General features: G+C 69.9%; 43 protein-coding genes (2 of these 43 running past the window's edge). 26 read left to right on the plus strand and 17 right to left on the minus strand.

Features of this window, described 5'->3' with window-relative positions; genetic code table 11:
* From ACZ4WQ_RS38865 to ACZ4WQ_RS38895, 7 genes are all read left to right on the plus strand, one after another.
* Nucleotides 1-391, plus strand: the 3' portion of a protein-coding gene (locus ACZ4WQ_RS38865) for an N-acetyl sugar amidotransferase (protein WP_311724373.1). The gene continues 749 nt to the left of window position 1, outside the view; 391 of the gene's 1,140 nt are visible here — the last part of the coding sequence; its start codon lies off the left edge, out of view; it ends in the stop codon at nucleotides 389-391.
* 61 nt (nucleotides 392-452) lie between these two features.
* Nucleotides 453-2,555 (plus strand): VWA domain-containing protein, encoded by a 2,103-nt coding sequence (locus tag ACZ4WQ_RS38870; RefSeq protein ID WP_385345320.1) that lies wholly within the window; start codon nucleotides 453-455, stop codon nucleotides 2,553-2,555.
* A 51-nt stretch (nucleotides 2,556-2,606) separates the two neighbouring features.
* Complete coding sequence (locus tag ACZ4WQ_RS38875) at nucleotides 2,607-3,548, plus strand: TauD/TfdA family dioxygenase (RefSeq protein ID WP_361184054.1); 942 nt, start codon at nucleotides 2,607-2,609, stop codon at nucleotides 3,546-3,548.
* A gap of 36 nt (nucleotides 3,549-3,584) precedes the next feature.
* Nucleotides 3,585-4,376, plus strand: a complete 792-nt coding sequence (locus ACZ4WQ_RS38880; protein WP_311724370.1) for an acetoacetate decarboxylase family protein — start codon at nucleotides 3,585-3,587, stop codon at nucleotides 4,374-4,376.
* Between the two features lie 23 nt (nucleotides 4,377-4,399).
* The gene (locus ACZ4WQ_RS38885) at nucleotides 4,400-5,503 is read left to right on the plus strand and encodes a citrate/2-methylcitrate synthase (RefSeq protein WP_311724369.1); all 1,104 of its coding nucleotides are present in this window, start codon (nucleotides 4,400-4,402) and stop codon (nucleotides 5,501-5,503) included.
* Nucleotides 5,504-5,514: 11 nt separating this feature from the next.
* Nucleotides 5,515-6,657: a cytochrome P450 gene (locus tag ACZ4WQ_RS38890; protein ID WP_311724368.1), complete on the plus strand. Its 1,143-nt coding sequence runs from the start codon at nucleotides 5,515-5,517 to the stop codon at nucleotides 6,655-6,657.
* Nucleotides 6,648-7,826: an acyl-CoA dehydrogenase family protein gene (locus ACZ4WQ_RS38895; RefSeq protein ID WP_311724367.1), complete on the plus strand. Its 1,179-nt coding sequence runs from the start codon at nucleotides 6,648-6,650 to the stop codon at nucleotides 7,824-7,826. The genes ACZ4WQ_RS38890 and ACZ4WQ_RS38895 overlap by 10 nt, the downstream gene beginning before the upstream one ends.
* A 112-nt stretch (nucleotides 7,827-7,938) precedes the next feature.
* Here the strand turns inward: ACZ4WQ_RS38895 and argS are convergent, their stop codons facing one another.
* Nucleotides 7,939-9,600, minus strand: coding sequence for an arginine--tRNA ligase (argS, locus tag ACZ4WQ_RS38900; protein ID WP_311724366.1), 1,662 nt, complete (start codon nucleotides 9,598-9,600; stop codon nucleotides 7,939-7,941).
* A gap of 1,129 nt (nucleotides 9,601-10,729) precedes the next feature.
* Here argS and ACZ4WQ_RS38905 point away from each other — a divergent pair.
* From ACZ4WQ_RS38905 to ACZ4WQ_RS38915, 3 genes are all read left to right on the plus strand, one after another.
* Nucleotides 10,730-12,511, plus strand: coding sequence for a carbamoyltransferase C-terminal domain-containing protein (locus ACZ4WQ_RS38905; protein WP_398374684.1), 1,782 nt, complete (start codon nucleotides 10,730-10,732; stop codon nucleotides 12,509-12,511).
* Nucleotides 12,512-12,597: 86 nt separating this feature from the next.
* Nucleotides 12,598-12,834, plus strand: a complete 237-nt coding sequence (locus ACZ4WQ_RS38910; RefSeq protein ID WP_311724364.1) for a phosphopantetheine-binding protein — start codon at nucleotides 12,598-12,600, stop codon at nucleotides 12,832-12,834.
* Nucleotides 12,835-13,083: 249 nt separating this feature from the next.
* On the plus strand, nucleotides 13,084-14,901 hold the full coding sequence (locus ACZ4WQ_RS38915) for a carbamoyltransferase C-terminal domain-containing protein (RefSeq protein WP_311724363.1): 1,818 nt from the start codon (nucleotides 13,084-13,086) through the stop codon (nucleotides 14,899-14,901).
* A gap of 15 nt (nucleotides 14,902-14,916) precedes the next feature.
* Here the strand turns inward: ACZ4WQ_RS38915 and ACZ4WQ_RS38920 are convergent, their stop codons facing one another.
* Nucleotides 14,917-15,927 carry an isopenicillin N synthase family dioxygenase gene (locus ACZ4WQ_RS38920; RefSeq protein ID WP_385345308.1) on the minus strand — a complete coding sequence of 337 codons (1,011 nt, stop codon included), beginning with the start codon at nucleotides 15,925-15,927 and terminating at the stop codon, nucleotides 14,917-14,919.
* A gap of 697 nt (nucleotides 15,928-16,624) precedes the next feature.
* On the opposite strand from ACZ4WQ_RS38920, the gene ACZ4WQ_RS38925 reads away from it, so the two are divergent.
* Nucleotides 16,625-17,671 carry a hypothetical protein gene (locus tag ACZ4WQ_RS38925; RefSeq protein ID WP_311724361.1) on the plus strand — a complete coding sequence of 349 codons (1,047 nt, stop codon included), beginning with the start codon at nucleotides 16,625-16,627 and terminating at the stop codon, nucleotides 17,669-17,671.
* A gap of 9 nt (nucleotides 17,672-17,680) precedes the next feature.
* Here the strand turns inward: ACZ4WQ_RS38925 and ACZ4WQ_RS38930 are convergent, their stop codons facing one another.
* The 3 genes from ACZ4WQ_RS38930 to ACZ4WQ_RS38940 all read right to left on the minus strand — a co-directional run bounded on the left by ACZ4WQ_RS38930 (nucleotide 17,681) and on the right by ACZ4WQ_RS38940 (nucleotide 21,211).
* Nucleotides 17,681-18,844, minus strand: coding sequence for a sensor histidine kinase (locus tag ACZ4WQ_RS38930; RefSeq protein WP_385345304.1), 1,164 nt, complete (start codon nucleotides 18,842-18,844; stop codon nucleotides 17,681-17,683).
* Nucleotides 18,841-19,503: a response regulator gene (locus ACZ4WQ_RS38935; RefSeq protein ID WP_385345302.1), complete on the minus strand. Its 663-nt coding sequence runs from the start codon at nucleotides 19,501-19,503 to the stop codon at nucleotides 18,841-18,843. Before ACZ4WQ_RS38935 ends, ACZ4WQ_RS38930 begins: the two co-directional genes overlap by 4 nt.
* A gap of 301 nt (nucleotides 19,504-19,804) precedes the next feature.
* Nucleotides 19,805-21,211 carry a helix-turn-helix domain-containing protein gene (locus tag ACZ4WQ_RS38940; protein WP_398374682.1) on the minus strand — a complete coding sequence of 469 codons (1,407 nt, stop codon included), beginning with the start codon at nucleotides 21,209-21,211 and terminating at the stop codon, nucleotides 19,805-19,807.
* Between the two features lie 538 nt (nucleotides 21,212-21,749).
* Here ACZ4WQ_RS38940 and ACZ4WQ_RS38945 point away from each other — a divergent pair.
* Nucleotides 21,750-23,114, plus strand: coding sequence for a M64 family metallopeptidase (locus ACZ4WQ_RS38945; RefSeq protein ID WP_398374680.1), 1,365 nt, complete (start codon nucleotides 21,750-21,752; stop codon nucleotides 23,112-23,114).
* A 148-nt stretch (nucleotides 23,115-23,262) separates the two neighbouring features.
* Here the strand turns inward: ACZ4WQ_RS38945 and ACZ4WQ_RS38950 are convergent, their stop codons facing one another.
* From ACZ4WQ_RS38950 to ACZ4WQ_RS38970, 5 genes are all read right to left on the minus strand, one after another.
* A complete protein-coding gene (locus tag ACZ4WQ_RS38950; RefSeq protein ID WP_398374678.1) occupies nucleotides 23,263-25,626 on the minus strand; it encodes a WD40 repeat domain-containing protein in 2,364 nt (787 codons plus the stop codon).
* 302 nt (nucleotides 25,627-25,928) lie between these two features.
* Complete coding sequence (locus ACZ4WQ_RS38955) at nucleotides 25,929-26,567, minus strand: response regulator transcription factor (protein ID WP_358845300.1); 639 nt, start codon at nucleotides 26,565-26,567, stop codon at nucleotides 25,929-25,931.
* The gene (locus tag ACZ4WQ_RS38960; protein ID WP_398374677.1) at nucleotides 26,564-27,784 is read right to left on the minus strand and encodes a sensor histidine kinase; all 1,221 of its coding nucleotides are present in this window, start codon (nucleotides 27,782-27,784) and stop codon (nucleotides 26,564-26,566) included. The genes ACZ4WQ_RS38955 and ACZ4WQ_RS38960 overlap by 4 nt, the downstream gene beginning before the upstream one ends.
* Nucleotides 27,785-27,789: 5 nt before the next feature.
* Nucleotides 27,790-30,021 (minus strand): MMPL family transporter, encoded by a 2,232-nt coding sequence (locus tag ACZ4WQ_RS38965; protein ID WP_398374675.1) that lies wholly within the window; start codon nucleotides 30,019-30,021, stop codon nucleotides 27,790-27,792.
* Nucleotides 30,022-30,173: 152 nt separating this feature from the next.
* A complete protein-coding gene (locus tag ACZ4WQ_RS38970) occupies nucleotides 30,174-31,007 on the minus strand; it encodes an oxidoreductase (protein WP_398374673.1) in 834 nt (277 codons plus the stop codon).
* Nucleotides 31,008-31,089: 82 nt separating this feature from the next.
* On the opposite strand from ACZ4WQ_RS38970, the gene ACZ4WQ_RS38975 reads away from it, so the two are divergent.
* On the plus strand, nucleotides 31,090-31,995 hold the full coding sequence (locus ACZ4WQ_RS38975; protein ID WP_398374672.1) for a LysR family transcriptional regulator: 906 nt from the start codon (nucleotides 31,090-31,092) through the stop codon (nucleotides 31,993-31,995).
* Nucleotides 31,996-32,011: 16 nt separating this feature from the next.
* On the opposite strand, the gene ACZ4WQ_RS38980 is transcribed toward ACZ4WQ_RS38975, so the two are convergent.
* The 3 genes from ACZ4WQ_RS38980 to ACZ4WQ_RS38990 form a co-directional block, all read right to left on the minus strand.
* Nucleotides 32,012-33,187 carry a winged helix DNA-binding domain-containing protein gene (locus ACZ4WQ_RS38980; RefSeq protein ID WP_361184019.1) on the minus strand — a complete coding sequence of 392 codons (1,176 nt, stop codon included), beginning with the start codon at nucleotides 33,185-33,187 and terminating at the stop codon, nucleotides 32,012-32,014.
* Between the two features lie 62 nt (nucleotides 33,188-33,249).
* Entirely contained in the window at nucleotides 33,250-33,774 is a 525-nt protein-coding gene (locus ACZ4WQ_RS38985) for a hypothetical protein (RefSeq protein WP_311724349.1), read from the minus strand.
* Nucleotides 33,775-33,874: 100 nt separating this feature from the next.
* Complete coding sequence (locus ACZ4WQ_RS38990) at nucleotides 33,875-34,342, minus strand: cation:proton antiporter (RefSeq protein WP_385345283.1); 468 nt, start codon at nucleotides 34,340-34,342, stop codon at nucleotides 33,875-33,877.
* A gap of 63 nt (nucleotides 34,343-34,405) precedes the next feature.
* On the opposite strand from ACZ4WQ_RS38990, the gene ACZ4WQ_RS38995 reads away from it, so the two are divergent.
* From ACZ4WQ_RS38995 to ACZ4WQ_RS39010, 4 genes are all read left to right on the plus strand, one after another.
* Nucleotides 34,406-36,046 carry a serine/threonine-protein kinase gene (locus tag ACZ4WQ_RS38995; protein WP_398374670.1) on the plus strand — a complete coding sequence of 547 codons (1,641 nt, stop codon included), beginning with the start codon at nucleotides 34,406-34,408 and terminating at the stop codon, nucleotides 36,044-36,046.
* A gap of 87 nt (nucleotides 36,047-36,133) precedes the next feature.
* On the plus strand, nucleotides 36,134-37,960 hold the full coding sequence (locus ACZ4WQ_RS39000; RefSeq protein WP_398374669.1) for a serine/threonine-protein kinase: 1,827 nt from the start codon (nucleotides 36,134-36,136) through the stop codon (nucleotides 37,958-37,960).
* 92 nt (nucleotides 37,961-38,052) lie between these two features.
* Nucleotides 38,053-39,699, plus strand: coding sequence for a succinic semialdehyde dehydrogenase (locus ACZ4WQ_RS39005; RefSeq protein ID WP_398374668.1), 1,647 nt, complete (start codon nucleotides 38,053-38,055; stop codon nucleotides 39,697-39,699).
* A 127-nt stretch (nucleotides 39,700-39,826) separates the two neighbouring features.
* Nucleotides 39,827-41,581: a GMC oxidoreductase gene (locus ACZ4WQ_RS39010; protein ID WP_398374892.1), complete on the plus strand. Its 1,755-nt coding sequence runs from the start codon at nucleotides 39,827-39,829 to the stop codon at nucleotides 41,579-41,581.
* On the opposite strand, the gene ACZ4WQ_RS39015 is transcribed toward ACZ4WQ_RS39010, so the two are convergent.
* Nucleotides 41,578-42,786 (minus strand): DUF418 domain-containing protein, encoded by a 1,209-nt coding sequence (locus ACZ4WQ_RS39015; RefSeq protein ID WP_398374667.1) that lies wholly within the window; start codon nucleotides 42,784-42,786, stop codon nucleotides 41,578-41,580. The genes ACZ4WQ_RS39010 and ACZ4WQ_RS39015 overlap by 4 nt on opposite strands.
* 125 nt (nucleotides 42,787-42,911) lie before the next feature.
* On the opposite strand from ACZ4WQ_RS39015, the gene ACZ4WQ_RS39020 reads away from it, so the two are divergent.
* The 3 genes from ACZ4WQ_RS39020 to ACZ4WQ_RS39030 all read left to right on the plus strand — a co-directional run bounded on the left by ACZ4WQ_RS39020 (nucleotide 42,912) and on the right by ACZ4WQ_RS39030 (nucleotide 46,350).
* Nucleotides 42,912-43,676: a TetR/AcrR family transcriptional regulator gene (locus ACZ4WQ_RS39020; protein WP_398374666.1), complete on the plus strand. Its 765-nt coding sequence runs from the start codon at nucleotides 42,912-42,914 to the stop codon at nucleotides 43,674-43,676.
* Nucleotides 43,677-43,883: 207 nt separating this feature from the next.
* Nucleotides 43,884-44,870, plus strand: a complete 987-nt coding sequence (locus tag ACZ4WQ_RS39025; protein ID WP_385345269.1) for an aldo/keto reductase — start codon at nucleotides 43,884-43,886, stop codon at nucleotides 44,868-44,870.
* Between the two features lie 97 nt (nucleotides 44,871-44,967).
* Nucleotides 44,968-46,350, plus strand: a complete 1,383-nt coding sequence (locus ACZ4WQ_RS39030; RefSeq protein ID WP_398374665.1) for an ankyrin repeat domain-containing protein — start codon at nucleotides 44,968-44,970, stop codon at nucleotides 46,348-46,350.
* 67 nt (nucleotides 46,351-46,417) lie between these two features.
* On the opposite strand, the gene ACZ4WQ_RS39035 is transcribed toward ACZ4WQ_RS39030, so the two are convergent.
* Nucleotides 46,418-47,464 carry an LAETG motif-containing sortase-dependent surface protein gene (locus ACZ4WQ_RS39035; protein ID WP_358845288.1) on the minus strand — a complete coding sequence of 349 codons (1,047 nt, stop codon included), beginning with the start codon at nucleotides 47,462-47,464 and terminating at the stop codon, nucleotides 46,418-46,420.
* An 848-nt stretch (nucleotides 47,465-48,312) separates the two neighbouring features.
* On the opposite strand from ACZ4WQ_RS39035, the gene guaA reads away from it, so the two are divergent.
* The 4 genes from guaA to ACZ4WQ_RS39055 all read left to right on the plus strand — a co-directional run bounded on the left by guaA (nucleotide 48,313) and on the right by ACZ4WQ_RS39055 (nucleotide 52,845).
* Nucleotides 48,313-49,899 carry a glutamine-hydrolyzing GMP synthase gene (gene guaA / locus ACZ4WQ_RS39040; protein WP_311724337.1) on the plus strand — a complete coding sequence of 529 codons (1,587 nt, stop codon included), beginning with the start codon at nucleotides 48,313-48,315 and terminating at the stop codon, nucleotides 49,897-49,899.
* Between the two features lie 161 nt (nucleotides 49,900-50,060).
* Nucleotides 50,061-50,849 (plus strand): class II aldolase/adducin family protein, encoded by a 789-nt coding sequence (locus ACZ4WQ_RS39045; RefSeq protein WP_311724336.1) that lies wholly within the window; start codon nucleotides 50,061-50,063, stop codon nucleotides 50,847-50,849.
* Nucleotides 50,850-50,940: 91 nt separating this feature from the next.
* A complete protein-coding gene (locus tag ACZ4WQ_RS39050) occupies nucleotides 50,941-52,215 on the plus strand; it encodes a hypothetical protein (protein ID WP_311724632.1) in 1,275 nt (424 codons plus the stop codon).
* Between the two features lie 102 nt (nucleotides 52,216-52,317).
* Nucleotides 52,318-52,845 (plus strand): DoxX family protein, encoded by a 528-nt coding sequence (locus ACZ4WQ_RS39055; protein ID WP_358845353.1) that lies wholly within the window; start codon nucleotides 52,318-52,320, stop codon nucleotides 52,843-52,845.
* On the opposite strand, the gene ACZ4WQ_RS39060 is transcribed toward ACZ4WQ_RS39055, so the two are convergent.
* Entirely contained in the window at nucleotides 52,842-53,162 is a 321-nt protein-coding gene (locus ACZ4WQ_RS39060) for a hypothetical protein (protein WP_385341069.1), read from the minus strand. The genes ACZ4WQ_RS39055 and ACZ4WQ_RS39060 overlap by 4 nt on opposite strands.
* Nucleotides 53,159-54,496: a PspC domain-containing protein gene (locus ACZ4WQ_RS39065; RefSeq protein WP_398374663.1), complete on the minus strand. Its 1,338-nt coding sequence runs from the start codon at nucleotides 54,494-54,496 to the stop codon at nucleotides 53,159-53,161. The genes ACZ4WQ_RS39060 and ACZ4WQ_RS39065 overlap by 4 nt, the downstream gene beginning before the upstream one ends.
* Before the next feature lie 215 nt (nucleotides 54,497-54,711).
* Here ACZ4WQ_RS39065 and ACZ4WQ_RS39070 point away from each other — a divergent pair, with 215 nt between their 5' ends.
* Complete coding sequence (locus ACZ4WQ_RS39070) at nucleotides 54,712-56,394, plus strand: serine/threonine-protein kinase (RefSeq protein ID WP_468022790.1); 1,683 nt, start codon at nucleotides 54,712-54,714, stop codon at nucleotides 56,392-56,394.
* A 79-nt stretch (nucleotides 56,395-56,473) separates the two neighbouring features.
* Nucleotides 56,474-57,671: the 5' portion of a PspC domain-containing protein gene (locus ACZ4WQ_RS39075; RefSeq protein ID WP_398374661.1), read on the plus strand. The gene runs 74 nt beyond the window's last position; the window shows 1,198 of its 1,272 coding nt (coding positions 1-1,198); the start codon lies at nucleotides 56,474-56,476; the stop codon falls past the right edge of the window.

Below are 57,671 nucleotides of genomic sequence, written 5' to 3' on the forward strand. Positions count from 1 at the left end.
GCAGGTCGAGATCATTCGCCGCGAACTGGGGTGGGGCAGCACCTCTCAAGAGGGCATCCCGGAGGGCTATGAGTACGAGAAATTCGACTGTTTTCTCGTGGGGACCCGCGACTATCTCCGCTTCATTCAGGAAGGATACGGCCGGGGCGCGCGGCTCGGCGCGATCGAGGCGCGACTCGGCCGGCTGACCCGTGACGAGGCCATCCAGCTCGGCAAGAGCAGTGACGGTCGACGCCCGGCGAGTCTCGACCGAGTTCTGCGACTGCTCGACGTCGATGAGGAGGTATTCCTGGACGGGGCGGTGAAGCAGGCCAGCAGCGGCCGTGAATTCGACCTCGAACTCGTCAAGCGTGGTTCCGCGCTCTCCGACGCGGATCACATGCCGGGATAGCGGCAGGTGGCGCCAGAAGGCACAGCATGTGCGATCGTCGGAATCGTTGAGGCGGTAGAGGGTGAAACAGTCAGCTTCACAGGACAACGGCGGGCAATCGGATCGGATCGCGTCCGGCTATCCCTTCAGCGCGATCGTCGGACAGCAGGCCATGCGTACAGCCCTCCTGCTGAACATCGTCGATCCGCGGGTCGGGGGGGTTCTCCTCATGGGCGAGCCCGGTACGGGAAAATCCACCGCGGTTCGCGCGCTGCGAAATCTCCTTCCACACATTGCCGTTGTCGCACAGTGTTCGTTCAACTGCGAACCCGACGACGCCGAGGAGCTGTGTCACGATTGCCGGTTGCGGCGGAGCAGCGCCGGTGAACTGCCGGTCCTGATACGGGAGATGCCCTTGGTGACGCTGCCGGTCGGCGCGACCGAGGATCGGCTCATCGGCACACTGAACCTGGAAAAGGCCGTACACGAAGGCCGTGTGGGGCTCTCGCCCGGTCTGCTGGCGGCCGCGCACCGCGGCATTCTCTACATCGACGAAGTGAACCTCCTGCCGGACAGCCTGGCGGATGCGCTGCTCGATGCGGTGAGTTCGGGAGTGAACTTCGTTGAACGAGACGGTGTGTCCGCGAGCCACGCCTCCAGTTTCTCGCTCGTCGGCACCATGAACCCGGGCGAGGGCGAACTGCGGCCACAGATCCTCGACCGTTTCGGGCTGTCGGTCACTTCCGACATCCTGCGGGATGGCGACTCCCGCGTGGATGTGCTCATGCGGCGCATCAACTACGAGCACAGCATCGCCGATCGGCGCCGCTATCTGGCTCAGGACCAGGCGCTCGCCACCCGACTGGACGCCGCGAGGACGCTGCTCGCGGAGGTCGAATGCACACGCGAGGTGGTCGAGTCGGTCACCGAAGTCGTCATCAGCGCCGGTGTCGCCAGCCACCGAGCCGATCTCGTACTGCTGAGGACCGCGATGGCCCATGCCGCGTTCCGGGGGCGGCGCGAGGTGACGCCGTACGACATCGCCGTCTCCGCCCGGCTGGCTCTCGGCCACCGGACCTCTGATCCCCTCGTGCTCGATGAAGCCATCTCCAAGTTCCTGAACACGACCGTGGAGACCTCCCTGGAGGAACTCCTGCGCCTGGAGGACCAGGACGACGGCTCGGGGCCCGAGCCCGCGGCCGACGTCGTGCCTCCGTGGACCGCGCAGCCCTCACCGGCCGGCGCTACGGAGTCATCCGTTCCCCACACGCCGAACGGCCGAGCCCGTCGCGCCGGCGCGGTGCCGCCGCACGGCGGCCATGCCAGGCCGGACCAGGAGGGCGACGCAGACACTGACGACCCTCCTGATACGGAGGCCCGAATACGGACGACGCGGATCCCGGGGGTGTCGGCCGCCCACCTGATTGCTCGACGGGGACCACGGCAGCGGATTCTGGTGCGGCCGAGGATCCTCGCGAGTTCGGGAGGCCGGGCCGTGTCGACCCGGCGAAGCGGTGATGGGCCGATCTCCCTGGCCGCCACGGTTGTCGCGGCAGCGCAGAGATCGATGGCCTCGTCCGGAGGTCCCGCACGGAGCGGAAACAGCGGCCTCTTGTCCCTTCGTGCCTCCGACATCGTGCGTCGGCCGGTGACAGGGCGCTCCGCTGTCGCACTGATCGTGGTACTGGACGCCTCCTGGTCCATGGCCATGGACGGGGTGTTCCGCCAGGCCAAAGCGTTCCTTCTTGCCATGCTGGGGTCGCTGCGACGCGGCGACCGCCTTGCCGTCGTGCTGGCCGGAGGTCCCAAGGCGGAGCTGGTGGTACCCCCCACGCGCTATCCGCAGCAGGCCGTCGACGCGTTGGCATCCTTGCGGGCACGCGGTCGCACACCGCTCGTCGATGGACTGGCACAAGCGGTGTCACTGTGCAGACAGAGCTGGCGCTTTCCCGGTACGAGTGCGCGCGCGGTGATCATTTTGACGGACGGCCAGGAAAACACCGCCGTGGCAGAACAGGAGTCGGTGGCCCAAGCAGCAGCAGGGCTGCGTACCGCACAGGTAGGCGGTGCGGTCCTGGCCCCGATCGGATCCCTGCACGGCCGGGCCGGCGCCGCGCGGAGCATCGCCCGCCGGCTGGGACTCGAGTTCCTGCCCCTTCCGCCCGCCCTGCGGACCACAAGCTGAGGAGGAGTGCAACAGGTGCCAACAGTCCGGACAGGGCCGTACCGAGTGGCCATGGACAGCCAGGACGTCGCAGTGGTTTCCGCGGTGCTGGCCGAAGTCGTCGAGAGGTTCCGCACCGTACAGAACCAGGCCTTTCACGACGAGGCGAGCGTGTATGCCCATGAACTGCCGAGAGCCCTGCGGCAAGGGCTCAATCACTTCCGCCTCTACGAGCCGTCAACGCTCCTCCTGATCAGCGGTTACCCGGTTGACGGCCAGGGCATCGGGCGCACGCCCGCTCATTGGAGAACCGGTTCTTCGGACAGTCCGGCGGATCGGGAGGAGTTCCTGCTCTTTCTGTGCGCGAGTCTCCTGGGTGATCCGGTCGCCTGGGCCGACAAGCACGATGGACGCATCGTGACCAACATCGTCCCAATCCGGGGCGATGAGAACGTACAGCTCGCTTCGAGCAGTTCCACCACACTCACCTGGCACACCGAGGACGCCTTTCACCCGCTGCGCGCGGACTACCTCGGACTCATGTGCCTGCGCAACCACGACCAGGTCGCCACGACGGTCGGTTCGGTCGACGACCTTCAGCTGCCGGACGACGTCGCCGAAGTCCTCGCTCAGCCTCGGTTCGTCATCCTTCCGGACGGCTCACGCTCTGGTGCCGCTACGGAGGACCACCCGATCCCCCTGCTTTTCGGCGGCACGAGTTCTCCCTACCTGCGGCTCGACCAGCACTACACGCGACCTGCCGCCGCCGACGACGCCGAGGCGGCGTCAGCCCTCAGCGTCGCCATGAGTGCTGTAGGCGATGCACTGACCGGCCATGTACTCCGGGCGGGCGACGTCCTGTTCGTCGACAACTACCGTGCCGTGCACGGCCGTGAGTCCTTCGAGGCCCGGTACGACGGCACCGACAGATGGCTCAAGCGGGTCAATGTCGTACGGGATCTCCGCCGCTCCCGTGCCGTACGCGGCGTCGCGCACTCCCGCACGATCGGCTGACCCTGTCCCCGGTGAATCCAGCGCGAAAGGTATGCAATGAATGGACTCCAGGGATACACGCTCCCCTTCTCTCCCACAGGAAACTCGTCGCTTGTGCCGCCCCCGCCGTGGCACTTCTCCGGTGATGTGCTCATGGTCGAATACCGGACCGATCCGGAAGCCGTGAAGGCGTTCCTTCCGGAAGGTCTGGAACCCGGGGAGGACCCGGGGCGGGCCGCGGCCATCTTCGGTGATTGGCAGTCGGCGACCGATGACGGCAGCGAACTCCTCGATCCTGTCAGGTCGCAGTACAAGGAGTTCTATGTCGCACTCTCCTGCACCTGGCAGGGAAAGCCCATGGTGCGATCCCCCTTCTGCTGGGTGGACCGGGATTTCTCACTGGTGCGGGGTCTGATTCAGGGCTACCCCAAGAAGCTCGGGAGCATCTGGATCACCAAGCAGTTCGCCGTCGGCCGGGCCACACCCGGACTGGCCCCGGGGGAGCGGTTCGCGGGGAGCCTCGCGGCGGGCGACCGACGGCTCGTCGAGGCCCGTATCACCCTGGAGAGCCCTGCGGAAGCTCCGGCGCTGGCGTCGGCTCCACTCGTGCACACCCGGCACTTTCCGGCATGGGATCAGTCCGAGTCGGATCTGACCGAGCTGGTGACGGGCGGTAGTGAGGATCTACGGATCGCCAACGTGTGGCGAGGGGATGCTGAGCTGGAATTCTTCGACTCTCCATACGAGGAACTGAGCCTGCTGGCCCCCGTGGAGATCCTGGCCGGCTACCGCTTCTCGTTCGCGGAGACGATCACGGGAGGCCGTCTCCTCGCCCGCAACGGCCGCTGAGACCGAGAACGAGAAAGAGCCCCATGTCAGTTCAGTACAACCCGGGCCTCGAGGGTGTCACCGTGGCTCGTACCGAAATCAGCCATGTCGACGGCAAGAACGGTCGGCTTGTCTACCGCGGTGGCCACGTGATCGAGGAGATCGCCACCCGTTCCTATGAAGAGATCATTCATCTGCTGTGGTTCGGCAGCTTCCCCTCATCCGAGGAGCTCGTCGCCTTCCGGCAGCAGCTCGCAGAGCGTCGCCATCTCAATGAAGGCGCCCTCGCCGCCCTGCACGGACTTCCTCGTGGCGTCAATCCCATGGATGGGCTGCGCACCGTCCTCTCCGCCCAGGGCGCACAGCCCGGCGTGGGCCGGCCCAGCATCGAGGACGCGATCAGCATCACCGCCGTGGTGCCCACCATCGTCGCCGCCTGCTTCCGGCGGGCACAGGGACAGCCTCTGGTCGACCCGCGGGCCGATCTCGGGCACGCCGAGAACCTGCTCTACATGCTGACCTCCCAGGAACCGGAAACGGCCCGCGCTTCCTGGCTCCAGTCCTATCTCGTCCTCATCGCCGAGCACGCCCTGAACCCGTCGACCTTCACCGCACGGATCGTGGGCTCCGCGGGAAGCGACCTCTGGTCAGCGGTGGTCGCGGCCATCGGAACGCTGAAAGGTCCTTCGCACGGCGGAGCGACGCCCGCGGCCGCCGAGATGATCGAAGCCGCTCGCCAGGCGCCCAGCATCTCGACGTTCGTGCGGGCCAGGCTGGAGCGCGGCGAACGGCTCATGGGCTTCGGCCACCGGGAGTACCGGCGATACGATCCGCGCGCCGCGATCCTGCGTGACTTGTGCAAGTCCGCCAACCCCGAGTTCTACGAGACCGCCGTAGCGCTGGAGGAGACGGCCCTGAACGAACTCCTGCGTCGCCATCCGGACCGTCCGAACTTCACCAACGTGGACTACTTCGCGGGCGGGGTGCTGGCCGGAGTCGGCATCCCGGCCGACTACTTCACCTGCTTCTTCGCCGCCGGCCGCGTGGCCGGTTGGACGGCCCACGTACTCGAGTACGTCGGCCAGGACGGACGCATAGTCAGCCCGGCCTCCGAGTGGGCCGGCCCCGCGCTGAGTCCAGTGGAATGAGGGCCCTCACGTTGTTGATCGACACCATGGCGGACTACAGCACCGAGGACGTGCCGGCCCTGCTCGCCGAAGCGGCTCGATCCGGAAGCGGGGTCCACGACACGACCACGGGAGACGTGGTGGTCGCCTCGTACGCCGAAGTGCGGGGATTGCTTCCCGACCGTTGCCTCACCACGAAGCGACCTCCGTCGGATACAAGCGGGCTGTCGCCGGTCCGGCTCGCGATGAGGAAGTTCTACGTCAAATGGCCGCTCTTCTCCGACGGCGACTATCACGCCCGGCTCCGCACACATCTTCAGGGGGCCATCGGCAGGCTCGACGATGATGTGCTGTCCCGGATCGCCGCACATGTGACACGAGCACATCAAAATCATGCCTCGGACACCTTTTCCTGGCTCAAGACCATCTCGGAACCCGTCTCCGTCGACGTCATCGCGGCCGTGGTGGGCAGTTCCGGCGAGGAGACCGAGTGGCTGGTGGAGAAGGCGAAGGTCATTCTGGAAGAGCTGGCGTGGCAGGTCACTGACGACGAGGGGTTCGCCGGTGTCGTCAGCGCGATGGAGTCCGTGGCGCAATGGCTCGACGCCGCGCTCACGCACGGGCGGCTCACCACCCCGTTCATGAAGGCGCTGAGCGCGATCTCCCAGGACGCGGAACTCGGGTTCGACGCCGCACTCGGCGCGATGTGCCAGACGATCACCGGTGCCTACGACCCACTCGTCGCCGCCATCACCGTCCTGGGCCTGCTGAGCGCGCATCCCTCCTTTGCCCACGGGGAGTCCGCCGGTCTCTGTGAGGAGGTGCTGCGGCTTTCGAGTCCGTTCCGGTTCACGCGCCGCTTCGCCACCCGTCCGATCGAGCTCAAGGGACGTGTCATTCCCCCGCACACACGTGTGCTGCTCGGCCTTGGACCGGCGAACCTGGACGAGACGGCATTCCCCGAGCCGACGGAGCTCGGAAAGGAACGGCGTGCGCACGTCGCCTTCGGGGGCGGGTCACACTACTGCCTGGGCGCCGAAGCCGTCCGCGACTCCTTGAGAGCTCTGGTCGGCGTGATGACGGAGCATGGCTTCGCATTCGAAGCGAGCAACGTAGTCCATCACCCCTCACTCGCCATTCTTCGCTTCACCACGGTGGATGGTCGATGGCGGTGACGACGATGTGGTCGACGACCTTGGACAACATCGATGCGGCGGCGCCGGAGATCGAAGCGCTCAGTGCTCAGATCGAGGAAGACGGCGACATCTCGCAGCCCGTCTTCGATCTCCTCAGGCAATGCGGTTGCTTCCGCATGCTGGTCCCGCGCGCGCACGGCGGAGACGAACTCAGCATTCAGCAAGCCCTCGCCGTCATCGAACGCGTCTCCCGGGCGGACGCGTCGGTCGGATGGAACGTCATGATCGGGAGCAGCAATCTGGTAGTGGTGGGGGCCTTCCCCGAAGAGACCTTCGACCGCGTCTACCAGGCGGGACCCGACGTCATGGTCGTGGGCTCCCATGCCCCCAAGGGCACGTGCACCCCCGTTCCGGGCGGCTATGTGATCAACGGCCGGTGGCCCTTCGTCAGCGGCTGCCGGTATGCCGACTGGGTGGTAACCCAGGGCGTGGTGACCGACGGGGACGGCGCGCGGCGGAAGGGCATCGACGGCAGGCCCGACATGAAGCTCTCATTGCTCTCGCCGGACGACGTCGGGATTCTGGACACCTGGCACACGTCTGGTCTGAGGGGAACAGGTAGTCACGACGTCGAGGTGAAAGACGTGTACTGCCCGGAAGAGCGCAACTGCCAGTGGTTCGGCGGGACGCCGTCGAAGTCCAAGGGCATCTTCGCCGTCCCGCCCGTAGCCCAACTGGGCCTGTTCATGGCTGCGGTGGCACTCGGCACCGCACAGGCGGCGCTCGATGACGTCACCGAGCTGGCCTCCTCGGGGAAGCGGCCCGCTTACGGTGTGCGGCGGCTCGCCGAGTCGACGCTTTTCCAGACCGATGTAGGCGAAACCCATATGAAGCTGCGGGCCGCGCGCGCACTCCTCTACGCCGAAGCCGAGGCGGTGTGGCGCAAGGCGGCGGGGGGAGGGGATTTCACCCTGCGCGATCGTGCCCAGATGCGCGCGACCAGCTCACAGGTGTCGGCGATGTGTGTGGACGCCACGACAGCCGCCTACCGGCACGGCGGTGGCAGCGCCATCTACGCCTCGTCATCCTTGCGACGGCGCTTCCAGGACATCCAGGCCCTGGGCCAACACGCCGGTGTCGGACGCGAGTTCTTCACCATTATGGGTGCACTGCTGAGTGGGGAGGAGCCGGAGGTCGTCCGTATTTGAGAGCGGAGAGTGGCGCGTCCTCGCAGGAGCCCAAGAGAGAGCCTCAGCGAGGACCCGATGCCACGGGGCTGCCTGCCAACCCGCACGGATGGCTGATCTGTGTACCCGATGGTCACATCCGCTCGGGGGCAGTGACGCCGAGCAGATTGAGGCCGTTCCGCAGGACCACCCGGCTGGCGTCCGTCAGCCACAGCCGTGCCTGGGTGAGCGGGCTCGGCTCCTCACCCTCCCGCGGGAGGACACGGCAGCTGTCGTAGAACCGGTGGTAGGTGCCGGCGAGCTGCTCCAGGTAATGCGCCACTCGATGCGGCTCCCGCAAGGTAGCGGCAGTAGTCACCACTCGTGGGAACTCACCGAGCATCCGGAGAAGTTCGTCCTCCCGCTCGTGGGAGAGCAGAGCCGGGTCGAAATCCTCGGGACCGCCCTTGTCCACCCCCATCTCCTGCGCCTTGCGCTGGATGGCGCAAAGCCGTGCGTGCGCGTACTGGACGTAGAAGACCGGGTTCTCGTTCGACTGAGAGGTCAGCAGATTGACGTCAAGATCGATCATCGAGTCGACGTTGGCTCGCGCGAGCGAATACCTGGCCGCGTCAACACCTACCGCCTCGACGAGATCGTCGAGTGTCACGACCGTTCCGGCTCGCTTGCTCATACGGACGGGCTGACCGTCCTTCACCAGATTGACCAACTGGCCGATCAGGATTTCGAGGTGTTTGTCGGGATCGTCGCCGAAGCAGGCCGCCATGGCCTTCATCCGGCCCACGTAGCCCTGATGGTCGGCCCCCAGCATGATGACGACCCGCTCGAAACCGCGTGACCTCTTGTTGAGGTAATAGGCGCAGTCAGCGGTGAAGTACGTCCAGGAGCCGTCACTCTTCAAGAGGACGCGGTCCTTGTCGTCGCCGAAGTCGGTACTCCGCAGCCATACCGCGCCATCGGCCTCATAGACGTGTCCGCCTTCCCGCAGGCGGGCCACAGCCTTGTCCAGATCTCCTTGATCGTGGAGACTCTTCTCGTTAAAATAGACGTCGAAGTGAGTGCCGAACTCGGCGAGGGATGTCTTGATCTCGTCGAACATGAGAGACGTTCCCTCGGCCCGGAATACGTCGAGAGCTTCCGAGTCGGGCAGATTCAGCGCCTCGGGGCGACGCTTCAGGACATTATCGGCGATCTCTCGGATGTAAGCGCCGCCGTAACCGTCGTCAGGTACCGGAGCGTTGTGCGCCGAGGCGAGCAGAGACCGGGCGAAGCGGTCGATCTGGGAGCCGGCGTCATTGAAGTAATATTCCCGTGCCACGTCCGCGCCTGCGGCCTCGAGAAGCCGTGCCAGTGCATCCCCTACAACCGCCCACCTGGCGCCGCCGATATGCACAGGGCCCGTCGGATTCGCCGAGACGAATTCCAGGTTGAGGCGCAAACCTTGGAGTTCATTCGTGCGGCCGTAGGCAGTGTCGGCGATGACGATGTCACGCGCCACCGCACCCTTTACGGCACTTTCAAGTGTAATATTCAGGAATCCGGGACCGGCGACTTCCGCCTTCGCGACGCCGGCGGCTGAGCTCACGATGGGTGCCAGCAATTCGGCCACAGCGCGAGCCGGCGTGCCTGCGGCCTTGGCCAGCTGCAATGCGACGTTTGTCGAGTAGTCGCCGTGATCGCGGTGGCGGGGACGCTCAACGTGGACCGACTCGGGCGGGTCCACGGCGAGCTGCCCGGACCTGATTGCTTCGCGCACGCTGTCGGAGATAACGGAGGCCAAGTCTGCTGGGGTCACAGGGTCAGATTAACAGGAACCATTGCCACCCCCGGGTGGGCATGCGGCGGCCTCCGGCCTGCCGATGGGCAGCCACCGAGTCGTGATCGAGCCCTTGGCGACACCTTCAGAGCTGCCGCTGCTTCCCCGGTGTGACATTACGACGCAGTCGGCTGCCGAGGCGCTGCCCAACCGGGGTGCGGACAAGTTGTGTGACCCTCCCCGCGACTCTTCGAGCAGCCCGATGCTGACGCCGTCCAGGACCAGCCGGCAGCTCGGCGCTGTCCCCCCGACTGCCTCGCTCGGTATCGGTCGGGCGGCGTCTCCTTCGGCAGCCGACGTCCGTCCGCCGCCCACCGGGCTTGAGCGGCCGACTTGAGACAGTCGCCGCACCGATGTGGTCGGCATCTTCTCGGACCGCGCCGCTTTGTTCCTTCCCCGTCGCGCCCACGGCACACCGCATAACCTCAAGAACGAGATCTTTCAGACACCATTCCCTCGATACCCTCTTTTGGATCACTTAACACGTAGGTGCTCTGTGAAGTTCGGCAAAAGGTTTCGGCGGCTCAAAGTCTCTTGACTCATGTGCCGCCCCAATGAAAAACTTCGGACCCGGGCCTCTTTAAAACGATTCGACCACTTCAATTCTGTAGGCATCGTCTATGGAGGGCATTGGTGTGATCCGAGGCAGACAGGCCGGCCGGGCGGTCCGGGCGACCTGAGGCGGGGTGCTCACGGTCTTCCGTCGTTACCCCGGTATCGTCCACGTTCACAGGCTGGTGCCCGTTCTTTCTCTGTGGGAATTGGTATTGGATGGCCTGGGCAGCGCAATGAACAGTCGGCTGTTCTCATTGCGTCTGGTTCTCGCATTCGCACGTCAATCAAGGGATGCCTGCTCGCGCCGGAGCGCGGGAACGGGTGTTTTCTGTGTACATGTCTGGAGGGTGCAGTGAGGGACGGATACTACGTTTCAGCCTATTTGACGCCGCCCGGTATGTCTCACCTGTTGGATCTTCGTGCGCGCCATGACAACAACGTTTCGTTGTGGCGGAAGTCGGGGCGGGATGTTCAGGTTGTGGCGTATTGGCCGCTTGAGAGGCTGTCTGGTTGGCGCCGTCATGGGGCGGGCGTTCCCGACGAGGCTTCTGGTATGCGGCTGATCGAGTCCCTGCTGTCTTCGGTGGGCGTCGACATCGATGAGGTGCTGGAGTTTTGGGGGACGCCGGGTATTGGCGGTGATCGCCACGTCGATGTGTCAGAGTACTTCGCGGATGTCGATCTGCCGCCGCACAGCATGGCCCATGTGTTCAGCTGTGCCCTGCTGGACACCGGCATTTCGTGGTCGGAGCCGGTTTTCGCGATGGCGTTGGACGGCGGCCCCGACTCATTTCTCGCCTCGAAGGATCATTCGTCGTCGTTTGCCGGGGCTTATGTCGAGAACGGTTCGTTCACCTGGTTCCCGGTCGAGTCCCCGGCCCGTCTGTTCACGGCGGCGCGCCATCGGTACGCGTTGCGTGAGGGGACGTTGATGGCGCTTGCCACCGCGGCCGACTGCGACGCGGATCTGGCTGAGTTGCGGGAAGAGGCGTTGAGCAGTTTGCCGTTCTTCGGGCCCGCCACGAAGCTTCTGGTCGACTGTGAGCGTTTTCTCGGCTTGTTGCACGAGGCGGTTGTGGAGGCGTTCGCAAGCGGCCGGTGTTCGGCGGATGAACGTTTCAGTCCGGATGAGCAAGTGATGAGTGCCGTGATGAAGGAGATCCAGCGGATCTCGCTGTCCGTCATGGAGCGCAATGTGGAGGAGGCGTCCAGGCGTTTCGGGTTCGATCCGAGCGGGACGAATTTTGCGCTGGCCGGCGGCTTCGCGCTGAACTGCCCCACGACGAGTGCGGTCATGGAGAAGTACAAGTTCAAGCGGCTGGTTGCTCCGCCTTGTGTCGATGACAGTGGCCAGTCGCTTGGGATTGCGTTGGGCGTGTTCCATGTGCGGTGTGGAACGGAATTCGATTTCCGGTTCCCCGGGGCGTATCTGGGGCACTCCGATGATGATCTCGCTGCGGCCCTGGCGGGGTTCGAGGAGTTTATCGCGGATGTCACGCCGGCGGATGCCCGGCAGGTCGTCGAGGATCTGCAGGCGGGTCCTGTCGTGTGGGTGGACGGTCGAGCGGAGCTGGGCCCCAGGGCCCTGGGGCACCGCTCGATCCTGGCGGATCCGAGAGCGCTCACATCCAAGGACGAACTGAATCGGATCAAGCAGCGGGAGTGGTGGCGTCCTGTCGCTCCCATGATCCGCGAGGAGGATTTCGGCGATTGGTTCGAGGCGCCCCGGATATCGCCGTACATGCTGGAGACTTTTCTGGTGCACCGTGATCGGGCAGAGCTTGTGCCGGCCATCGCGCACCTGGACCGTTCGGCCAGGGTCCAGACGGTGAACCGAGAGCAGAACCCGTTCATCTATGACGTGCTGTCTGCTTTCGCCGAAGCGACGGGTGTGCCGATCCTGTGCAACACCTCCCTGAACGACAAGGGCGAGCCGATTATCGACAGCATTCCTCAGGCGATTAATTTCTGCCTGCGGAAGGGTGTCTCGGTGGCCTATCTGAACCAGCATCGTGTCACCTTCAAGAACGCGGACTCGTTCCCGGAGGACAAGCCGCACCCAAGGAACTCCGAGCCTTTTGAGCGGGACGAGTCACAGTTGGCAGACCTCGCCGAGCGACTGAACCCGTCCGGACTCGACAACCTCTACCTGCAGATGTGGCTCCATCGCCCGATGTTGCGCCGTAAATTCGACCCGACGGATCAGCGGAGTGCGCGGACTCTGAAGCGAACAGTCGATTCCTGGCTCGCGATGGACCAGGAACTCGAGGACGACATCATGCTATGGATGAAGCGCGCAACCGGGTCCGCTGAATCGCTGAGTTATCCCATATAAGCGGCAGATGGCCACGTTTCGGGACTGACGGCTCGATAAAAGGTCAGACTTCACCGGATAATCACGAACCAGAGCAAGGGGTATTCATGTCCCAGGCGGAAGCAAAAAGTAGTGCCCTGGAGAGACTGCTGGAAGTCATCTCAGACACCCTGGAAATGGATGTCCAAGACGGTGCAGTTTCCTTTCTGGGTCTGGGTGGCGATTCACTCGCGGCAATCATCGTTGCCGAGACGCTACGCGAAGAGGGCTTGATCGTTGAAATCGGCGATCTATTCTCGGACGTACCCCTTGAACGGGTGGCAGCTGCTCTCCAGGCAAGCTGAAACAGGTCGTTACTGCTGTGCCCATACATGCATGTTCTGGAGGGTGAAGTGAGGGACGGATACTACGTCTCCACCTATTTGACACAGCCCGGCGTGCCTCATCTGTTGGACACGTGGATTCGTCATAACAACAACGTTTCGTTGTGGCGGAAGTCGGGGCGGGATGTTCGGGTTGTGGCGTATTGGCCGCTTGAGAGGCTGTCTGGTTGGGGCCGTCATGGGGCGGGCGTTCCCGACGAGGCTTCTGGTATGCGGCTGATCGAGTCCCTGCTGTCTTCGGTGGGCGTCGACATCGATGAGGTGCTGGAGTTTTGGGGGACGCCGGGTATTGGCGGTGATCGCCACGTCGATGTGTCAGATTACTTCGCGGATGTCGATCTGCCGCCGCACAGCATGGCCCATGTGTTCAGCTGTGCCCTGCTGGACACCGACATTTCGTGGTCGGAGCCGCTTTTCGCGATGGCGTTGGACGGCGGCCCCGACTCTGATTCCATGCTTGCCTCGAAGGATCATTCATCCTCTTTCGCCGGGGCCTATGTCGAGAACGGTTCGTTCACCTGGTTCCCGGTCGAGTCCCCGGCCCGTCTGTTCACGGCGGCGCGCCGCAGGTACAAGTTGCGTGAGGGCCCGTTGATGGCGCTTGCCACGGCGGCCGACTGCGACGCGGATCTGGCTGAGTTGCGGGAAGAGGCGCTGAGCGGTTTGCCGTTTTTCGGGCCCGCCCCGAAGCTTCTGGTCGACTGTGAGCGTTTTCTCGGCTTGTTGCACGAGGCGGTTGTGGAGGCGTTCGCGAGCGGCCGGTGTTCGGCGGATGAACGTTTCAGTCCGGACGAGCAGGTGATGAGCGCGGTGATGAAGGAGATCCAGCGGATCTCCCTGCGCGTCGTGGAGCGCAATGTGGAGGAGGCGTCCAGGCGTTTCGGGTTCGATCCGAGCGGGACGAATTTTGCGCTGGCCGGCGGTTTTGCTTTGAACTGCCCCACGACGAGTGCGGTCATGGAGAAGTTCAAGTTCAAGCGGCTGATTGCTCCGCCTTGTGTGGATGACAGTGGCCAGTCGCTTGGGATTGCGCTGGGGGTGTTCTACGGGCGGTGCGGGACTGAGTTCGATTTCGGGTTCCCCGGGGCGTATCTGGGGCACTCCGATGATGAACTCGTTGCGGCTTTGGCGGGGTTCGAGGAGTTTATCGCGGATGTCACGCCGGCGGATGCCCGGATGGTTGTCGAGGATTTGCGGGCGGGTCCTGTCGTGTGGGTGGACGGTCGAGCGGAGTTGGGCCCCAGGGCCTTGGGGCACCGTTCGATCCTGGCCGATCCGAGAACGGTCAGATCCAAGGACGAACTGAATCGGATCAAGCAGCGGGAGTGGTGGTTTCCTGTCGCTCCCATGATTCGTGAGGAGGATTTCGGCGATTGGTTCGAGGCGCCCCGGATATCGCCGTACATGCTGGAGACTTTTCTGGTGCACCGTGATCGGGCAGAGCTTGTGCCGGCTGTCGCGCACCTGGACCGTTCGGCCAGGGTCCAGACGGTGAGCCGAGAGCAGAACCCGTTCATCCATGATGTGCTGTCTGCTTTCGCCGAAGCGACGGGTGTGCCGATCCTGTGCAACACTTCCCTCCACGACAAGAGCGAGCCGATTATCGACAGCATTCCTCAGGCGATTAATTTCTGCCTGCGGAAGGGTGTCTCGGTGGCCTATCTGAACCAGCATCGTGTCACCTTCAAGAACGCGGACTCGTTCCCGGAGGACAAGCCGCACCCAAGGAGCTCCGAACCGTTTGAGCGGGACGAGTCACAGTTGGCCGACCTCGCCGAGCGACTGAACCCGTCCGGACTCGACGACCTCTACCTGCACATGTGGCTCCGTCATCCGATGTTGCGCCGTAAATTCGACCCGGCGGATCAGCGAAGTGCACGGACTCTGAAGCGAACAGTCGACTCGTTGTTGGCGATGGACGAAGACCTTCGCGCCCACTTCTCGAGGTGGATCGATCTGTCACACAACCCACGCACGAGAGCCGCCGCGGGTGACGTGCCTTCTCCAGCGTCATCCCCCAGGCCCTGAGCCGGCAGGCTTATGTCACGAACCGGTCAACAGCGCACCCGGGTCCACGTTGGGAAAGTGGCGGCGGGCAAGGTGCGGAGAGGACTGCAACCACCTGGCCAGGACGCGTCGGCCATAGTGCTCTGTCGTGCCCGCCCCTTGTGGATCTGTCGTGTCTTTTGTCAGGGCTTCGATGTGCGGGTTGAAAGCGAAAGCGAACGAGTACCGTTCGGCGCCCGTAGGCGGGGTGATCACGCGATGCACAGGGGCGGGCAGCCGGCCGCCGGTTGCCACCTGAAGTGTTTCGCCGAGGTTGACCACGAGTGCTCCGGGCAGCGGTTTCACATCGACCCAGCTGTCGTGGCCGTCCTCCATCTGGAGCCCCCCGACGCCGTCCTGCGCGATGAGGGCCAGTAGACCGTGATCCCGGTGGGCGCCCAGACCATTGTCATCGAAGCCAGGGGTGCCGGCCGGGTAGTGGCTGGTCCGGAGACGGTGGTTGGGATTGCCCGCGACCAGGCCGTCAAAGAAGTCCGGGCGACCGTGGAGGGCCGTCGCGATCGCGCTCAGCAGCCGATGACTGAGCGCGGTGAGTTCGTCCAGCCAGTCGAGCATCACGGGTCGCAGCTCGGGGAGTGCGTCGGGCCACTGGTTCGGTCCGATCAGCTGTCGCCAGGGTGCCCCGGGGTCCAATGGCTGCGGAGCCGTCTCGGGACCTATCACGAACTGCTCACGCCGATCCGCGTCGGCAGGGCCCTTGGTGAGTTCGCCTCGGGACGGAACGAAGCCCCGAAAGTGAGGAGAATTCAGGTCGGCGACGGACATCCGTGCCTGATGTGGGAGGGCGAAAAATCGCTTGGACACCTCGAAAGCGCGGTGAATCGTCTCGGTGGGAATGCCGTGACGCACGAGGTAGACACAGCCTGTGTGCTGGAGCTGATCGGCCAAAACGCTTGCGGATTCGGTCGATTCGGAAGCAGAGCCGGAACCCAGTGTGGACACGTCGAAAACGGGCAGGGGGAGTTCTATGCCTCGGTGTTGTGTCACAGCTGATCCCCTTTCATGAAGTGCCTACCGTCGCGGGTGCGCTGATCATCTGCCCACCGTACCCTTCACACTGTGACGGCGTCGGGCGTTGTCATAGCCGGAGCCGATCCGGCCCACGCTCCCACCCCACGCGCACGCCCGCACCGCCGAGGTCTTGGCGCGCCGACCACGCTACCCGCGCGCGCTCTGGAACTGGCCCTGGGCGTATGACGCGACGGTCGGCGAACAGACCGCCCAGAAACCGATTCCGCTGTTAGCGTGTCACGTGCCGTGGTCTGATACGAGGCTTGTCGGCCAACTCGGACGGTATGCCTTGCTGTGAGTGAGGGGGAGCCTGCTCGTGCGATTTATGAAGCAGGCGGTGTGCTTGGCGCTGGTGACGGGGTTACTCGCTGGATGTGGTGGAGGTTCGGGCGACAGCGGTGAGTGGGACCGATCGCCATCTCCTGAGGATGCGCACCCTGAGAAATCCCTCGCCAAACTGTCTGTCCCACCGGCTTATGACAGAACCAAGGGATGGGAAGAGACCCTCAATTGGGTTCCGAATCCTACGAAGTCGATACCTGTGACCGTAGCGGGGCAGGCGAACGCTGTCGCGTATATGACCGTCGCGCCGAACGGCTACACCGTCCATGTGCGTGACGCTGAGACGGGGTCGGTCCGCTGGTCCGGCAAGCCATGGAACCCTCCCGTTCCCATGGACGACACGGAGGGGGACCCGGACACCGCGACACCGGCCGAGATTCCAGACCTGACCGTTGTCAGCCAGGATGGACGAGAATTCATCGTCGCCTGGGGACACGGAATGAAGGGGGAGGACGACCTTCATGACGGCAAGGAGGTTGTTCAACTTGCCATTTATCCCGTGCAGGGCTCGGGTCGCGCGGTCGCACCCCTGCGTGAGGTTTCCGTACCGGTGGACGACGGGGACGGCAGCCTGACCGTTCGGGACGGCGGTTCGGGTCTCCTTATCACTTGGGGGGCAGGAATCACCCTCAACAACTCCGCAGCCTCCGTGGACGTGACCACGGGAGAAGTTACACAGCACGGCGACGCGGACGAACTCATGGCGCAATGCGACGATGCGGCGTGTTATGGGAGTGAGGTTGAGGCGACGTCCACGCACGGTCCGGTCGTCGACATGGCCGCCGGGGGATTCGGGGTGCCCGACCGCTGGTTCAGCCTCGATGTCGCCCCGAAAGGTGCCTCGACTCGACGGAGCCTGATGGGAGGCTGGAACGGGCGGGTGGAGGCTGCGGTCGGCGGGCATCTGGTCGCACGCTGGGCCGCTGAGAGCGGAGAAGCGATCTGGGCGGTTCACGCCGCTGAGACCGGGAAGATCGAGGCGACCACGACGTGCTCCGTCGACAGTCTGCGACCGGATGAGGAGCGACCTGGCTACCCTGCGGTCGCTTCCCGGGACGGCCGCTACCTGGCGGCCGGCCCTCTGGCCTTCGACTTGCGGCAAAGGAGCGGCCTGTGCCTGGCCGGAGACGGGGATCGAAAGGAGGTGCTCCTCGCATCGGTACGAGATGATGGAACCGCGTACGGTGTCGTCTCCGAGGGTGAAGAGGCCACCGACGATTCGATACAGACCAGGGTTCAGGTGTCCCTGGCCACCGGGCGGCCGACGGCGCTGGGTATTGATACTGAGATTCCTATGGCTCCGCTCAGGGAATCCGCTGTCTTCTTGACACGCGACGAGAGTGACTACGTACGTATCTCGGTCCTTCGGAACCGCTGACTCCACCGGTCATGCGGATGCGGTACCGGTGCCAGGACTGCGCGGCGCGGGCCGGACTCCGGGCAGGCGGGCGCGTACGACGAAGCCACCGTCGGGCAGGGGGTGTGCTTCCATGGTGCCGCCGAGGAGTTGGGCGCGCTCGCGCAGGCCGATCAGGCCGTGGCCGCCGCCCGGCAGGCCGGGCGCGGTGGCCGTCGCGTCGGGCGCACCATTGCGCACCTCGACCCGCAGCTCCCGGGCGCCCGTCCGATCGCCCTCCTCGCCGACCCGGACCCGCACCCGCGCCCCCGGCGCGTGCTTGCGCACATTGGTCAGCGCCTCCTGCACGATGCGGAACACCGCCCGCTCGACCGCCTCCGACTGCCCCAGGTCCTCGAACACCCCCTCCCCGTAGTCGGCCTCGTAGTCGACGTCCAGCGCGCTCAGCTCGATCAGGCGCGGCAGGTCGGCCAGGCACGGCTGCGGGGTGAGCTCCTCCAGGTCGCCGCCCGCCGCGCGCAGCACGCCCACCATGTGGCGCAGCTCGTCCAGGGTGCGCACCGACAGCTCACGGATCGTCCGGGCGCACTCCCGCGCCTCGGCGTCCTGCGCGCTGATCTGCACCGCCCCGGCCTGAAGGCTGATCAGGCTGACCTGGTGGGCGACCACATCGTGCATCTCCCGGGCGAGGCGGGCCCGTTCGGTGCTGAGCACCTTGTGCGCCAGCAGCTCGTCGGCGTGGCGGCGGCTGCGCGTCAGGTCCTCGATGCGCGCGGCCAGTTCGCCGCGGGTGCGCACCAGCAGTCCCAGGCCGATGGGCGCGACGGAGGTCACGGACGCGTCGATCAGGTTCAGGGTGTTCTCCCGGTACGCGGTCGGCTCGAAGTCCGAGACCGGCCACGGCACGAAGTGCGCGGCGGCCAGCAGCAGCGCGGAGACCGCGAGCAGCCGGCGGTCGGGGCGGCGCGCGGCCACGGTGTACAGCGCGATCATGGGCGCGAACCAGATGTAGCCGATGAGGATCCCCGGCAGTGTGGCCAGGAACGCGGTCAGCGGCAGCCGCCGGCGCAGCAGCAGCGCGGCCGCGGCGACCAGCGACACGTTCAGCTCAAGGCCCGGCGTCACGCCGTTGACCAGCAGCGCGTCGGCCACCGCGAGGGCCGTGGGGACGACCAGCGACGCCCAGCGCATCATCGCGGGCCCCCGGCCCACGGGCTCAGCAGCCCCGCCCGGTCGGCCACGATCGCCGCCTGCACCCGGTTGAGCCCGCCCAACTTGGCCAGCAGCGCCCCCACATGGTCCTTGACGGTGCTGGGCGCCAGCCCTATCCGCTCCGCGATCTGCGGATTGGCCAGCCCTTGCCCGATCAGCGCCAGTACCTCCCGCTCGCGCGGGGTGAGCGCCTCGACGGCCGCGGCGGCCGTGGCCTCCGCCTCGGCGGCCAGATAGCCGCCGATCACGGCGCGGGTGACGCCCGGGTCCAGGAGGCTGCCGCCCTCCGCGAGCGTCCGTACGGCCCGTACCAGCTGCTCCGGGTCGGTGTCCTTGAGCAGAAAGCCGGCAGCGCCCGCCCGCAGCGCGGCCGTGACGTACTCCTGCGCGTCGAAGGTGGTCAGCATGGCGACGGCGGGGGCGCGCTCCGCCTCCAGCAGCCGCCCGAGCACGGTCAGCCCGTCCACGTCGGGCATCCGGATGTCCAGGAGGACCACATCGGCCGCGCTGTCGCGCACCGCCTCCACGGCCTTGGCGCCGGAGCACTCCGCGACGACCTCGATGTCCGGGGCCGTGCCCAGGATCAGCCGCAGCCCGGACCGTACGAGCGCCTCGTCGTCCACCACAGCCACACGGATCACCGGCCCCTCCCTCCCGTTGGCTGTCATGCTCATTACCCGGACAGCCTGCCGCATGCGCGGTACAAAGTGGAGTGCCTACCTCCGCCTGTTGGGGGGAGCACCCCCGCCGGTCGGCGGGGGTGACCGGAAGACCAGGGGCGGATTCCCCGGCCGCCCGCCGCCGTGCACAGTGGTCCCACGCCGCATCACCCCGCGGCCGCCAGGCCGCCGCGGCCCCCACACGCGACGGCCTGGCGCCGGCGGGCCCACGAGACGGCGGGTCGCGAGACAGGGGGAGGGGCGGGGGCGCGGCCGAAGCCCGTCACACCGGGGGCTCCGCAGGGGCGGGCCCCAGGGTGGTGGTGCCGGGCGCGGCGCGGTGGCCCAGCCCCATGCGGTACGCGTCCATGGCCGCCTCGGCGCGGCCGCCGCGCCGCAGCAGATCGCCCAACAGCCGGCACAGATCGGCCAGATCACCGGCCGCACCCGTCCGCTCCAGCAGGGACAGGGCCGCGCGGTAGTGCTCCTCCGCCGCCGCCGCGTCGCCGCGCTCCTCCGCGATCAGGCCGAGCAGCCGGTGCGCCCCGCCCGCGTGCACCACGCCGTGCTCGGCGGTCAGCCCAGGCACCCCACCATCACCCGCAACCTCACCATCACCGCGCCTGAGCAACGGCACGAGCAACGCCTCCGCCTCCGCCGTCCGCCCGCGCCGCCGCAGCACATCCGCCAGCTCCACCTCCACCTGCACCGTGTACAGCGTGGCCCGCTTGGACGCCAGCATGTCCCGCGCGATGGACAGTTCGCGCTCCGCCCGCTCCAGATTGCCGTCCTGCGCGTGGACATAGCCGCGCATCCAGTGGCAGTGGGCGAGATCGGTGTGGATGCGCAGCTGCTCGTACAGCTCCTGCGCCTTGGCCAGCGAGGCGTCGGCCTCGGCGGTGCGGCCCTCGGCGATGAGCGTACGGGCCACACCGCGGTGCATCCGGGCGAGCAGCCCCGGGTCGTCCACGCTGGGCGCCAGCGCGAGCGCCAGCTCGGCGGCGCGCGCGGCGCGGGCATGCGCCCCCATGTCCATGTACGGGGGTATGGCCGCGGTGTAGAGCAGCAGCAGGGCGTTCGGGTCGTGCAGGCCCGAGGCGTTGAGCTCGTCGATGGCGCTCTCCAGGAGGTAACAGGAGTAGCGCAGTTCGCCGGAGAGGAAATGGGCCACGGCGCGCCCGCGGATCGCCGGGATCCGCCGGGGCAGCGGCTCGTCGGCCAGCAGCTGCTCCGCCGCCTCGTAGTGGGCGCGCGCCACGGCCAGTTCGCCGGTCTCCAGCGCGCAGTCGCCGAGCCCGACCATGGCGGAGGCCCGCTCGTCCCGGAAGCCGAGCCGCTCCGCCTCGACCATCAGCTGGTGGAAGTGCCCGACCGCGTCCTTCGCGTCGCCGGTGGCCAGCGCCCTGCGTGCGTCGGTGAGCCCGGCCCGCAGCCGGATCGCGTCGTGCGGGTCGCGGCCGGTGGTCAGCTCCTCGTAGCTGACGCCGAGGCGTTCGGCGAGGTGGCGCAGCGCGGCCTCGGAGGGGCGCACCTTGCCGGACTCCAGCGTGGAGACATACGCGGCGGTGTAGGCGGGCTCGGCCAGCTGCCGCTGGGTGAACCCCCGTTCGGTACGCAGCCTGAGCACCCGGCGCCCGATCTCCGCGGCCCCGTCCGTCGCGCGTACGTCCCCGGCGTTTCTCCCGCCCACCCTGCCCTCTTCTCCCCAGCGGCTGCTTAATCGCCGAGTTAAGTCCATTTACGCGAGGATTGAAACATGTCGAAGGTGATGGATCGGGGGGTCGGCCGGTTCGGAGGCGGTGACCGCCGCTCAGCCGGGACTCCCGCTCGCCGACCACCACTTCGACGTACGGCTCGACCATACGGCTCCCGGGGGCGAGCGGATCACGATTCGGGCGGGGAGCGCGGCCGGGGCGACGGCGCCGACGCCCGCCGCCGGCCGGCGTACCTCGAGATCGGCCGGGGCGCCCGCGCCGGTATGATCCACCGCAGGCCGCGAACCGCCGAGGCGGATCGCGATCCTCCTGGTGGGACAGGGCTCGAGACGCGACCGGATCCATTGCCACCGGCACTTCGTGAGACGCCGGTGACTACTGACAACTGCTGACGACAACTAGCGACTTCCCTAATTCCCATTGCCGAATCGCGGTTCGAGCCCCTAGGTTGAGCGGCGACTTAATCGGGCTTAACTGGCTGCTTATAAAGCCGAGTTCGGGGGGTACACCACCGTGCGCAGACGTCTGCCCAGACGTTTCTCGATACGCACTGCGGCCGTCGCCGGCGGCCTCGTCCTGACGGCGACCCTGGCCGCGACCGCGTCGGCCACGGCGTCGGCCGCCCCGGAACCGCCTCCGCCGCCCAGCCGCGCCGCCGCGGCCCAGGGCGCCGAGCGCACCCACGAGGTGGAGTACTTCACCCGTCCCGGCGGCCATCCCCGCCACACCGAGGTACCGGCCGCCACCCCGGAGCGTCTCGCCCGCGCGGACCGGCCGCTGTCCGCCCCCGAGGCCGCCGCCGACGGCGACGTCAACGCGGTCATCCAGACCGGCCCGGTCGCCGACAAGCTCGACGTCGTCGTCATCGGGGACGGCTACACCGCCGCCCAGCAGGACGACTTCCACGCCGATGTGCGGTCCAAGTGGGCGCAGATGTCCGCGGTCGAGCCGTACGCCTCGTACAAGGAACTGTTCAACGTCTGGTCGGTGGACGCGGTCTCCAACCAGTCCGGCGTCTCCGGGGACCCCGGCAAGGACGTCGTCAAGGACACCGCGCTCAAGTCGTACTTCTGGTGCGACGACATCGAGCGGCTGCTGTGCGTCGACACCGACAAGGTCGAGTCGTACGCCGCCAAGGCCCCCGACGCCGACCTCGTGGTCGTGCTGTCCAACTCCACCAAGTACGGCGGCGCGGGCTACACCCTCACCTCCCAGATCGGCTACGACGGCATCGCCACCGCCTCCTCCGACCACCCCGACTCCGACCAGGTCGCGGTGCACGAGACCGGGCACTCCCTCGGCAAGCTGGCCGACGAGTACTTCTACGACGAGTACGGCACCTACACCGGCGCCGAGCCCGACGAGTCCAACGCCTCCAAGCTGAGCGCCGCCCAGCTGACCGCGCAGAAGAAGAAGTGGTACCGCTGGATCGGCCAGACCTCGCCCGACGGCGGCACGGTCGGCGCGTACGAGGGCGGGCGCTACTACCCCAAGGGCATCAACCGCCCCACTGATAACTCGATCATGCGCACCCTCGGCCGTGAGTTCAACCTCCCGGGCCGCGAGGCGATGATCGCGGGCTTCTACCGGTACGCCACCGTCGTCGGCAGCACGACCGGCACGGACACCGCCCTCAAGCGCGACGCGGCCATCAAGATCACCCTCCCGGCCTCCGCGACCGTGAAGTGGTCCGTGGACGGCACCGAGGTCACCGACGCGCGCGGCAAGAAGTCGGTCACCCCGGCCTCCCTCGGCATCGCCGCCGACGGCCGCTCGCACACGGTCACCGCCACGGCCACGGACAACACCACGGCGGTCAAGGACCCCGCCCTGCGCAAGCTGCTGACCGACTCCCGCACCTGGAAGGTCACCGCCTAGCCGCACCGCCGCCACCCCCCAGCTGCCGCCCCGTGGACCCCCGCCGCGGGGCGGCTTCTTTTCCGGGTTTCTGTGTTTCCGCGCTTCTGCTCAGCTTGCGTAGGGCCGCACTTAACACCCCCTCATCCCTCCGTAACACCCTCACCGGTCACGGGCTGTCCGCCGTCAGCCCGCGAAGCAGCTCCCGGGCCCGCTCGGCGAACGTCCCGCTTCCGGTCGCGGCGCCCCGTTCCAGGAACTCGATCGCGCGCTCGCGGTCGCCGTCCTCGGCGGCCATCTCACCGAGCCTGAAGGCGCCCTCGGCGATCAGCTCGGGCTCGCGCGCCGCCTTCAGCATCCGCTCGTACCAGGTGCGGGCGCCGTCCCGCTCGCCCAGCCAGTAGTGCAGCTCGCCGAGATGCCCGGTGGCCCGCGGCCGGTGGAGGGAGTCGGCCTTCAGCGCCTTCTGGTACCACTTCAGCGCGGCGGGCAGGTCGCGGCGCCCCTTGGCGATGTGGCCGAGCAGCATGGCGGCGTAGCCCCTCGTGGTGAGCTCGCTTCCGGCCAGCTCCACCGCGCGCAGCAGATGGGTCTCGGCGGTCTCCTCGTCCCCCAGGTCGAGGGCCGTCCAGCCGAGGCCGAGGGTCGCCCAGGCGGGCTTTTTGACGCCGAGGTCGAGGGCCTGGAGGTAGGCGGCGCGGGCTTCCTCGTTGTCGCCGTCGCCGCCGCGCGTGCGCAGCGTGTCGCCGAGGTGCAGCACCATCTCGGCCAGGGTCGTCCGGTTCTTCTTCTGGTCGAGATCGCGCGCGGCGGCGATGCGGTGGGCCGACCGGGCGGCCTCCACAGCGCCGTCGAAGTCGTTCAGGGTGACCAGGACGGAGGCGAGGTCGTAGCCGGCGCGCATGGCGTTGGTCGCCCCGCCGGTCTCGATCGCCCGCCGGTACGCCTCGGCGGCGCCGCGCAGTCCGCCTCGCCGCTCCCGCAGGAGGTCGGCCTTCTTCCGGTACGCCCTGCCGACGGCCGCTGGGTCCTCTTCGCGCTCGATCAGCCGGTCGTACAGGAAGAGCGCGTCGTCCTCGTCCGAGGCGTCCTCGCCGAGCTTGCGCAGCTCGTCGAGCGTCAGGCGCTCCTCCTCCGGGGGCTCGACGGGCGCCCCCGCGCGATAGATCCGGAACTCGCCTCCGTACCCCTGGGATCCAGTGATCGCCGAGACCGCGAGCATGCCGCCGTCCGGCGACCAGGCCAGGGCGGGGAGGGTGCTGCCACCGGACCGGCAGCGCATGAGCAGCGCGCCGTCGGAGACCCGCCACAGGTCGATCCGCTCGTCCCCCTCGATCTCGTCGTCGGCCGGGCCCTTCCCGCAGCCGGCCACCAGATAGGCCCCGTCCGGCCGCACGAGCGCGTCCGACCGGATTCCGGGGAGGGTGCCGAGGACGCGTCCGCTCTCCGGGTCCAGGATGTGCACATCGCTCCCCTGGGCGACGAACATCCGGGTCTCGTCGCCGGTGAAGGAGACGCTTCCGACCGACGCCTTCCCTCTCGGAAGGTGCAGCCGGCGGGGCGATTCGCCGGACGAGCACAGCACATCGACCCAGCCGCCGTAACCGGTGAACCCGCCGTAGCCGCCATCGGCGCGATAGCGGCCGAAGCCCCCGTCGGCCCGGTAGCGGCCGGTGCGCGAGCGGGCTTCGCGGGGCTGCGGCGGGACGTCCACCTCGGCGCCGGTGTCGACGTCGTAGGCGCGGGTCGCGGCGGCGCCGTCCTCCGCCCCTCCGCCCCATCGGACGCGCTTGGTGAGCTGATGGGTGCCGGGCACCCACTGGATGTCCTGGCCCCACAAGGAGCTGTGCGGGACGCGGACGTGCTCGCTCCAGTCGTCGGTGCGGAACACCACCAGCTCGCAAGCCTGGCTGGTGACCGCGAGATACCGTCCGTCGTCCGAGAAGGCCAGATCGCTGGGGGTGCCGTCGTCGTCTTCCTCGCCAGGGAACGGGTCGAGCGTGACCGCGGGACGGCGCAGGTCCAGCACCGTGGGGGCGTCCGCCTCCAGCACCTGGTCTGCCGTGGTCGCATAGGAGGCGGTCGCCCAGCCGTGGCCGGCGCTCAGCGACCCCAGCCAGCGCGCGTCGGTGACCTCGACGTCGTAGTCGGCCTGGACGAGGAGATCCTCGTGCGCCCAGCGGCCGTCGCGCTCGTGGTAGAAGTCCTGGAGGCGCTGCCAATCGGCCTCGGCCGCGGGGTGGTTGCGGGTGGCCGTCCGCTCGATCCGCCGGACGTACCGATGGGTGTGGGCGGCGACCCACTCGGGGTCGAGGACCTCGTCGACGCCGATCCTCCGCAGCGGGTGGAGCGAGGAGACCGGCAGGCGGTTCGCCGCCTCCCACAGCAGCGTGAAGAAGAAGCTCGGATCGTCGGGCAGCGGCGCGTGGGTCCGGCTTTCCGTGTCGTAGTACACGACGAAGACGCGGAACCGGACGCGCGACGCCTCGGGCGCGACGTCGAGGACGCGGATGCCGTACAGATCGGTGGACATCTGGCCTTCCACAGCAGGGGACTTGGGCGGTCCAGTCCATGGTCACAGAGGGGTCCGACAGCCCGCGGCAAACCCTGGCCGATTGTGGGCACGGCTCAGGGTGCGTCCGGCGGGTCTTGACGCCTGCGGCGGGCCCTTCCCCACCCCGCCCCTTCCCGGCCCCTGTCCATATGCGGCTCCGCCGCGTGGTGGGGCTTTGTTCCAGACCCCAGAGGTCCAGGGGCGAAGCCCATGCCACGCGGCGGAGCCGCACATAGACACTGCGGGAAGGGGCGGGGTGGGGAAGATCAGCCGGACACGGCTCAGGGCCGCCGCAGCAGCCCCCGCTCCAGGGCCACCACCACCGCGCGCGTGCGGTCGTTCACGTCGAGCTTGGCGAACAGCCGCAGGAGATGGGTCTTGACGGTGGCCTCCGTGATGACGAGACGCCTGCCGATCTCCGCGTTGGTCAGGCCGTCGGCCACGGCGTTGAGAACGTCGGTCTCGCGCGCGGTGAGCGGGTCCTGGGGCGGGCGGCGCATGCGCGCGATCAGCTTCTCGGCCACCCGGGGCGCGAGGACGGTCTCGCCGCGCGCCGCCGAGCGGATCGCGTCGGCGAGCTGTTCGCGGGTGGTGTCCTTGAGGAGATAGCCGATGGCACCGGCCTCCACGCCGCGCTCGATGTCCTGGTCGGTGTCGTAGGTCGTGAGGATCAGGACCCGGGTGTGCGGGTATCGGGCGACGATTTCGGCGGTCGCCCCCACCCCGTCGAGGACCGGCATCCGCAGGTCGACGAGCGCGACATCGGGGGCGTGCCGCTCGACGAGTTCGAGGGCCGCCCTCCCGTCCCCCGCCTCCCCGACGATCTCGATGCCGTCCTCGCCGGCGAGCAGGGCGACCACGCCCGCCCGCATCACGGTGTGGTCGTCCACCACGACCACCCGGACTCGTTCGCTGGTCATCCCGTCCCCTCGTGCCGCTTGTCGCGCGCCTCGCCACTTGTCTCCAGCGGAATCATCGCCAGGATGCGCGTGCCGTCGCCGACCGAGCTGGTGACCGTCAGCCGGCCGCCCAGTTCCGCCAGGCGTTTGCGCATCCCGTCGAGCCCGAAGCCCGCCGACTCCTCCGGGACGAAACCCGTGCCGTCGTCGGTGACCTCCAGCTCCACACCGTACGGCCGGCGGGCCAGGATCACCCCGACCGTGGACGCCCGCGCGTGCTTGCGGACGTTGGCCAGGGACTCCTGGGTGCAGCGCAGCAGCGCGATCCGGGTCTGCTGGTCGCACACCACGTCCGCCAGGTCGGCGCCCACCGTGAGCCCGGTGTCCTCCGCGAAACGGTCGAGGATACGGCGCAGCGTCCGCGCCACGGAGCCGGCCGCCGCGCCGTCCCGCTGCTGTGCCGAGCCCACCAGCTCCCTTGCCTCGGCGAGGTTCTCGCGGGCCGTCGACTCGATCGAGCGCAGCTGCTGGGCGCTGCGCGCCGGATCGGAGGCGAGCCGGGCCCGGGCCGCCTCCGCGAGCACGACGATCGACGCGAATCCCTGCGCGAGGGTGTCGTGGATGTCCCGTGCCATCCGCTCCCGTTCGTCCGCCGCCCCCTGACGCTGGTGGGCCTCGGACAGCTCCGCCTGGGTCCGCTCCAGTTCGACGATCAGCCGGGCGCGTTCGGTGCTCTGGGCGACCACCGAGTGTGCCCACAGCCCGATCAGGACCCCCACGGCCACGACGATCAGGGTGGACACCAGCGTCTCGCTGAAGAACTCCAGTGACCAGCCCTGCCGGGACCAGCTCCCCGCCAGCGTCGCGGCGGTCGCCAGCCCCAGGAACCCCATGGAGGCCCTGGGGGTCCGCCCGAACATCCAGTAGTGCGGCAGCGTCACCATGAACAGCGCCGCATAGCTGCTGCGCAGATACGCCAGCCCGCCGAGCGCGAGCACCAGTACCGAGAGATAGACGTGCGGCCGTACGACGGGATTGCCGGGGAAGCGGTCGAGGAGCGCGTAGCACAGCACCACGGAGCCCAGCAGCGCGAGCGCCCAGTACCTGCTCCCGCCGGGCCGGTCCATCGCGGCGAGCCCGACGGCCATCGCGGCGAACAGCACCCAGCACACCGCGCTCCAGCGGCGCAGCGACTGTGCCCAGAAGGCGTCGGCGGAGGGTCCGGCGAGAGCGGTCATACCGATCAACGTACGTCGACCGCCGGCTGTCCGTGGGCCGCGCGGCCCGGCTCGGCCGCGGCCTCCCGCCCCGGCCGCGACGGCCGCGACGGCCACCAGGTCGCCTCGCCGAGCAGCAGCAGGGCCGCGGGCAGGATCATGATCCGGACGACGAAGGCGTCGAGCAGCACGGCCGCCGCCAGGACGAAGCCGATCTGCTTCATCTCGATGATGTGCAGGAAGACGAAGCTCACGAAGACCGTCGTCATCACGACCGCGGCGCTGGTGACCACGCTCGCCGAGCTGCGGATGCCGTCGAGCACCGCCTGCCGCGTGGGGACGCCGGCGAGCGCGGCTTCCCTGATCCGGCTGACCACGAACACCTGGTAGTCCATGGAGAGTCCGAAGAGGATCACGAAGAGGAAGAGCGGGACGCGGGACCCGATCGAGCCGGTGGAGTGGAAGTCCAGCAGCCCCTCGGCCCAGGTGTTCTGGAAGACGAGGACGAGCAGCCCGAGCGCGGCCGCGGCGGACAGCAGGTTCAGTACGACACCGATCAGGCCGAGCACCACGGAGCGGAAGGCGTACACGGTCATCGCGAACGTCACCAGGAGCAGGGCCCCGATCACCAGGGGCAGTTTGCTGTTCTGGTGGGCGGGATAGTCGGCGTAGCGGGCGACGTCGCCACTGACCCCGTACTCCGCGCCCGCGACCCGGCCGACGGTGGCGGGCAGGTAGTCGTGGCGCAGGTGGGCGAGGGAGGTCTTGGCCTGGTCGGAGTTGCCGAGGTACGGCACCTTCAGCCGCAGGACGCTCACCCGGTGGTCGGACGAGGTCCTGATCCGCGAGCCGTCGGCGAACAGCGGATCGCGGTCGGCCAGCTCGGCGAGCTTGCGCAGCGCGCCGGTGACCTCGCGGGTGCGCGAGGCGTCGGCGCGTACGACGACGTCGTGCGTGACCCGCTGCTCGGGAAACGCCTCATTGAGACGGTCGTACACCCGCATCGCGGGGATTTCGCGGGAGTGGGTGTCCCGGCTCATCTCCGTGATCTTCAGCCCCGTCAGCGGAAGGGCGAGGGCGAGCAGCGCGAGGAGCGAGACGCAGAGTGTGGCGAGGGGATGCCGGGCGGCGGGCCGCAGCAGCGCCGCCCAGATCCGGCCGCCGGCCCGGTCGCCGCCCTCGCCGCGTGCCCGCCGGGCCGGCTTGCCGCGCTCCGCCCGGCGCCGTGCCCTGCGTTCCGCCCGCTTGCCGAGTACGACCAGCAGTGCGGGCAGCGCCGTCACGGAGCTGGCGACGGCGACCAGGACGACCACGATGGTGCCGGTCGCGAGCGAGGAGAAGATCACGTCGGAGGCCAGATACAGCGTCGCGGTGGAGGCGACGACCGCAAGACCCGACACCACCACCGCATGCCCCGAGGTGGCCGCCGCCAACTCCACCAGCGCCTCGGCGCTCAACCGACCGCCGCCGCGGGCCCGCTCCTCGCGCTCCCGCTTCAGGTAGAAGAGCGTGTAGTCGACGCCGACCGCAAGGCCGATCATCAGGATCACGTTTGTGCCCACCCCGACGTCGGGGGACAGGTGCGAGACCACCATCGACAGGCCGATCGCCGCCGCGATCGACGACAGGGCGAGCAGCAGCGGCACGATGGCCATGACGACCGAGCCGAAGGCGATCAGCAGCGTGATCAGCGTGACCGGAAGCGTGATCTTCTCGGACAGCGCCAGGTCGTCGTTGCGCTGCTGGTCGACCCCCTTGCTGGTGGAGGGACTTCCGGTCTCCTCGAGCAGCAGCCGCGGATGGGTCTTCTGCACGGCCTCGGTCTGTGCGACCAGCGCGCCGACCTTGGCGTCCGCGTCCAGCTCCTCGCCCTTGATGGCCACCTCGACCATGAGGATCCGGCCGTCGCGGGACCACAGCGGCGCGGCCACGCCCGCGACCTCGGGCAGTCGCTTCATCCGCGCCGTGAGGTCCCGCGCGGCCGCCTCAGCGGCCCGCTTGTCGGCCCGACTGTCGAGGGCGCCGGACCGGGCGGAGATCAACACCTGCTCGGCGGACCGGCGCTCCAGATGCCCCTCGGCCGCCATGGCCTCGGCCCGGCCCGCCTCGCCGACGCGGTAGTCCGCCGTCTTGGCGCTGTTGGTGCCGACGGCTCCGCCGACGACCAGGCACAGCGCCACGAACACAAGCCATCCGACGACCGCCCGCCAGGGGTGCCGCGCGCTGTGGCGCGCCATGCGCACAGTGAGTGAATTCATACCCTAAAGCCTTGTTGACCAGGGCGGTTGCCGGACAGAGGCGTCAGGTTGAACCTGCCGTCCACCGTTCGGTGGACCAGGGGGAGGGGGTTATCCCCCCGTACGCTTGAACCGAGTACCGCGTCGAGCAGCATCGCGGTCGGCTGGAGGTGTCAGTCGTCGAAGTCGGTGGAGCGGGTGAGCCTTTCCCAGGAGCGGAGTTCGGTGCGCGCACGGTCGAGGTGGTCGGTGATCGCGTCGGCGGCGTCTTTGCCGAGCGGCAGCCGCAGCGGCGGCTCGTCGGCGTCCAGGGCGGTGAGGACGGCGGCCGCGGCCTTGGCCGGGTCCCCGGGTTCCTGGCCGCTCCCGCCCGGCAGCCCGGAGAGGACGGGTCCTACGGTGTCCTGGTAGGCGTCCAGAGCCGGGGAGGGCCGCAGCGCCGCGGCGTCGGCGAAGCCGGTACGGAACGCGCCGGGCTCGACGATCAGCACCCGGATGCCGTGCGGGGCGACCTCGGCGGCCAGGGCCTCGGAGAGCCCCTCCAGGGCGAACTTGGTGGCGCAGTAGGCGCCGACTCCGGCGAAGGCGAACCGCCCGCCCATGCTGGTCAGCTGCACGATGGCGCCCGAGCCCCGGCGGCGCATGTGCGGCAGCGCGGCCCGGGTGAGCGCGGCCGGGCCGAAGAAGTGCAGGTCCATCAGGTCCCGCAGCTCCGCGTCGGTGGTCTCCTCGACCGCCCCCACCATCCCCCGGCCGGCGTTGTTGACCAGGATGTCGATCCGGCCGTGCCGGGCTGCCACGCCGTCGACCGCGGCCTGGACGGCCGCGATGTCGGTGACGTCCAGCGGTAGCGCCTCGACCTGGTCCGGGTGCGCGGCGACCAGGTCGTCGAGCAGCGTCGTACGGCGGGCGGCGGCGACCACGATGTCGCCCGCGGCCACCGCCGCTTCGGTGATCGCCCGGCCGAACCCGCTGCTCGCCCCGGTGACCAGCCATACCCTGTTCATGTTCTTCTCCTTGTGCCGGTCTGTGTGTGTACCACCTTGCGAGGCGCACCGTTTGCGCGTCCAAGACCTGCCGTGATAGCCGATGGTTATGGACGTTCACGGACGGGATCTGCGGTACTTCGCCGCAGTGGCGGAGGAGTTGCACTTCACGCGCGCGGCCGAGCGGCTGTACGTCTCGCAGCCCGCGCTGAGCAAGCAGATCAGGATGCTGGAGAAGCAGGTGGGGGCCGCGTTGTTCGAGCGCGACCGGCGCGAGGTGCGCCTGAGCGCGGTCGGCGCGGCGCTGCTGCCGCATGCGCAGCGCATGCTCGCCGAGTGGGAGGCGGCCCAGGAGACAGTCGCCCGGGTCGTGGCCGACCAGGCGGGCCGTCTCGTCGTGGGGATGAGCACCAGCCCGGGGCGCGGGGGCGTGCTGCCGGCGATCCGCTCCCGCTTCACCGCCGCGCGCCCCGATGCCCGCCTCGTACTTCGCCAGGTTCCCTGGCAGGACTCGACCGCCGGGCTCGCCGACGGCACGTGCGACGCGGCGTTCGTCTGGCTGCCGCTGCCCGACCCGGACCGCTACCGGTGGGTGGTGGTCGCCGAGGAACCCCGCCTGGTCGCCATGGCCGAAACTCACCCGCTCGCCGACAGGGAGATCATCGACTTCACCGACCTGCTGGACGAGCCGTTCCTCGCTCTGCCCGACAGCGCGGGGCCGCTACGGGACTACTGGCTCGCCACCGACGCCCGCGGCGGGAAGCCGGCGCTCATCGGCGCGGAGGTGGCAAGCACCGAGGAGACGTACGAGGCGCTCGTCGCGGGTCTCGGCGTGGTCCTGCTGGCGGCCGGGAACGCCCCGCTGATCACCCTCGGCGGAGTCGTCACCCGTGTGGTGAGGGGCATCTCGCCCAGCCGCTTCGCCCTGGCCTGGCGCGCCGACGACCGCCGCCCGCTGGTGCGGGAGTACGTGCGCGCGGGTGAGCTGGCGACCGGGACGACGGACTGAGGCGGCGCGCACGCGGCTATGCCGTCAACTCCCGCTCCAGCGGCGTACGGAACCGGGGCGTGACCCGGACCTCCCCCAGCCACCCGCTCAGCCGCGCCGCCTCCGCCTCCACGGCGGCCGCCGCCTCCCGGCCCACGTCGGTCAGCGGTCGCCAGACCACCTCGCCGCTCGCGCGCTGGGCCCAGCCGCCGACGACGCGGCCGTTCCACCACACCGTCGGGCCGATGTTGCCGCTGCCGTCGAAGAGCGGCTTCACATGGTCCGGGTCGAGATACCAGTCGCGGGCCTGCCATCCCATGGCCGTCGGGTCGAGGCCGGGCAGCAGCGCGGCCCAGGGCTCGCCGTCCGCCACCGGCTCGCCGTCCCCGGCCACCACGTACCCCGGCCCCTCCGCCAGCGCCACACCCTCCGCGCCGATGTCGGCCAGCGCCCGCCGGGTGTCGGTCACCGTCCACCCCGTCCACCACTTCAGGTCGGCCTCGGTCGCGGGGCCGTACGCGGCCAGCCAGCGGCGGGCCAGTTCGGCCTTCGCCTCGCGGACGGGGAGGTCGGGGAGCGGCGGGACGAGGGCCCACGGGTAGAGGCTGCTGGTCCAGGAGCCGCGCGGGCGGCAGCGGCGCAGATGGCCGTCGGAGGCGAGCAGGCGCAGCACCCGGCTGCCGACGGTCGGCCGGGCCGCGTACGGCTTGCCGGGCGCCATGACGATCCGCTCGCGCAGCGCGGGCACGTCCTCCGCCACCTCGGCGGTCGTCGCCTCGCCCCGCCCGGCCACGGCCGCCAGCACGGCCTTCTCCACCTCGGCCAGCCGCGCCTCGTCCCAGTGCTCCTCGGCGCGCTCCCGCAGATGCTTCAGCAGCGTGGCCCGCTCCCGTACCGCGATGGCCCGCGCGGTCGACGAGCCGACGACCGGCGCGAGCTCCGTCGTCACCGCGAAGATCGTGCGCCGCATGCTCAACAGCTTGACCAGCGAGACGTCCTCGTACAGCGCCCGCTCCACCTCCCCGGCCCCCGGCTCCCGCAGCCGCGCGCACGCGGACAGATACACGGTGGCCGGATCGGTCGCATGCAGCCCGACAACCGCGTCCGCCACGGCTTCTACGACTGCCGCCCGGGCGGACGGCGCCAGCAGATGCCGCCGCCCGAGGCGGGCGCGGCGCTGGGCGGGGGTGATACGGGGGAGGGAGTCGCTCATGGTGGCCGACGGTAGGGGCCGTACCTGTCACCTTCTGGCAGGTATGACGTCGCGGGGCGCGGTCACTCTGTGGGTGCCACCCCGAGGTCGCGGCGCATGGCGGCCCGCATGGCCCGGATCAGGTCCCAGATCTCCCTCTGACCCCGGACCGCTGTAGCCATGGTTTCCCCTTCCTGGGGCTCTCCTCGCTCCAGACGTTTGACCTGGCCATAGACCCTGTTCAGGGCTTGATTGACCGTACGCGCACATGCGAGCACCTCGTCCGGGGCGATCATCTGCGCTTCGGAGTATCGATCGCGGTGGGCACTCTTGGCTTCTTCGAGTACCTCCCTGTCCGCCTCCTCGACACCGCGTTCCCGCATGACATGCAGATGACGGTTGAGCGCCGTGGTGAACTGACGTGCGTCCCGATTGAGCTCCACGTAGCAGGTGCGTCGGCTGAGCAGGTTCTCGCGAAGCTCCTCGTGACCGCGAAGCAGGTCTATCTCGCGACGTTTCGCCCGTTCGGAGGCGCGCTGAGTGAGCAGCGACCCTCCTAGCGTCCCGGCTACACCTGCCACCGCGATGATCACCGAACCAAGATCCACGGATGCCCCCTTGAAGCAGTTGCGCTCATCTCCGCTGCGCGCCGGCGCACGCGGTTCACCTCTCCCGCGACCCTGGTGGACCGGCCGCCGATCTCGAGGCTCAGCGAGTGTGCGGCGTCGCGGCGGCGATGAAGTCGCGGATGCCCTGCCGGGACCGCTCGCGGATGTGGTCCAGCCGGTCGCGGTCCTCGGCGCGGTGCAGCTCGGTCACGTGCTCGAGGATCCGCTCGGAGAGTTCCACGAGGGCGGGGTCGTCCGAGAGCATCTGCGCGCGGAACATCGCCTCCTGCGCGGCGTAGCGCAACTCGTAGACGTGCTCCCGCAGCTCCGGGGTGTCCTCGTCGGGCCGGTTCTCGTGCTGGACGAACCACCGTTGGACCAGCACCCGGCGGTAGTTGAGCAGCGCCCCCGCGTACGCGCAGTACGCGTCGATCCGCTCCTGCCGCAGCTTCTCCGCGCGGGCGAAGTGCTCGCTGCGGTCGGTGTTTCGCCGCTGGAAGACGTAGGTGACACCGGAACCCAACACCGTGCCGAGCACGGCTATGAAACTCGCCAGGACTGCCTCCATGGGGGAAGTTGACCACAACGCGGCTGGGGACCAAGGCGGAGTCCGTCGGGGCCGTGCGGCAAGATGAAGCCCATGGATAGCTTCGGGGGAAGCGGTGGCCGCCTGCTGGCCGGGCGCTACCAGTTGGTGTCACGGCTGGGGCGCGGCGGCATGGGTACGGTGTGGCGGGCCGTCGACAAACTGCTGGGCCGGGATGTGGCCGTCAAGGAACTGCACATCGACGAGGGGCTGGACGGGATGTCGGCCCTCGACCTCCAGCAGCAGCACGAGCGCACGCTGCGCGAGGCCCGCACCGTGGCGCAGATCAAGCATCCGAATGTGATCGTCCTCCATGACGTGGTGGAGGAGGACGGACGCCCGTGGATCGTCATGGAGTTGGTCGACGGCAGCTCGCTCGCGGACCGGCTGGCCGCCGAGGGGCCCGTCGGGCCGAGTGAGGCGGCGCGGATGGGGTTCGCGCTGCTGGACGCGCTGAGGGTCGCGCATGAGCGCGGGGTGCTGCACCGGGACATCAAGCCCGCGAATGTGCTGGTGGAGGCGGGCACCGGGCGCGTGGTGCTGACGGACTTCGGGATCGCGCAGGTGACGGGAAGCACGACGATCACGGAGACCGGGACGTTCGTGGGCTCGCCCGAATACACCGCGCCCGAGCGGATGTCGGGGCAGCGCACCGGCCCGGAGTCGGACCTGTGGTCGCTCGGTGTGCTGCTGTGCACGCTGGTCAGCGGCGAATCGCCGTTCCGCCGCGACTCGTTGGGCGGGGTGCTGCACGCGGTCGTGTTCGACGAGATACGGCCGCCCGCGGCCGCCGGTGCCCTGGCCCCCGCCATCGAGGGGCTGTTGCAGCGCGATCCCGCGCTGCGGCTGAACGGGGACGGGGCGGCCCGGATGCTGCGGATGTGTCTGGGGCCGGGGGACACCCCCGAGATCCCTCTGGAGTACACGCCGACGCAGCCCGCCGTGCCGGTGACGACCGGCCACGGGGCCGGCCACGGTCCCGGGTACGGGGCCGCCACCCCCGTCGCCCCCGTCCCCTCCCGCCGCGCCCCTCGCCGCCGTACGGCGCTGATCGCGGCCGTCGCGGTGGTCGCGCTGGCCGGTCTCGGCGCCGGGGTCGCGGCGCTGGCCCTCGACCGGGGCGACGGCGACGGCGACAGCGACGGCAAGGCCGCCGCCACGAGCGCCCCCGCCAAGGAGCCGTCGAAGACGCCGCCGTCGGGCAAGTCGTCGCCCACCGCCTCCAAGACCGCCGTCCCGGACGGCTACGAGCTGGTCAACGACCCGGCCGGCTTCACGATCGCCGTGCCCAAGGGCTTCTCCCGCGAAGTCAAGGCCCCGCGCGTCTACTACAACTCGCCGGGGAACGAGTTCCGCATCGGGATCCACGTCCAGGAGCTGGACCCCAAGGGCCCGTTGCAGCTGAGCCAGGAGGCGGACGCCAGGGGGCCGCAGAACTACCCGGGCTACCGCAGCGGCCAGGTCATCCAGACCGAGCGCCAGGGGCTGCCCGCCGCGCTGTGGGCGTTCGTCTGGAACGGCTCGGCCGACGACGGCGGCTCGCGCCAGACGTACGACCTGACCTGGAACGAAGCGGGAAAGATGTACGACGTGTGGGTGTCCGCGCCGGTCGTCAGCAAAACCGAGGGAAAGCAGTATTTCGACACGGCTGTCGACACTTTCTCCGTTTCCGCCAAACAGAATTGAACGGCACCGCAACGGCTTTGTCACGAGCGGCCACAGCCACCCGGGGCCGCTGGCGGGCCGTGCGCCCGAGCAGGTAATGATGGTGCCATGACGAACGACGGGGGACGGGCGAACGAGCCCACCAGCTACGAGCTGCAGCCGCCGCAAGCCCCGGCCGCGCCGGTGCCGTCCCAGGGGGAGCCCAACGGGGAGTCCAAGGCGGAGTCCAAGACGGAGTTCGAGGCGGAGTCCTCGGCGGCTTCCCAGGACCGGCAGCCCGACAGCCCGTACGAGCCGACGCAGCTCGACGGCCGGGCGGCCGCCGGGCAGCCCGACCCCCGTACGTCGGCGCCCGCGCCGGCCAACCAGGACCCCAACATCGGCCGCGTCATCGGCGGCCGCTACCGCCTCGTCTCCCGCCTGGGACACGGCGGCATGGGGACGGTCTGGCGGGCGCACGACCAGGTCGTCGACCGCGATGTCGCGGTCAAGGAGCCACGGGTGCCCGAGACCCTGCCGGAGGGCGAGCGGCAGAAGGTCTACCAGCGGATGCAGCGCGAGGCGCGCGCCGCGGCCCGGATCGACCACCCCTCGGTGGTCTCGGTGTACGACGTGGCCGTCGAGGACGGCCGGCCCTGGCTGGTGATGGAGCTGGTGCGCGGCGACTCGCTCGGCGACCGGCTGGCCGAGGGCACGCTGGACCCGCGCGAGGCGGCCCGGATCGGCGTCGCGGTGCTGGGCGCGCTGACGGCCGCGCACGACGCCGGGGTGCTGCACCGCGACGTCAAGCCGGACAACGTCCTGCTCGGCCGGAACGACCGGGTGGTGCTGACCGACTTCGGCATCGCGCAGGTCGAGGGCGAGCAGGGGCTGACGGAGACCGGCGCGTTCGTCGGCTCCCCCGAATTCATCGCGCCCGAGCGGGTGCTGGGCCAGCGGCCCGGCCCCGAATCGGACCTGTGGTCGCTGGGCGTCGTGCTGTACGCGGCGGTGGAGGGCATGTCCCCGTTCCGCCGCTCGCACGCCCCCGCGACGCTCCAGGCCATCCTCTCCGCCGAGCCCCAGACGCCCGCGCGCGGCTCGGGCGCGCTCGGCACGCTCATCATGCAGCTGCTGCGCAAGGAGGCCGCGGCGCGGCCGACGGCGGCCGAGGCGCGGAAGGCGCTGGAGGAGGTGGTCCGGCCGCCGCAGCCGGTGCCTACTGTGCTCGCGACCAGCCTGTACGCCCCGCCCCAGGCCCACATCCAGGCCGGGGCGGGCGCCGAAGCCGGAGTCGGAGCAGGGGAGGCGCAGAGCGGGGGCAGCCGCTTCGTACCGCCCATCCTGCACAAGAACCGCAAGGCGCAGCTCGGCCTGGGCGGCGTGGTGCTGGTGGTGGCCGCCGTGCTGGTGCTGACCCTGATGAAGCCGTTCGCGAGCGAGAGCGATCTTCCCAAGGGGTGGATGGTCCGGGAGGAGCGCGATGTCGTGGGCGCGTCCCTGGCCGTGCCCAGCGAGTACCGGCGTGTGCAGGACGACATCGCGGACAACGCGTCCGTCACCTTCACGGACCCCAGCGGCGTCTACACCGTTTTCCTGAGCCGGCAGAAGGCCAACGACCAGCGGGAGATCAAGGACACCCGCGACATGGCCGGGCAGGTCGTCCGTTACTACAAGAGCCCCCAGTCGTCCATGGAGGACGTCGAGAGCAAGACGGAGCAGGCGAAGCAGCAGGGCAAGGACGGCGCGGTGGACCTCACCACCACCTACGTCCCCTCCGGCAGCAGCAGGGACGACAACCCCATCCGCTATGTGAAGCGCGACCACATCTACGTGGACAAGACGCATACCGCCTGGCAGTTGACCGTGACCATGCCCGCCGACGGCGACGCCCGCCCGACCGGCGACGAGATCTACAAGAACGTCGTGGAGAGCCTCAAGATCGAGGGCCTCTGACGGACCCGTCCGGCGCGACGTGTGTGCGTGGCCGGTGAAAGCAGGTTACCGCCGGGTACCCAAACCGGCCCGGCGGGCCTACCCTCGCCCCCATGACGGACTCGCAGGACAGCGCACAGCCCACACAGGACGCCGCGCACACCACCACGCCCGCCCCCGCCGACGGCAACCCGGTCGCTCCCGCGGGCGCCCGCACCGCCGTGCACGTCGTCACGCCCGAGCTGGTCGCCCGGCTCTCGCGCGGCGTGGTGGGCGGCGGCAGGACCACCAGCCACACCCCCTTCACCGGGGAGGTCCTGGCCGAGCTGCCCGAGTCCACCCCCGAGGACGTCGCCGAGGCATTCGAGCGGGCGCGCAAGGCGCAGTCGGCGTGGGCCCGTACACCCGTGCGGCGGCGCGCCGCCGTGCTGCTGCGCTTCCACGACCTGCTCATGCGCCACCAGTCCGAGGTGCTCGACCTGATCCAGGTGGAGACCGGCAAGACCCGGCTGCACGCCCACGAGGAGGTGCAGGAGGTCTGCCTCACCGCCCGCCACTACGGGCGCAAGGCCCCCGCCTATCTGGGCGCGCGCCGCCACACCGGGGCCGTCCCGGTGCTCACCAAGGTCACCGAGCTGCGCCAGCCCAAGGGCGTCATAGGCCTGATATCCCCCTGGAACTACCCCCTCTCCCTCTCCGTCGGCGACTCGCTCCCCGCCTTCGCCGCGGGCAACGCCCTGGTGATGAAGCCGGACACCGAGACCGCGCTGACCGCCCTGTGGGCGCGCGAGCTGCTGATCGAGGCCGGGCTGCCCAAGGACGTGTGGCAGATCGTCCTCGGCGAGGGCCCGGTCGTCGGCCCCGCCGTCGTCCAGCACGCCGACTACGCGTCGTTCACCGGCTCCACCCGCACCGGCCGCGAGGTCGCCCAGCGCGCGGCGGCGCGGCTGATCGGCTGCTCGCTGGAGCTGGGCGGCAAGAACGCCATGCTGGTGCTGAGAGACGCCGACCTCGACAAGGCCGCCGAGGGCTCGGTGCGCGCCTGCTTCTCGTCCGCCGGGCAGCTGTGCGAGTCGATCGAGCGGCTCTACGTCCACACGTCGATCGCCGACGCCTTCCTGGAGCGGTTCGTCGCCCGGACGAAGGCGATGCGCCTGGGCACGGCCCTCGCGTACGGGGCCGAGATGGGCTCGCTCGCGGGCGAGCGCCAGCTGGAGACCGTCGTACGCCATGTCGACGAGGCCCGGGAGAAGGGCGCCAAGGTGCTCACCGGGGGCCGCGCCCGGCCCGACATAGGCCCCTACTTCTACGAGCCGACCATCCTCGACGGCGTCGAGCCGCCGATGGCCGTGTGTGCTGAGGAAACGTTTGGCCCGGTCGTCTCCATCTACCGCTTCACCGAGGAGGACGAGGCCGTCGAGCGCGCCAACGCCACCCCGTACGGCCTTAACGCCAGCGTCTGGACGAAGGACGGCCGGCGCGGCCGCGCGGTCGCCGCCCGGCTGCGGGCCGGGACGGTCAACGTCAACGAGGGCTACGGCGCGGCGTACGGCAGCGTCCGCGCGCCCCTGGGCGGGATGGGCGACTCCGGTCTCGGGCGCCGCCACGGCTCGGAGGGGATCCTCAAGTTCACCGAGGCGCAGACGGTCGCGCACCAGCGGTTGCTGCCGCTCGGCCCGGCCTTCGGGATGACGGACGAGAACTACGCGGCGTTCATGACCCGTAGCCTGCGCGCGATGAAGGCGCTGCGCCTGCGCTGATGGGCGCGCGGCAAGGGGAGGTACTGCGGTGGACGACGCATACGACGACACGCACGACGACACGCACGACGACACGCACGACGACACGCACGACGACGCGTACGTCGACGCTTACGACTACGACGTCATCGTCGTCGGCTCGGGCTTCGGCGGCTCCGTCACGGCCCTGCGCCTGACCGAGAAGGGATACCGCGTCGGCGTCCTGGAGGCGGGGCGCCGCTTCACCCCCGAGACCCTGCCCAAGAACTCCTGGCACCTCCGCGACTACCTGTGGGCGCCCGCCCTCGGCTGCTACGGCATCCAGCGCATCCATGTCCTGGGCAAGGTGATGGTGCTGGCGGGCGCCGGGGTCGGGGGCGGCTCGCTCAACTACGCCAACACCCTCTACGTACCGCCCGAGCCGTTCTTCCGGGACCCGCAGTGGGGCGCCATCACCGACTGGCGGGCGGAGCTCGCGCCGTACTACGACCAGGCGCGGCGGATGCTCGGCGCGCGGCTGAACAAGACCATGACCCCCTCCGACGAGCACCTGAAGGCCGCCGCCGAGCGGATGGGGGCGGGCGAGACCTTCCATATGGCGCCGGTGGGCGTGTTCTTCGGGGACGGCGACGACGCGGACGGGACGGCGACGGCGGCGCCGGGGGAGCGCGTCCCGGACCCGTACTTCGGCGGCGCGGGGCCCGCCCGCAGGGCCTGCACCGAGTGCGGCGAGTGCATGACCGGCTGCCGCCACGGCGCGAAGAACACCCTCAACGAGAACTACCTCCACCTCGCCGAGCGGGCCGGCGCCGTCGTCCACCCCATGACGACCGTCATGGCCGTCGGCGAGGACCGGCGGGGCGGCTACCGGGTCACCACCGTCCCCACCGACCGGCGCCGCAAGGGCCCGCCGCGCGTGCTGCGCGCCCGCCAGGTGGTGCTGGCCGCCGGGACGTACGGCACCCAGACGCTGCTGCACACCATGCGGGACAAGGGCCTGCTGCCCCGGATCCCGGACCGGCTCGGCATGCTCACCCGCACCAACTCCGAGGCCCTGGTCGGCGCGCAGACCACGGACCGCCGCTACCGCAAGGTCCGCCCCGGGCAGGGGCGGGCCGACTTCACCCGTGGCGTGGCGATCACCTCGTCCATCCACCCCGACGACACCACCCACATCGAGCCCGTCCGCTACGGCAAGGGCTCCAACGCGATGGGGCTGCTGTCCGTCCTCCAGATCCCGGAGGGCGGCCGACTGCCGCGCTGGCTGCGGTTCCTGGGGAGCCACCTCCGGCACCCGGTGCTCGTGGTGCGCTCGCTGTCCACCCGGCGCTGGTCGGAGCGCACCATTATCGGCCTGGTCATGCAGACCCACGACAACTCGCTCACCACCTACCGCAGGCCGAAGGGGCTCGGGAAGGGCCTGCTGACCGCCCGGCAGGGCCACGGCGCACCCAACCCGGACCACATCCCCGAGGGCGCGGAGGCCGCCCGCCATCTCGCCGAGTCCATCAACGGCTTCCCGGGCAGCAATGTCGGCGAGCTGATCGGCACCCCGCTCACGGCGCACTTCCTCGGCGGCTGCCCGATCGGCACGGACCCCGACCACGGCGTCATCGACCCGTACCACCGGCTGTACGGGCACCCGGGCATCCATGTCGTGGACGGCGCGGCGGTCTCCGCGAACCTGGGCGTCAACCCGTCCCTGACCATCACGGCCCAGGCGGAGCGCGCCATGTCCCTGTGGCCCAACAAGGGCGAGCCCGACCCCCGCCCACCCCAGGGCGCCCCGTACGAGCGCCTGTCCCCGGTCGCGCCGATGGCCCCCGCCGTCCCCGAGGACGCCTTCGGCGCCCTGAAGCTCCCCCTGCTACCGGTCCCCAAGGTGCCGCCCGCCGACGACTAGCTCCGCGACTGTGCCCGAGGCCCGTAGGTCAGGCGGCGCAGGACGACCTCGGCGGGGCCGGCCTGGTTGCGCTTGTCGAGCAGGCGGGCGATCGATACGGTCATGAGCCAGACGGTCACCGCGATGATCAGACCGGTCACCGTGGGGCTGCCGAACCGGTCGCCGAGGGCGAGCGTGAAGGGCGCCAGGAGGATCAGCCAGGCCACCGACTGAAACAGGTATCCCGACAGGGAGCGCCGGCCCAGGGCCGAGAGCGCGTCGACGACGGGGCCGGGCCGGGTGGCCCGCATGGCGATCAGGCCGAAGACGGCCACATAACCCGGGCCGGCGAACATGCCGCTGCCGCCGTGGAGCATCATCATCAGGCCGGCGGCCGACTCATCGACGTGCAGCCATCCGGCGCCGGTCAGAGCGGCGGGGAGACCTCCGGCGATGGCGACGCCGAGTCCAAGGACGGCGGTCCACTTGAGCAGGGCCTTGTGGCGGGCCGGTTCCTCGAGGACGCGGCGGCGGGCGGCCCACATGCCCAGCCACGTGATGACGATGAAGGGCAGGACGGTCAGCGTGTGCATCGGCCATTCGCCGAGGCGATCCAGCATGGACGCGAGGTAGTCGGGCGCGGCGAGGGAGTCGACATGGCTCGACGGCAGCGGGGCCGACCCGCCCGAACCTCCGATGCCGCTCACCACGATGGCGCCGATGACCAGGACCTCGACCGCCGACAGCGCCCAGAGCACCAGCGCGGTCCGGTGGAACTTGTCGCCGCGGCGCAGGAGCACCAGGGTCATCACGATCCCGACGATCCCGTAGGCGCCGAGGAAGTCGCCGTAGTACAGCAAGGTGGCGTGCGCGAACCCGAAGGCGACGAGCCACAGGTTGCGGCGTAAAAGCACCGAACGGACCTGCTTCGGCGTGGCGCCGGAGGCGTCCTGGCGGCGGGCGAGTTGGACGAGTCCGTAGCCGAACATCACGGCGAAGACCGGGTACCCGCGGGCGTGGACGAGTTCGAAGAGCGTGAAGTTGAGGGCGCGGTCGGCGCCTTCTGGCGTGGTGTCGAGGCCGGGCTCGCCGGCGAAGACGACTCCGGCGACGTTGGCCAGCGCGATGATCAGCAGCATCGCTCCCCGGGCCAGGTCCGGCGCGAGGGCGCGTTCGGCGCGCCGCACCGGCCCTCTCGATGTCCGCAGTGCGGTGTCAGTGCTCACGTTCGTCCCTCTCCCCGAGATCCCGGCTTTAGTTTCTTGGAGAAAGTATCACGGGCATACTAAATGCAACAGGTGCGCTGGATCTGGCATGATGGGCCTCATCGACCGGGACGGACGAGGGAGCCATGACCAGCGAGGACTTCATTCCGGCGCCGCTGCGCCGGCTGTGGGGGATCTCGGAGTCCTCGCGTCTCGGGCGGCCCGCGGTCCTCGACGTCAACCTGGTCGTCGCCGCGGCGGTGGAGATCGCCGACCGCGACGGCCTCGGCGGCGTGACGCTTCCCAAGGTCGCCAAGAGCCTCGGCTTCACGGGGATGTCGCTCTACCGGTACGTCGGATCCAAGGACGAGCTGCTCACGCTCATGGCCGACTCAGCCCTGGGTGCGCCGCCGGCCATGGACACCGACGACTGGCGCGAAGGGCTGCGCGGCTGGGCCTTCGCGCAGCGGGCGGTTTTCCGGCGTCGGCCGTGGCTGACGCGCGTGCCCACCTCCGGACCACCCTCCGGACCGAACCAGATCGCCTGGATGGAGGCCGCCCTGGCGATCATGTCCCGCACCCGCCTCGACTGGGCGCACAAGGTTGGCGTCCTATCGCTGATCAGCGGCTACGTGGTCCAGTCCGTGCGGCAGTACAGCGAACTCGCCGAAGGCAGGGCCGAGGGCCAGGGGCAGGCCGACGCCGAGCGCGAATACGGTCGCGCGCTGGCGCGGCTCGTCGAGCCCGAGCGCTTCCCCGAGACGGCCCGGCTGTTCTCCTCGACGCTGTTCGAGGCACCGCCGTCGGACACCCCCGATGAGGCGATCGCCGACGCGGACTTCTCGCTCGGGCTGGAGCTGATCCTCGACGGCGTCGCCGTCCGGGTCGAGGGCGAGGGCCCCGACTCCTGAGGGGGTGTCACGGCTCTCGCCGGTCCCCACCGCCGCCGCGCGTCGCCATCCCACCGGTGCGTCGCATGCCCCGCACGCGCGAAGGGGCCGCCCCATCCGAGGCGACCCGGTCCATCGAAAACCTGTTTGACTTGGAGCGCACTCCAACCCTTAGCGTCTTGGGCAGACGGTTCGGAGCACAGGAGTCACAGCCCTGGAGGCAGCAGCATGACCGACGTTTCCACCCGACGCCTCGGCGAACTGGCGGTCTCCGCGCAGGGCCTGGGGTGCATGGGCATGAGCCACGCCTATGGCGCCGCGGACGACGAGCAGTCGATCGCGACCCTGCACCGCGCCCTCGACCTCGGGGTGACCCTGCTGGACACCTCCGACTACTACGGCGTCGGGCACAACGAGGAGCTGATCGGGCGGGCCATCGCCGGGCGCCGTGACGAGGTGGTGCTGGCGACGAAGTTCGGCTTCGCCAACCGCCTGGGCGAGCCCACCCGGATCCGCGGCGACGCCGCCTACGTGCGGCAGGCGTGCGAGGCGTCGCTGCGCCGGCTCGGGGTCGACCACATCGACCTCTACTACCAGCACCGGGTCGATCCGCAGGTGCCGATCGAGGAGACCGTCGGCGCCATGGCCGAGCTGGTGCGGGCCGGTAAGGTCCGCCACCTCGGGCTGTCCGAGGCCGGTGCGCAGACCATCCGGCGGGCGCACGCGGTGCACCCGATCGCCGCGCTCCAGAGCGAGTGGTCGCTGTGGACCCGTGACCTGGAGACGGAGATCGCCCCGGTCTGCCGCGAGCTGGGCATCGGCCTCGTCCCGTTCTCCCCGCTCGGACGCGGCTTCCTGACCGGCCGGTACACCTCGGTCGAGGGGCTGGAGGAGACCGATATGCGGCGGACCCAGCCGCGTTTCGCCGACGGCAACCTCGCACGGAACCTGGCCATCGTCGCGAAGCTGAACGAGCTGGCCGAGGCGAAGGGGGTCACCGCCGGTCAGCTCGCCCTGGCCTGGGTGCAGCACCAGGGCGACGACGTGGTGCCGATCCCCGGCACCCGGCGGCAGCGGTACCTGGAGGAGAACCTCGCGGCCCTGGACGTCGAGCTGTCCGCCGAGGACCTCGCCGCCATCGAGGCCGCCGCCCCGCCCGAGCGGATCGCGGGCACCCGCTACGACGCGACCAGCCTCACCTTCGTCAACGGCTGAACAGCGCCTCCGGCCGGCTCGCCACGGGGCTCTCCGCTGTCACTGCTCGGATCTAGGGTTGCGCCGAAGATCTCGCCGACCACCAGGACAGGGGACGATGAGCGGCATAGAGGTACTGCATCCGCGCGTGCTCAAGCAGATCGAGCGCCTCAACGGCCGACTCCCGGAGGATTTCGCACCCCGCGAGTGGACCGTGGCGACGCCCGCGGGCGAGCACGCCGTGCCGCCGTCGATTCAGGCGTTACTGGCGGTGCGCTGGCCCGCAGAGCACGTCATGCGTACCAACGACGAGTACGAGTGGAGCGTTGGGCTGCCTTCGCAGTGCGAGGTCGAGGATGGCCTGGTCGCGGAGGACGAGCCCCGCCCGTGGTACGCCGTTGGCCACAACGAAGGGCAGTACTACCTGCTCGTCGATCTCGCCGAGGCTGCCGACGTGAGCGACCCGCTGGTGTACGAGGTCGACCACGAGGGGGATCAGACGGTATACGGCGGGGAACTCGTGTCGGCTGTGCTGTCGGGGCTGAGGGTGCCGCGGCCACCGTCGGCGAGGTCCCGCTTTCCGCGTGCCTGTGCGGCCGGCGATCTGACCGTGGTGCGTGAAGCGCTCACTCGTCGGAAGAAGCTCGGCGGCTTCGTCACCTCGGGGCTGACTCCACTTCACCTCGCCGCGTTCTCGTCCCGGTCTCCCGAACTGGTGCAAGCCCTGCTGAGCGCGGGCGCCGATCCGAACGCTGTTGTGGGTGAGGTCAGGTCCCTGACCACTTACGTTCCCCGGGATCGCATCTTCGGACGTGCGATAGCTCCGGGCAGTACACCCTTGCACGCGGCCCTCACCGCGATGTTCAACAGCTGGGCAGGGCCGTACGACATCGTGCGCGACATCGTCGGGGCGCTGCTCGACGCAGGTGCTGACCCGAATCTGGCCGACGAGAGAGGGGACGCCCCGATCCACTACCTGCACACCAACAGCGAGCCCGAAGCGAGTGACATCATCCGGCTGTTGCTCGGAGCGGGCGCCGACCCGAACGCCGAGACACAATGGCGATCCGGCCCCTTGAGCGATGCGGTCAGCTTCGCACGTCCCGAGACCGTGAAAGACCTTCTCGATGCCGGCGCCGACCCCCTCAAGCCGTCCCGGCAAAGCTTCTGGGATGTGGACGGGGTAACCCCTTTGCACAAGGCTGCCTACCTGGCCCGCGAGGAAGTCCTCCGTTTGCTGCTCGCCCGCATCACGGACGTCGATGTCCGGACCCCCAAGGGGGTGACCCCGCTCCATGTGGCCCTGACCTCCCGCGGCACGACGGGGCTGCGCCTGCTCATCGAGGCGGGCGCGGACACCTCGGCCGTTCTGGCCGATCCCGCGGCGCTCAAGCCGGAACTCCGTGCCCATACGCCGGTGGAGATCGCCCGTGAACTCGGCAACACCGAAGCCGTGGATCTCCTGACGGCCGCCCGCGCCGCGGCCTCCGGCTCCCCCTGAGCAGTTCCCCCCCGAGCGCGAAGGGGCCGCCCCGGGCGGGGGCGGCCCCTTCTGGTACGGCGACGCGTTACGCGGCCAGGCCACCGCTGCGGCGGCGGCGCACCACGAACACCGCACCGGCGCCCGCGGCCATCGCGACGCCGCCGATCACGGCGATGGTCGGCAGCGCGGAGGAGGAGCCGGTCTCGGCGAGGGTGCCCTTGGGGTCGATCTTCGTGTCGCCCTGCGGCTTGGGCAGGGGCTTCTTGCCGCCCTGCGGCTCCGGCTTGGGCTCGGCCGGCGGGACGTGGCCGGGCTTGGAGCCGGCGGCCAGCACGTCGAACTCGTAGTAGTCGCCGGTCGAGAAGACGCAGTTGCCCTCGTCGTCCGCGTACACGCCGAAGGTGAGCGCGTAGCCGAAGCCGTCACCGAGGGCCTTGGCGGAGACGCTCAGCCGCATGTCGATGGTGAGGGTCTCGTGGGCGCGCACGTCGGTGTAGCCGAGGTAGCCGGCGGCCGGGTCGTTCTCGTCGGTGGAGATCGACTTCCAGACCCCGCTCTCCGGGTCCTTGAACTGGAGGGTCAGGAACTTGCCGGTGCCGTCGGGGTGCTTGGAGTCCGCGGTGCCGGCGAAGACACCGAAGTCCACGCGCTTGAAGGCCTTGTCCGAGTCGTTCTCGACCTGGAACTTGAAGCCGTGGAAGCCGCTGCCGGCCACGACCTTGGACGGCAGACCGGAGATGGTGGTGGTGAGGTCGGGGTCCTCGTTGTACGACCCGTCGTCGTTGCAGTCGTCGCCCGGCGTCGGCTCGTCGGTCGGGTCGCCGGTCGGCGGGGCGGTCGTGGGGGTGTCGGTGCTGGGCGGAGTGGTCGGCGGCTTGGTGTCCGTCGGGTCCGTGGTGGGCTCGGTGGTCGGCGGCTTGGTGTCCGTCGGGTCCGTGGTCGGCTCGGTGGTCGGCGGGACCGTCGGGTCGGTCGGGGACGGGGTGGTCGGTGTGGGGTCGGCCGACGGCTCGACGGTGGCGGTGGGCTCGTTCGTCGGCTCGTCCGCGAAGGCGGCGGGCGCCGCGAGCAGCGCGGCAGGGACGATGGCGGCCGTCGCTGCGGCGGTCGCCAGGGCGCGGCGAAGCTTCATGAGACCTCTTCTGGGTCCATCGTGCCGCTGGTCGCCAGCGGCACGCAGTGGAAGGCCGTCGCGGTGGGGGCGCGGTCTGGCCGTGCGTTTGCACGTACATGACCGGCCAGCTGGCCGAAAGGTTGCCCTCGGGGTTGCTCACAGAATGGTCACAGAAAGACCCGATCAAGGTCACGGATCTCTGGAACCGTGAAAGGCGAAGGGCCCCGGGGGCGCCCGAGCGGGACGGGCGCCCCCGGGGCCCTAGGCGGTCAGCACCGGCGTCAGGGCAGCGCCGGTGCTGAAGGGCGGCGCCGGGGGGAGCGCCGCTGGCTTTGAGTGCCGTCGGCTTTCGGGGTGGTGCGCGTGGTAAGTCGGAGGGGGGCGTACGCCCGCGTGGTCGGACCAATGACGGTAGGGAGGTCCGGGGCGTCTTCCCTGATGTGCATCGTGGTGGATGCGGCGCTCCCGGCGCAACCATTTCGACCGGATACGGTCGGCCCCGGGCGTCCCCGGGGCCGACCGTTCTTTAGGGGTGGTGACCGGGCTGCTGTCCCCTGCTGACCGGTCACCTCGCCGAAGCGAGGTCCCACGACGCGCGCCGCCTGAATCACCGCAGGGGGCACGTCTCATCGCCTCGGCGGATCTGAGCCACGCGTGGATTTTTCCGGGCCGCTCCTGGCTGGCGCGGACACCGGGCTCAACGAAGCGGCTCACGGCCCGGTCACGTGGCGTACGGGTGACGACGCGTGACGGCGCGAGCCCGGAAAGTGCCCGCAAAGAGCCCGGAAAGTGTCGATGGTGAGCCCGTTAGAATCGAAGGTCCAACCCCCTTCAGTCACCGCCACCACCGCCGGAAGGCCGCCGAAGTGCCATCAGCGTCCCCTGCTGCCGCCCCCGACACCGTCCTGGTCGTCGACTTCGGCGCGCAGTACGCCCAGCTCATCGCTCGTCGTGTCCGCGAGGCCCGGGTCTACAGCGAGATCGTCCCGTCCACCATGCCGGTGGCCGAGATGCTCGCCAAGAAGCCGAAGGCGATCATCCTGTCCGGCGGCCCCTCGTCGGTCTACGCCGAGGGCGCGCCCCGCGTCGACCGCGCGCTGTTCGAGGCCGGGGTGCCGGTCTTCGGCATGTGCTACGGCTTCCAGCTGATGGCCACCACGCTCGGCGGCACCGTCGACAACACCGGCGCCCGCGAGTACGGCCGGACGCCGCTGACCGTCTCCAAGCCCGGCTCCACGCTCTTCGAGGGCACCCCGGCCGAGCAGACCGTGTGGATGTCGCACGGCGACGCCTGCTCGGCCGCCCCCGAGGGCTTCACCGTCACCGCCTCCACCGACGTGGTGCCGGTCGCGGCCTTCGAGAACGACGAGAAGAAGCTGTACGGCGTGCAGCACCACCCCGAGGTGATGCACTCCACCTACGGCCAGCAGGTGCTGGAGCACTTCCTCTACCGGGGCGCCGGGATCGAGCCGAGCTGGACCACCACCAATGTGGTGGAGGAGTCCATCGCCGCCATCCGTGAGCAGGTCGGCACCAAGCGCGCGATCTGCGGCCTGTCCGGGGGCGTGGACTCCGCGGTGGCCGCCGCCCTCGTCCAGCGGGCCATCGGCGACCAGCTGACCTGCGTGTACGTGGACCACGGCCTGATGCGCAAGGGCGAGTCCGAGCAGGTCGAGAAGGACTTCGTCGCGGTCACCGGCGTCCAGCTGAAGGTCGTCGACGCGGAGGAGCGCTTCCTGACCGCGCTGGCCGGGGTGTCCGACCCCGAGGAGAAGCGGAAGATCATCGGCCGGGAGTTCATCCGGGTCTTCGAGCAGGCCCAGGCCGAGCTGGTCGCCGAGGCGGGCGCCGCGGGCGAGGCCGTGGAGTTCCTGGTGCAGGGCACCCTCTACCCGGATGTGGTGGAGTCCGGCGGCGGCACCGGCACCGCCAACATCAAGTCCCACCACAACGTGGGCGGGCTCCCGGACGACCTCGAGTTCGAGCTGATCGAGCCGCTGCGCCGGCTGTTCAAGGACGAGGTGCGGATGGTCGGCCAGGAGCTCGGCCTGCCGGACGAGATCGTCCAGCGCCAGCCGTTCCCGGGCCCCGGCCTGGGCATCCGGATCGTCGGCGAGGTCACCAAGGAGCGTCTGGACCTGCTGCGCGAGGCCGACGCCATCGCGCGCGAGGAGCTGACCGCCGCGGGCCTGGACCGGGACATCTGGCAGTGCCCGGTGGTGCTGCTCGCCGATGTGCGCTCGGTGGGCGTGCAGGGCGACGGCCGCACCTACGGCCACCCGATCGTGCTGCGCCCCGTCTCCTCCGAGGACGCGATGACCGCGGACTGGTCGCGGCTGCCGTACGACGTGCTGTCGCGGATCTCGACCCGGATCACCAACGAGGTCGACGAGGTGAACCGCGTGGTCCTGGACATCACCAGCAAGCCGCCGGGCACCATCGAGTGGGAGTGACCCCGTAACCCCTATCGACGCCGACGCCGCCGCCCACGTTCCATGGGCGGCGGCGTCGCCGTCGTTCCGGCCCTGTCTCAGCTCTGGCGTCCTGTGATACCCCCAGGTAGCTTCCGCTCCGAGCCCTGAGAGCACACAGTGCGCCAAGGAGTGAGCCGCCGATGCCGCCGACGCCGGAGCCGATCCCCACCGACCAGTTGCACTTCATCCTGCCGCCGCAGCACACCTCGGTCGAGGACGAGCGGCGCCACCGCAAGGAGCGCCTCGCCGCGGCCCTGCGCCTCTTCGGGCGGTACGGGTTCGAGGAGGGCGTCTCGGGCCACATCACCGTGCGGGACCCGGAGTACGCCGACTGCTTCTGGGTGAACCCCTTCGGGATGTCCTTCGGCCACATCACCGTCAGCGATCTGATCCTCGTCAACCAGGCGGGCCGGGTCGTCCAGGGGCGGCACCATGTCAACCAGGCGGCGTTCGTCGTTCACTCCCAGGTGCATCAGGCGCGGCCGGACGTCACAGCCGTCGCGCACTGCCACTCGCCGTACGGCCGCGCCCTGTCGGCGCTCGGCGAGCTGCTCGACCCCATCACCCAGGACGTCTGCGCCTTCTTCGAGGACCACGCGCTCTACGACCGCTACACGGGCGTGGTCGTGGACGAGGCGGAGGGACGGGACATCGCGGAGGCGCTGGGCACCCACAAGGCCCTCATCCTGCGCAATCACGGCCTTCTGACGGTCGGTGGCTCGGTCGACGCGGCCGCCTGGTGGTTTATCGCGATGGAGCGCTCATGCCAGGTGCAGCTGGCCGCGAAGGCCGCGGGCAAGCCGGTCCTGATCGACCACCGGAACGCCGCGCAGACCCGTGAGCAGCTGGGCACCGACCTGGTCGCCTGGATCAACTATCAACCTCTGTACCAGCAGATCACCCGCGGTGAACCGGACCTGCTGAGCTGAGACCCTCCGAGTTACGGCACAATCCCCTCTTGACACTTGTCAGTTGGGACAAGCACGACTGACCCGAGAGAACGACGAGCGGGAGCGCCTCGTGGCGGTGAACACGGCGGAAGACGCCACGACGGCAGAGCGGCATACGCACAGCGGTTGCGAGTGCCCTGAGCACGCCCGTGACGGGCACCGGAAGGCGGTGGCCGCGTTCCTGGCCCTGCGCGACCGGTTCGCCGCCGGAGAGGGCCTTCCGGCGGCGCTCGCGCACTCCGCCGAGGCCTCCCGGCAGTGGGTGTCGGACGAGCTGACGCAGGCGGCCAGGACGACCTGGGACACCGGCCGCGCCGAGAGCGTCGCGTGGGGCGGGTCGGTGCGGCGGCGCACCCTGTTCGTGGTGTGGGGCGCGGTCGGCGCGCTGCTGATCGGGCAGCTGGCCACGGCGGTCGGCGCGGGCTGGTCTGCGGCGCGCACCGCCTCCCTGGTCGTCGCGGTGCTCGCCGCCGTGCTGCTGACCCTCGCCGCCCTGCTGCACCGCGGCAGCGGCGGCCCGCTGGCCCCGCTGGTCGGCGAGGACAACCGCCTGTCCACCTCGCGCGCCGTGGCCGCCGCGTGGGTGCTGTTCGCGGTCTACGCGGTGCTGATGCTCTCCGTCGAGCTGGCCTTCGCCCCGGGCGAGGCGGAGCGCGCGGCCGACGGGCTGGCCCTGGAAGGCGCCGCCGGGCTGCTCACCGTCACCGCCCTGAGCTGTGTGGCCGCGGTGGCGGCCCGGCTGGTGGTGGCGGCGCGGGTGCGCTCGCAGCGGCTCCAGAAGGTCCGGGCGCTGCGCCCGCGCGCCGCCGACCTGCTGGCCGACGACGCGGGCCGCGGCAGCCTCGCGGACGCGCAGTACGTGGTGGTGCACGCGGTGGTGCTCGTCTTCGCCGCGGTGCTGCTGGCGCGCGAGCCCTGGAGCCTGCCCGAACTGCCCTGGGGGCTCGTGCTGCTGGCGGCCGTCTCGGCTCTGATGTACCTGGCCGGGAAGTACGCGGAGGGCGGGCGGCCCACGGTGCTCTCGGTGGTCCGGGTCCGGCCCGAGGAGGGCGGCTTCGACCGGGACGCGCCGATCCGCACCGGCGACGACATCGAGATCCGCGGCAGCGGCTTCGTGCCCCCGGGCGCGCAGGAGCCGGACCGGCTCGCCCGGATGGTCGTACGCATCGGGGCGGTGCATGTGCAGGTCCCGCTGGTGCCGGTCGCGGGGGGCTTCAGCAACCCGACCGACTCCGTGCTGACCGTGCCGGTGCCGGTGGACGTGGAGCCGGGGCGGGTCGAGGTGCAGGTGATCACCGCGGCGGGGGCGGAGACAAACCGCTATCCGATTGACGTTCTGGACTGAGTCGCCTCCCCGTTTCCTCCGTAAGGTTTTGTTGACGAGGCAACGGGAGAGGCGGGCGTCATGAGGCATGCTGACAGAACGGTCGGGGCCGGCTCGGGCAGTATGAGCGGCGTGGGCGGCATAGGCGGCAGCGGCGGCGGGCACGGCGGCGGCTGGCGGGACTCCGCCGCGCGGTACGCCCTGCTGCCGCTGCGGATCTTCCTCGGGGTGACGTTCGTCTACGCGGGGATCGACAAACTGACGGACTCGGCCTTCCTGGCCGACAGCGGCACCGGCTCGGTCGGCGAGCTGATGCGGAACGTGCGCGACAGCTCCGCGGTGCCGTGGCTGATCGACCAGTCGCTGAAGGACCCGTCGACCTTCGGATACATCATCGCCTTCGGGGAGTTGGCGGCCGGGCTCGGCACGCTCGTGGGGCTGCTGGGGCGGCTGGCGGCGTTCGGCGGCGCGCTCATCTCGCTGAGCCTGTGGCTGACGGTCAGCTGGCAGTCGGATCCCTACTACTACGGAAACGATCTGGCGTATCTGATGGCCTGGCTGCCGCTGGTCCTCGCGGGCACGCCCTATCTGTCGCTGGACATGGCCCTCTCCAAGCGCCGCAGGCGCCAGGGCGCGCAGCTGTTCACCTAGTCCCGGCCCTGGTGGGGCTCGCGTGCCGCGTCGCGGCGGTCGGCGGGCATCGACTCGTAGCGCCGGCGCAGCTCGTCCATGGGCAGGTCGCGCAGCGGCGGGGCGGCGTCCTCGGTGAGGCGGGCGCGGTGCCGCCGGACGCCGAAGGCGAGCGCCGAGACGAGCCCCGCCAGGCACAGCCCGCCCACGGTCACGGGCAGGGCCGCGAGGGGCGGCAGGTCCCACTCCCCGGCGGCGTCCAGGCCGTACGCGAGGCCCACCCCGAGGACGACGAGTCCGGCGAACAGCCTGCCCGGCTCGAAGGCGTGGCGCTTCATGACCGGCTCACCTCCACATTGCCAAGGCCGATCTCCAGGTCCAGCCGCAGCGTGCCCTTCGCGGTGTGTCCGTCCGCCGGCGGCACGGTCACCGTACGCTCCCGGGCCGGCTCGATGTCGATGTCGTCGCTCTTCTCGCCCGGCAGCCGGATGTCGCCCAGGCCCACATGGATCGTCAGCTCCAGCCGCGCGTCCTTGGGCACGGTGACCGCCAGCTTCCCCGCGCCGACCTCGGCGTGCGTGGTGACGATCTGACCCTTCTCCAGGGACATGCGGTCCAGCTTCAGCTCGCCGACGCCCCCGCCCAGCTCGTACGAGCCGCGCACGGCCGCCGCGGACTCGGGCGCCCAGGTGCGGCGCGACCAGTCGGTGGTGACGGACTTGGGGAGCCAGGCCGAGGCCGCCAGCAGCGCGGCGGTCACCACCGCGAGCACGACGGTGCCCGAGCCCGTGCGGCCGTACCGGGAGCTGACCACGAGGCCGAGCCCGAGGACGCCCAGGGCGCAGGCGAACCCGATCTCCAGGCTGGTGCCCAGCGGCCGGGAGGACCATGTCGGGGACGCGCCCGCCACGCCCGCCGCCACGGCGAGCAGAAACGTCCAGCCGCCGATCGACGTGGACTCGGGCGCCTTGCGCATCGGCCGGCGGGGCGTCCACCGCCCGATGCCCCGGGGGGCGTACGCGGCGCCGTCCGAGCCGTCGTCGGGGCCCCACAGATAGCCCGTGGCCTGGCCGGCCAGGCCCGTCGTGCCGTCCTTGACGATCGGGTCGCGCCACCAGGAGGGGCCGTCCCAGGCCGACGGCGGGGCCTTGGTCTCGGGGGGCGCGTCGGCCACCGCCTGGGCCGTCGCCGGGTCCACCGAGCCCTCGCCGGCCACCTGGAGGCGGTGGCGGGACCAGTAGCCCGCGCCGGCCGCGGCGATGACGAGCATGATGGAGAAATAGATCATGTTGCCGTTGTTGAGCATGGACAGGAACAGCCCGCAGCCGACCAGGGCGCACAGCACCGCGGTGAGCGCCGGGCCCTCCACGCGGCCCGAGAGCAGCCTGCGGCCCTCGTTCTCCTCCTCGCCCTGGAGAGGGACCAGCAGCCAGCAGAAGCCGTACAGGATCAGGCCGGAGCCGCCCGCGGCGGCGAGCACGGCGAGCACCACCCGGAAGATCACCGGATCCACGTCGCAGAACCGGCCGAGCCCCCCGCACACGCCCGAGATCATTTTCTGATCGCGGCTGCGGCGCAGCGGCGCCCTCATCGGCGGCCGCGGCTCGCCGGACGCGGCCGGGCCGGCGGCCGGGCCTGGGGCGGGGCCCGTGGCGGTGGGTGCATCGGTCATGCTCACCATGGTGACAAGCCGCCGGGCGCGGCTGTATCCGTGACAACCCTGGGCCTTCCCTGAGATCTTCCCCGAGGCCGCGGCGGCTATCGTGGCGCATCGAACATATGCGGGGGCCATGGCAGTCGGGGGAGCGGGAGGGGCACACAGTGTCAGACGAAGGGCGGCTGATCGCGGGCAGGTACCGGCTGGCCGTGCAGATCGGCCGCGGCGGCATGGGCACGGTCTGGCGGGCCCAGGACGAACTGCTCGACCGTCAGGTCGCGCTGAAACAGCTGCATATCTCTCCGCACCTCACCGAGGACGAGGTCTCCACCCTCTTCGAGCGCACCCGCCGCGAGGCGCGCAGCGCCGCCCGCATAGCCCATCCCAATGTGGTGGTCGTCCATGACGTCGTGGAGGACTCGGGGCTGCCGTGCATCGTGATGGAGTACGTGCCCTCGACCACGCTGGGCGATCTGCTCAAGGGCGGCCGGACCATCAGCCCCGACGAGACGGCCCGGATCGGCCGCGGCATGATCGCCGCGCTGCGGGCGGCGCACGCGGCGGGGGTGCTGCACCGCGACGTCAAGCCCGGCAATGTGCTGCTCGGCGACGACGGCCGGGTGGTGCTCACCGACTTCGGCATCGCCATGGCGACCGGCACCTCGACGCTCACCAAGACCGGCGAGGTCGTCGGGTCCATCGACTTCATCGCGCCCGAGCGGATCAGGGGCCGGACCCCGGGGCCCGCCTCGGACCTGTGGGCGCTGGGCGCGACGCTGTATCAGGCCGTCGAGGGGCGGCCGCCGTTCCGTAAGGCCACGCCGATCGAGACCGGGTACGCGATCGCCGTCGACCCGCTGGAGCCGCCGCTGCGGGCCGGGCCGCTGACCGGGCTGATCGAGGCGCTGCTGGCCAAGGAGCCCGAGGACCGGCCGAACGGGGAGCAGATCGACCGCGCGCTGCGCGGCCCGGCGGGGCTGCCGGAGACCACGTCGATGCCTAGGCCGGACCCGGAGGCCCTCACCACCCAGCTGCCCGCGGCCACGCCCGCACCCACGCCCACGGTCGACCCCGCGCCCACCCACACCCCCACCCCCACGCCGACGCCCGGCTACGGCCATACGCCGACGCCGACGCCCGGGTACGGCCACACGCCGACGCCGACGCCCGGGTACGGCCACACGCCCACGCCCACGCCCGGGTACGGCCACACCCATGTGAACTCGTACCCCCCGGCGCCGCCCCCGCACGGCGGCCGCCGCAGCCGTAAGGCGGTGTGGACCGCGTCGGTGGCCGCGGTGGCCGTGGTCGGGGTGGCGGCCGGGGTGTATCTGTCGGGCGTCGACCTCGGCGGGGGCAAGGACGACGGGGGGCGGCCCGGCTCCTCCGACAGCGCGACCAGCGCGTCGGCGTCGCCGACGTACAAGATCCCGCCCCTTCCCGACGGGTATCACCGGGTCGAGCTGACGGAGTTCGGCGTCTCCCTCCCCGTGCCGGACGACTGGACCCGCCAGCCCGACAACAGCTCGCAGGGCACGGTGGACGGCACCCAGGAGGTCAGATTCCTGGACTCGTCCCAGAAGGCCAGGCTGATGGTCAACGTCATCGACCCGGCGGGCCCCGACCCTGTGAAGCACTTCGAGGGGCTCGAGACCCAGCTGAAGCAGGAGTATCCGGTCTTCGAGCGGATGCGCTTGTCGGAGACGAAGTACCGGGGCCTGCCCGGGGCCATCTGGGAGTTCAAGTTCCAGGGGCGGGAGCGCTGGTACCGCGCCATCGACCTCGGCTTCGGCGAGGAGGGCGGCAAGGCGTACGCGCTCTACCTGAGCGCGCCCGCGGACGAGTGGGAGACGTACCTGCCGGTCTTCCAGAACGTCAAGGAGGGCTTCAAGATCGAGGAGAGTTCCTCCTGACCCTGCCGACGGCCCCGTCGGGGATCCATCAGGGGCGACCCTGATGCCCGGATGCCGCCGGACGTGTGACGATCGGGGCATGACCGCCGCCGCGCCCCCGTCCGCCGAGCCGCCCCCGCGCAAGCTGTACCGCAGCGCCGAGGGGCGGATGCTCGGGGGCGTCGCGCGTGGTCTCGCCGGGCATCTGGGGCTGCCGGTGTCCTGGGTGCGGTTCGTGTTCATCGCGCTGCTGATGGCCGAGGGCTTCGGCGCGCTGGTGTACGCGCTGTTCTGGTTCGTGGTGCCGCTCGGCTTCGGCGGCGTCGAGACGTCCCGCCCGGCCCCCGACCGGGGCGCCGAGGGCGGCCGCCGCATTCTGGCCCGCAAGCCCGACAAGGGGCAGGTCTTCGCCCTGCTCGCGCTGCTGGTCGGCATGGGCGTCTTCGTCGAGAACTTCCAGCTGGGCCGCGCCAACATCTACGTCTGGCCGCTGCTGCTGATCAGCGCGGGCGTGGCCCTGGTCTGGCGCCAGGCGGACAACTCGCGGCGCTCCCAGTGGGTCGAGCTCAGCCGCCGCAAGCAGGTGCTGCCGATCGCGCGGGGGGCCGCCGGGGTGGTGCTGGTCGGCGCCGGGGTGACGGGCATCGTCGTGCTCCAGGGCTCGGCCAAGCACCTGGGCGCGGTGCTCCAGGCCGCGCTCGCGGTGCTGGTGGGCATCGCGCTGCTCGCGGGCCCGTACCTGGTGCGGATGGCCCAGGACCTCTCCGACGAGCGCCTGATGCGCATCCGCGCCCAGGAGCGGGCCGAGGTCGCCGCCCACGTCCACGACTCCGTGCTGCACACCCTGACCCTGATCCAGCGGAACGCGGAGGACCCCCGCGAGGTCGCCCGGCTGGCCCGGGCCCAGGAGCGCGAGCTGCGCGCCTGGCTGTACCGGCCGGAGGGCCGGGGCAAGGACGAGGCGGAGGAGCCGGACACGCTGGCGGAGGCGGTCAAGGCAGCCGCGGCCGAGGTCGAGGACCATCACGGCGTGCCGATCGAGGTGGTCGTCGTCGGCGACTGCCCGCTGGACGAGAAGCTGGCCGCGCAGCTCCAGGCGGCGCGCGAGGCGATGGTCAACGCCGCCAAGTACGGTGGCGACGGCGGGGCCGTCCAGGTCTTCGCCGAGGTCGAGGGGGCCACGGTGTTCATCTCCGTACGGGACCGGGGCCCGGGCTTCGACCTGGACGCGGTGCCGGAGGACCGGATGGGCGTGCGCGAGTCCATCATCGGCAGAATGCGGCGCAACGGCGGTACGG

This window comes from Streptomyces sp. NPDC028305, from assembly GCF_055569495.1.

Coding starts and splice junctions, on each gene's coding strand:
- ACZ4WQ_RS38905 (WP_398374684.1), top strand. CDS start 10,730: ATGCGGCTGATCGAGTCCCTGCTGTCTTCGGTGGGCGTCGACATCGAT.
- ACZ4WQ_RS38975 (WP_398374672.1), top strand. CDS start 31,090: ATGGTTATGGACGTTCACGGACGGGATCTGCGGTACTTCGCCGCAGTG.
- ACZ4WQ_RS38950 (WP_398374678.1), bottom strand. CDS start 25,626: ATGTCCACCGATCTGTACGGCATCCGCGTCCTCGACGTCGCGCCCGAG.
- ACZ4WQ_RS38910 (WP_311724364.1), top strand. CDS start 12,598: ATGTCCCAGGCGGAAGCAAAAAGTAGTGCCCTGGAGAGACTGCTGGAA.
- ACZ4WQ_RS38930 (WP_385345304.1), bottom strand. CDS start 18,844: ATGATGCGCTGGGCGTCGCTGGTCGTCCCCACGGCCCTCGCGGTGGCC.
- ACZ4WQ_RS39035 (WP_358845288.1), bottom strand. CDS start 47,464: ATGAAGCTTCGCCGCGCCCTGGCGACCGCCGCAGCGACGGCCGCCATC.
- ACZ4WQ_RS39065 (WP_398374663.1), bottom strand. CDS start 54,496: ATGACCGATGCACCCACCGCCACGGGCCCCGCCCCAGGCCCGGCCGCC.
- ACZ4WQ_RS38995 (WP_398374670.1), top strand. CDS start 34,406: ATGAAGCCCATGGATAGCTTCGGGGGAAGCGGTGGCCGCCTGCTGGCC.
- ACZ4WQ_RS39025 (WP_385345269.1), top strand. CDS start 43,884: ATGACCGACGTTTCCACCCGACGCCTCGGCGAACTGGCGGTCTCCGCG.
- ACZ4WQ_RS39030 (WP_398374665.1), top strand. CDS start 44,968: ATGAGCGGCATAGAGGTACTGCATCCGCGCGTGCTCAAGCAGATCGAG.
- ACZ4WQ_RS39045 (WP_311724336.1), top strand. CDS start 50,061: ATGCCGCCGACGCCGGAGCCGATCCCCACCGACCAGTTGCACTTCATC.
- ACZ4WQ_RS38875 (WP_361184054.1), top strand. CDS start 2,607: ATGGACAGCCAGGACGTCGCAGTGGTTTCCGCGGTGCTGGCCGAAGTC.
- ACZ4WQ_RS39005 (WP_398374668.1), top strand. CDS start 38,053: ATGACGGACTCGCAGGACAGCGCACAGCCCACACAGGACGCCGCGCAC.
- ACZ4WQ_RS38915 (WP_311724363.1), top strand. CDS start 13,084: ATGCGGCTGATCGAGTCCCTGCTGTCTTCGGTGGGCGTCGACATCGAT.
- ACZ4WQ_RS38955 (WP_358845300.1), bottom strand. CDS start 26,567: ATGACCAGCGAACGAGTCCGGGTGGTCGTGGTGGACGACCACACCGTG.
- ACZ4WQ_RS38965 (WP_398374675.1), bottom strand. CDS start 30,021: ATGAATTCACTCACTGTGCGCATGGCGCGCCACAGCGCGCGGCACCCC.
- ACZ4WQ_RS39055 (WP_358845353.1), top strand. CDS start 52,318: ATGAGCGGCGTGGGCGGCATAGGCGGCAGCGGCGGCGGGCACGGCGGC.
- ACZ4WQ_RS38925 (WP_311724361.1), top strand. CDS start 16,625: ATGGACGACACGGAGGGGGACCCGGACACCGCGACACCGGCCGAGATT.
- ACZ4WQ_RS38880 (WP_311724370.1), top strand. CDS start 3,585: ATGAATGGACTCCAGGGATACACGCTCCCCTTCTCTCCCACAGGAAAC.
- ACZ4WQ_RS39060 (WP_385341069.1), bottom strand. CDS start 53,162: ATGAAGCGCCACGCCTTCGAGCCGGGCAGGCTGTTCGCCGGACTCGTC.
- ACZ4WQ_RS38980 (WP_361184019.1), bottom strand. CDS start 33,187: ATGAGCGACTCCCTCCCCCGTATCACCCCCGCCCAGCGCCGCGCCCGC.
- ACZ4WQ_RS38885 (WP_311724369.1), top strand. CDS start 4,400: ATGTCAGTTCAGTACAACCCGGGCCTCGAGGGTGTCACCGTGGCTCGT.
- ACZ4WQ_RS39070 (WP_468022790.1), top strand. CDS start 54,712: ATGGGCACGGTCTGGCGGGCCCAGGACGAACTGCTCGACCGTCAGGTC.
- ACZ4WQ_RS39020 (WP_398374666.1), top strand. CDS start 42,912: ATGACCAGCGAGGACTTCATTCCGGCGCCGCTGCGCCGGCTGTGGGGG.
- ACZ4WQ_RS38960 (WP_398374677.1), bottom strand. CDS start 27,784: ATGACCGCTCTCGCCGGACCCTCCGCCGACGCCTTCTGGGCACAGTCG.
- ACZ4WQ_RS38970 (WP_398374673.1), bottom strand. CDS start 31,007: ATGAACAGGGTATGGCTGGTCACCGGGGCGAGCAGCGGGTTCGGCCGG.
- ACZ4WQ_RS39000 (WP_398374669.1), top strand. CDS start 36,134: ATGACGAACGACGGGGGACGGGCGAACGAGCCCACCAGCTACGAGCTG.
- ACZ4WQ_RS38895 (WP_311724367.1), top strand. CDS start 6,648: ATGGCGGTGACGACGATGTGGTCGACGACCTTGGACAACATCGATGCG.
- ACZ4WQ_RS38990 (WP_385345283.1), bottom strand. CDS start 34,342: ATGGAGGCAGTCCTGGCGAGTTTCATAGCCGTGCTCGGCACGGTGTTG.